This is a genomic window from Paraburkholderia ribeironis (assembly GCF_900019265.1).
In the GTDB taxonomy this organism is placed as follows: Bacteria; Pseudomonadota; Gammaproteobacteria; order Burkholderiales; family Burkholderiaceae; genus Paraburkholderia; species Paraburkholderia ribeironis.
The window spans coordinates 1-57,671 of sequence record NZ_CYGX02000023.1 but is presented as its reverse complement, the minus strand read 5'-3'; the positions used below and the strand labels follow the sequence as shown (position 1 = coordinate 57,671).

Here is a 57,671-nt window from a genome sequence, read left to right as displayed (position 1 = left end):
AAGCGGCTCTCGCTTCGGCCTCCAAGAAACTCTTCGAAGAGGATGCGGACATCCGCGTCCATATCGACCGTGAAAGCGGCGAGCACGAAACGTTTCGCCGCTGGAAGGTGGTGCCGGACGAAGCCGGCCTGCAGGAGCCGGATCAGGAAATCCTGCTGTTCGAAGCACGCGAGCAGCAACCCAGCATCCAGCTCGACGAGTACATCGAAGAGCCGGTGCCGTCGATCGAATTCGGCCGTATCGGTGCGCAGGCCGCCAAGCAGGTGATCCTGCAGAAGGTGCGCGACGCCGAGCGCGAGCAGATCCTGAACGACTTCCTCGAGCGCGGCGAGCACATCATGACCGGCTCGGTGAAGCGTCTGGACAAGGGCAACTTCATCGTCGAATCGGGCCGCGTCGAAGCGCTGTTGCGGCGCGATCAGCTGATTCCGAAGGAAAACCTGCGGGTGGGCGACCGCGTGCGCGCGTACATTGCGAAGGTCGATCGCACCGCGCGCGGTCCGCAGATCGAACTGTCGCGTACGGCGCCGGAATTCCTGATGAAGCTGTTCGAGATGGAAGTGCCGGAAATCGAACAGGGCCTGCTGGAAATCAAGGCGGCGGCGCGCGATCCGGGCGTGCGTGCGAAGATCGGCGTGATCGCGTACGACAAACGCATCGACCCGATCGGCACCTGCGTCGGCATTCGCGGTTCGCGCGTGCAGGCGGTGCGTAACGAGCTCGGTGGCGAAAACGTCGACATCGTGCTATGGTCGGAAGATCCCGCACAGTTCGTGATCGGCGCGCTCGCGCCGGCTGCCGTCCAGTCGATCGTCGTCGATGAAGAAAAGCACTCCATGGACGTCGTCGTCGACGAAAACGAGCTGGCGGTCGCGATCGGCCGCAGCGGCCAGAACGTGCGTCTCGCCAGCGAACTCACCGGCTGGCAGATCAACATCATGACGCCGGACGAATCTGCGCAGAAGCAGAATCAGGAACGCGGTGTATTGCGCGACCTGTTCATGGCGCGTCTCGATGTCGACGAGGAAGTCGCCGACATCCTGATCGACGAAGGCTTCACGAGCCTCGAAGAGATCGCTTATGTGCCGCTCAACGAAATGCTCGAAATCGAGGCATTCGACGAAGACACCGTTCACGAACTGCGTAATCGCTCGCGCGACGCGCTGTTGACGCTGGCGATCGCGAATGAAGAAAAGGTCGAAAATGTGGCGCTCGACCTGAAGAGCCTGGACGGCATGGACGCCGACCTGCTCGCGAAGCTGGCCGAACACCAGGTCCAGACGCGCGACGAACTTGCCGAGCTGGCTGTGGATGAGTTGGTCGAGATGACCGGAATGGAAGAGGATGCCGCTAAGGCGTTGATCATGAAAGCACGTGAACACTGGTTCCAGTGAGAAATGACCATGGCGCACTAAATTGAACGCGGCCGTCAGGCCGCATGACCCGATGCTAACCGCAAGGAATCGGTCCTTGCATTAAGAGGAATGAATGGCGAGTAACAACGTAGCCCAATTTGCCGCGGAACTGAAAATGCCTGCAGGCGTGCTGCTCGAGCAGCTGCAGGCGGCGGGCGTCCAGAAAGCGAGCGAAGACGACAACCTGTCCGAGGCGGACAAGGCGCGTCTGCTCGACCACTTGCGTAAGTCGCATGGCTCGAACGATGCCGACAAGCGCAAGATCACGCTGACGCGCCGGCATACGTCGGAGATCAAACAGTCCGACGCGACGGGCAAAGCTCGCACCATTCAGGTCGAGGTGCGCAAGAAGCGCACTTTCGTCCGCCGCGACGAAACCTCGGCTGAGGGCGGGGATGCATCGAATCATGCGGCCGAAGGCGTCGAGGTCGACGATCTCGAACTGCAGCGTCGTGAAGAGGAAGCGCGTCATGAAGCGGAGCTGCTCGAAAAGCAGGCTCAGGAGCTGAAGGCGCGTCAGGAACAACTCGAACGCGAAGAAGCCGAGCGTCAGGCGCGCGAGCAGGCCGCCGAAGCCGAGCGTCGTCGTGCGGAAGAAGAAGCGGCGAAAAAGCGTGCAGCGGCTGCAGCCGAAGCGGCCGCCCGCGAGAAGACCTTGCAGGCAGCGCAAGTCGCGCAGCCGGTGGCCGCGAAGGCCGAACCGGCGGCTGCCCGGATCGCCGAGCCGGCGGTTGTCAAGGAAAGCGAGCAGGACGAACGCGCAGCCGCGGAACGTGCTGCGCAGCGCGAAGCTGCGAAGAAGGCAGAAGATGCAGCGCGTCAGGCTGCCGAGAAGGCGCGCGCCGAGCAGGAAGAAATCGCCCGGCGCCGTGCAGCGGCAGAAGCCGAAGCGCGCGCAATTCGCGAAATGATGAGCACGCCGCGCAAGGCGCAGGTCAAGGCGCCCGAACCGGCACCGAAGCCCGCCGAGCCGGCCAAGGCCGCGGAAGCCAAGGGCACGCTGCACAAGCCGGCCCGTCCGGCAGGCGAAGCGCCGGCGCGTCCGGCTGCGAAGAAGCCGGCTGCGGCGGCTCCGGCTGCCACGACCACGCCGCCCGCCGGCGACAAGAAGAAGCCGGGCGGCGGCAAGGGCGGCTGGCAGGACGACGCAGCCAAGCGCCGCGGTATCAAGACGCGTGGCGACTCGAGCGGTGGTGTCGATCGCGGCTGGCGCGGTGGCCCGAAGGGTCGCGGCAAGCATCAGGAGCAGAGCACCACGTTCCAGGCACCGACCGAACCGATCGTGCGTGAAGTGCACGTGCCGGAAACCATCACGGTCGCTGATCTGGCGCACAAGATGGCGGTGAAGGCTTCGGAAGTCATCAAGGTGATGATGAAGCTCGGCCAGATGGTCACGATCAACCAGATGCTGGACCAGGAAACGGCGATGATCATCGTCGAGGAACTGGGCCACCACGCCGTTGCGGCCAAGCTGGACGATCCGGAAGCAATGCTGGTCGAAGGCGAGGTTTCCGATGCGGAAGCACTGCCGCGTCCGCCTGTCGTCACGGTGATGGGTCACGTCGACCACGGCAAGACCTCGCTGCTCGACTATGTACGCCGCGCGAAGGTGGCGGCGGGCGAAGCGGGCGGTATCACGCAGCATATCGGCGCATACCACGTCGAAACGCCGCGTGGCGTGATCACGTTCCTCGACACGCCGGGTCACGAAGCCTTTACGGCGATGCGTGCCCGTGGTGCGAAGGCAACTGACATCGTGATTCTGGTGGTCGCCGCCGACGACGGCGTGATGCCGCAGACGAAGGAAGCGATCGCCCACGCGAAGGCCGGCGGCGTGCCGCTCGTCGTCGCGATCAACAAGATCGACAAGCCGGATGCGAATCCGGAACGTGTGAAGCAGGAACTCGTCGCGGAAGGCGTCGTGCCGGAAGAATACGGCGGCGATTCGCCATTCGTGCCGGTGTCGGCAAAGACCGGTGCGGGCATCGACGATCTGCTCGAAAACGTTCTGCTGCAAGCCGAAGTGCTGGAGCTGAAGGCACCGGTCGAAGCGCCGGCCAAGGGTCTCGTCATCGAAGCGAAGCTCGACAAGGGTAAGGGTCCGGTTGCGACGATCCTGGTCCAGTCGGGTACGCTAAACCGCGGCGACGTGGTGTTGGCAGGCAGCGCTTACGGTCGTGTGCGAGCCATGCTCGACGAAACCAGCAAGCCGACCAGGTCCGCTGGCCCGTCGATCCCGGTCGAAATCCAGGGTCTGTCGGAAGTCCCGCAGGCAGGCGAAGAAGTTATCGTGATGCCGGACGAGCGCAAGGCGCGTGAAGTCGCGCTGTTCCGTCAAGGCAAGTTCCGCGACGTCAAGCTGGCCAAGCAGCAGGCAGCGAAGCTCGAGAACATGCTGGAGCAGATGGGCGAAGGCGAAGTGCAGTACATGCCGCTCATCGTCAAGGCCGACGTGCAGGGTTCGCAGGAAGCGCTGGTGCAGTCGCTGCAGAAGCTTTCCACCGACGAAGTGCGCGTGCAGATCGTGCATGGCGCCGTGGGCGGCATCAGCGAGTCGGACGTCAATCTGGCAACTGCATCGAAGGCGGTCATCATCGGCTTCAACACCCGCGCGGATGCGCAGGCTCGCAAGCTGGCGGAGTCCAACGGCGTCGATATCCGCTACTACAACATCATCTATGACGCAGTAGATGAAGTGAAGGCGGCGATGTCGGGCATGCTGGCGCCGGAGAAGCGCGAAACCGTGACGGGTACGGTCGAAGTGCGGCAGGTCTTCCGCGTGCCGAAGGTCGGCGCGGTGGCCGGCTGTATGGTCACGGACGGTTTCGTCAAGCGCACGTCGTCGGTGCGCGTGCTGCGCAACAACGTCGTTATCTTCACGGGCGAGCTGGATTCGCTCAAGCGCTTCAAGGACGACGTGAAGGAAGTCCGCCAGGGCTTCGAGTGCGGTATGTCGATCAAGAACTTCAACGATATCGTCGAAGGCGATCAGTTTGAGGTCTTCGAGGTCACCGAAGTCGCGCGTACGCTGTAATTCACGCGGCACGGCTCAGCGGGCGGAGCGGGCTTGACGCCCGCTCCGCCCGTTGTTTTTGGGCCCGCCGCTTTGAGCCCGCGGTTTGGCGCCCACCGTTCGTCGAGTGCGGTCAAGCCAGGCTAGAGTGCGCCGCCCGCACGTCGCCACGCCGCGCGAAAAATACACCAGGTTTCGCGCGAACAACTTTTTTGCATCCGTCACCACGGATCACACAACACCATGCCTAAAAAACGTACTTCTCCCAATCGCAACGTGCAGATCGCCGATCAGATCCAGCGCGATCTGTCCGAGCTGCTGCGCGAGGTCAAGGATCCGCGTATCGGCATCGTCACGATCCAGAGCGTCGAACTGACGCCTGACTACGCGCACGCGAAGGTCTATTTCACGACGCTGACCGGCGATCCGCAACAGACCCTCGAGGCGCTCACGCACGCGGCCGGCCATCTGCACAATCAGCTGTTCAAGCGGCTGCATATCCATACCGTGCCGACGCTGCATTTCCATTACGACAAGACGATCGAGCGGGCCGTCGAAATGTCGCGTCTGATCGACGAGGCGAACGCCAATCGTGCGAAAGAGGACTGAGTGCACCGTTAGCCGCGGCGCGCGCTGCAATGCGTGAGTCGCGCAACGCCCGGTACTGTTTTCCGTATTCATCGACGTTCTGGCTTTTCTGACATGACCGCATCTCAACGCCCCCGCGTGCCGCGTCGCACGCTCGACGGCGTACTGTTGCTCGACAAGCCGCTCGGCCTGTCGAGCAACGACGCGCTGATTCGCGCGAAGCGTCTCTACCTGGCAAAAAAGGCGGGCCACACCGGCACGCTCGATCCGCTGGCGACCGGCTTGCTGCCGCTGTGTTTCGGCGAAGCCACCAAGTTTTCGCAGGACCTGCTCGAAGCCGACAAGACCTACGAGGCCACCATGCGCCTCGGCATTCGCACGACCACCGGCGACGCCGAAGGCGAAGCGCTCGACACCCGCGACGTAACGTGCGATGAGGCCGCGGTGCAGGCGGCTTTGCGCCAGTTCGTCGGCGAGATCGTTCAGGTGCCACCGATGTATTCGGCGCTCAAGCGCGACGGCAAGCCGTTGTACGAATACGCGCGGGCCGGTCAGACGGTCGAGCGCGCAGGGCGCCAGGTGACGATTCACGCGCTCGACTTGCTCGCTTGCGCGTTGCCCGACGTGACGTTTCGCGTGACGTGCAGCAAGGGCACGTATGTGCGCACGCTAGCCGAAGACATCGGCGAAGCGCTGGGGTGCGGCGCGCATCTGGTCGCGCTGCGCCGCACTGGCGTCGGCGCGTTGACGCTCGAGCATGCGGTGACGCTCGACGCATTGTCCGATGCGACCGAGAGCGAACGCGACAGCTGGCTGCAACCGGTGGACGCGTTGCTGTCGACGTTCCCGCTCGTACGGTTGAACGAAGACGACACGCGCCGCTTTCTGCACGGTCAGCGCCTGAAGCTTTCTGGCTTGACCCTGTCCGCCGATGCGGCGAACGCGCCGCGCGTCAGGGTGTATGCCGCGGATGGTCGGCTGCTGGGCGTCGCGAAGCAAGGCGAGGGCGTGCTGGCACCGGAGCGGCTGGTGGTGACCACGCAAAGCTAGGTCGCTCGCGCGCCGCTGCGGGTGGAAGCACTTGTGCCCACATTGGCACAGCGTGCCCGGTGTTCAAAAAAAAAGCGGGACCGCTATTCGAGCGGTCCCGCTTTTTTCATATCGCCGATCTTGCAGGCCTGCCGCGCAGTCTCAATGCGCCGCGGCAGCTGCCGCACCCGCATCACCGCCGGCGCGCTCCGGCCGCGTGATCCAGATCAGCGCGATCAGTGCCACGAAGATGCCGGCGGAAACAAAGAACAGATCGTTTACGCCCAATTGTGCGGCCTGCTGCGTCGCCATCGTATTGAACAGACCGTACGCCTGCGATTGGTTGAAGCCCGCCGCGCCCATCTGACGAATCGACTGATCGAACACCGGGTTATATGCATTGGCCTGTTCGGTCAGCTGCGCGTGATGCATGATCGTGCGGTGATCCCATGCGGTCTGGAAAATCGAGGTGCCGATACCGCCGCACATGATGCGCACGAAATTCGACAAGCCCGATGCCGCCGGAATCCGGTTGCCCGGCAAGCCCGACAGCGTGATCGATACGAGCGGGATGAAGAACCCGGCCATGCCGATCCCCTGAATCAGCGTGGGCAGCAGCAGCGAGTATGTGTCGACACCGGTCGTATAACGCGAGCGCAGCCAGAAGCACAACGCGAACACGAGGAATGACAGCGTCGCGATATAGCGCGGATCGGTGCGCGGCAAGATCTTGCCGGTGATCGGCGACAGCAGCACCGCGAACAGGCCGACCGGCGCCATCACCAGCCCGGCTTCGGTCGCCGTATAGCCGATATCGGTTTGCAGCCACAATGGCAGCAGCACGAGGTTGCCGAAGTAGAGTCCGTAGCCGACCGACAGCGCGATCGTGCCGCCCGTAAAATTGCGCCGGCTAAAGAGCGAAAGATCCACCACCGGGTGATCGGCCGTCAATTCCCACACGATGAAGAACGCGAGCGCGATCACCGCGACCAGCGCGAGCACGACGATGGTGGTCGACGCGAACCAGTCGAGGTCCTTGCCCTTGTCGAGCATGATCTGCAGCGAGCCGACCCAGACGATCAGCAGGCCAAGCCCGACACCGTCGATCGGCGCTTTTCTGATTACCGAATCGCGATTGCGGAAGATCATCCATGTCGCCACCGCGGCGATCGCACCGACCGGAATGTTGACGTAGAAGATCCACGGCCACGAGATGTTGTCGGAAATCCAGCCGCCGAGAATCGGCCCGGCCACCGGCGCAATCAGCGTGGTCATTGCCCACATCGATAACGCCATCGGCGCCTTCGCGCGTGGATAGCTGGCGAGCAGCAGCGTTTGCGAGAGCGGGATCATCGGGCCGGCCACCGCGCCTTGCAACACGCGCGACGCCAGCAGAAAGGGCAGGGTCGGCGCGAGGCCGCACAGCCATGACGAGATCACGAACAGCACGATCGACGCCATGAACAGGCGCACCTGGCCGATGCGCTCGGTGAGCCAGCCGGTCAGCGGCACCGAGATCGCGTTGGCGACCGCGAACGAGGTGATCACCCAGGTGCCCTGGTCGGACGACACACCGAGGTCGCCCGAGATCGACGGAATCGACACGTTCGCGATCGACGTGTCGAGCACGTTCATGAACACGGCGAGCGACACCGCGATGGTGCCGATCACCAGTTGCGCGCCCTCGAGCGGCGGATGAGGGACTTGCGCCTGAGCCTGAGCCATTGAGAAAGCCTTCTATGAAGCGTCGCGTGGACGGCTCAGCTCTTCTTCGCGCCGGGCTTCGCGGCGCCGGTCTGCGCCGCCTTCTGCGCGCCGCTGTTCTGGCCGGCGTTCTCTGCGATGATGCGGGCGATTTCCGCGTCGGCTTCGTCGCCGTACTTGTCGAACACGTTGGTCTGGTAGACGGTGTTTGGCGCCTGGCCGAGCTGGCCGCCTTCGCCGTCCTTGATATTGACGTCGGCTTGCATCGACAGGCCGATGCGCAGCGGGTGCTTTTCGAGTTCCTGCGGGTCGAGTGCGACACGCACCGGCAGACGCTGCACCACCTTGATCCAGTTGCCGGTCGCATTTTGCGCCGGCAACAGTGAGAACGCCGAACCCGTGCCCGCCGAGAAGCCGACCACTTTGCCGTGGTACACCACCGACGAACCGTACACGTCAGCTGTCAGTTCGACCGGCTGGCCGATGCGCATGTGCTTGAGCTGCACTTCCTTGAAGTTCGCGTCGACCCACACGGCGCCGAGCGGCACGATCGCCATCAGTGGGGTGCCCGGCGAGACGCGCTGGCCCACTTGCACCGAACGTTTCGCGACATAGCCGGTGACGGGCGCCGGCAGGTTGTTACGCGCGTGGTTCAGGTAGGCGTCGCGGACCTTCGCAGCGGCTGCCTGCACGTTCGGATGGTTCGCGATCGTGGTGTTGGCGGTCAGCGCGCGGTTCGACGCCAGCTGTTGCTGGGCCGCATCGACGGCGGCCTGCGCGCTCTTCACGGCGTCGCGGGCGTGCGAGATTTCTTCCTGCGACACCGCGCCGGTTTGCGCCACCGTCAGACGGCGCTTCAGGTCGTCCTGGGCGCGCGACAGATCGGACTGGCGCAACTCGACTTGCGCCTGGTACTGGTTGTCGTCGGCGAACAGACCGCGCACCTGGCGCACCGTTTGCGCCAGATTCGCTTCGGCCTGTTCGAGCGCGACCCGGGCGTCGGCCGGATCGAGCACGACGAGCGGATCACCGGCCTTGACGGTTTGCGTGTCGTCCGCGTTCACGGCGACGACTGTGCCAGTAACTTGTGGCGTGATCTGCACGACGTTGCCATTCACGTACGCGTCGTCGGTGTCTTCATGGAAGCGCGCGACGAGGAAGTAATACAGACCGTAGGCAACCGCGGCGATCAGGATCACGATGACGAGCAGCGTCATCATGCGCTTGCGTTTGCCATTGTTCGCCGGCTGCGGCGGGGTGGCAGGCTGTTGGGGGGTGGTGCTCATTGATGTGCTCCGGGTTCTCTTGAACGTCGTCGTTTATTCGGGTGTTCGTCAGTTTGCGCAGGTCTGCGGGCAAGCTCCGTGCCGCGCGCTCAGTTCGCCGATACGGTCGCGGCGGTGGCCGACGCCGGCGCGTCGGTCGGCACCACGAGGCCGGTCTGCGTGGCGTCGAAACCGCCGCCGAGCGCCTTGATGAGGCCGATCTGCATGTCGCGGCGGCGCATCTTCAGGCCGGTCACCGTCTGTTCGGCGGCAAGCAGGTTCTGGTCCGCCGTCAGCACCTGCAGCTGAGGCGACAGGCCAGCCTCATAGCGCACCACGGCCAGTTGATACGCCTTGCGCGACGCGTCGAGCGCGCGCTGCGCGTCGCCCGATTGCCGGTCGATCGAGCGGATCGACGACACCTGGGTCGCGACGTCCTGAAGTGCCTTGATCAGCGTGTCGTTGTAGTTCGCCACGTCCAGCTCGAAGTCGGCATAGCGGCCCTTGAGCTGCGCGCGCAGGGCGCCGGCGTCGAAGATCGGCAGGTGAATCGCCGGGCCGAACTGGATCTGGCGGCTCGACGCGGTGAGGAAGCGGCCCCAACCGAACGCGTCGAAACCGAAGCCCGCGGCGAGGTTGACGTCCGGGAAGAACTCGGCTTTCGCTTCCTTCACATCGTGCATCGCGGCTTCCACCTGCCAGCGTGCGGCGACGATATCCGCGCGACGGGCGACGAGGTCGGCCGGAACGTTGTCCGGCAGCACCACCGCATCGCCGACGGTGAGCTTGGGCTCGGCGATCTGCAGACCGCGATCCGGACCCTTGCCGAGCAGCGCACCCAACTGGTAGCGCACCACGGTGATCTGACCGTCGAGGTCCGTCAGGTTCGACTGGCTGGTCGCGATGTTGCCAGCCGCGGTTTGCTTTTCGACGTTGGTGTCGAGGCCCGCCGCCACGCGGCCGTCGGTGATGCGGACGATGTCCTGACGGTTGGCGATTTCGCGCACGGCGATCTCGCGGAACGCATACAACTGCGCGAGCTGGTTGTAGGTGCTCGACACCGCCGCGGCGAGCGTCACGCGCGCCTGCTGCATGTCGGCTTCAGCGGCCTTTTCCTGCGACACGGCCACGCCCAGGCGCTGGCGGTTCTTGCCCCACAGGTCCAGCTCCCACGACGCGCTCGCGAGCACGTTGTTCTCGCTATACCAGGTGCCGCCAAACGGAGGTGGGAAAAGCGCGTTTTCGGAATACAGTTCGCGAGTCCATGAATACTTGGCGTCCACCTTGGGGAACAGCGCCGCGCGCGAGCTCTCGATATACGACGACGCCTTGGCCAGACGCGCCTGCGCCTGGGCAATCGACGGGCTGCCGTCGAGCGCTTCCGCGATCAGGCTGGGCAGTTGCGGGTCGCCGAACTGGTTGGCCCAGTCGAGCGACGGCCAGTGGCCGCCTTCGCGCGGCAGACTCTGCGCGGACTCGTACTGCGCCGGCGACGCGATCTGCTTGTCGCTTTTCACACCGAAGTAGTTCGCGCACCCCGTAAGGGCGAGCGCCGTCACCGCAGCGGCGACAGCGGCCCGGCTCGACAGCGCGGGCGCGGACAGGGAAAGGGATTTCATTGCTCGACTCTTTGAGTGGAATGTAATGGTGGACGCTGCAAGCAATTTCTTACATTTTGCCATCAATACTGCTTGCTGCATCACGGGTGAATCCCGTTTGTTCGCCGGAATTGATGAGCACCCGGCGCAGCATGCTCTTCAGGAAGCCCACTTCCTCGGGCGTGAAACCGCCCAGCAGACTATCCAGCACGCCGGTGAAAATCGCCGGCATTCTCGCTGCGATCGCTTGACCTTCCGGTGTCAACGCGAGACGGACGACGCGCCGGTCTTCGTTGCTGCGCACCCGTGTCAGCAGGCCGCGCTTTTCCAGCCGGTCGATCAGACGCGTGACGGCGCTGGCGTCGATGCCGTATTCACGGGCCAGTTCTGCCGCCAGCAGACATTTGCCGCTTGCCACCATGAACAGGATGCTGCCCTGCTGGCTGGTGATGCCCAACTCGGCCATGCTGCGCTGGGTGACCAGGTTCGACAACGTCGATTTCACTCGCGAGATCAGATAGCCGACGCTTTCGCCTAGCTGATACTCGCAGAGGTTTGGCGTGGGGGTGGGGGGCCGCTCTGTCATGATTCTCATGCGAATGCAATGGTTGACTAGGCAGGATTATAGTCACCGGTTGATTGACACGGCAAGCGTTATTACAGCTTAGGCAAGGATCTTTTCGCCTTCCGGGAAAAAATAGGGCTCGGTCTGTTGCTGGTTGCCCTCGCACCATCGGCGGTTACACGGGCCGCTGGCGCAGTCGCGGCCGGTCTATCAGGGAATACCAGAAAGCTTCATTTCGCCGTGCTATAATGTTGGGTTCCCAAAAGTGCGCTTTGGGCTTGTCGTGGTTTATATCTGTAACGTAACCGGCGTAATGCGACCAAGCTGCAGCAACCAGGCTGCAACAACCAGCAGAAGCAGCCGGCATAAGCAAGCGGTAAGCAAGCGGCGCACTCCAACTGTCTCCAGGTTTCCTATGACCCGCGCCCTACGCAACATCGCCATCATTGCCCACGTCGACCACGGCAAAACCACGCTCGTCGATCAGCTTCTGCGCCAGACCGCCACGTTCCGTGACAACCAGCAAATCGCCGAGCGCGTGATGGACTCGAACGACATCGAAAAGGAGCGTGGCATCACGATCCTGTCGAAAAACTGCGCGGTCGAGTACGAAGGCACCCACATCAACATCGTCGACACCCCCGGCCACGCCGACTTCGGCGGCGAAGTGGAGCGCGTGCTGTCGATGGTCGACTCGGTGCTGCTGCTGGTCGACGCGGTGGAAGGTCCGATGCCGCAAACGCGCTTCGTGACCAAGAAGGCGCTGGCGCTCGGGCTGAAGCCGATCGTCGTGATCAACAAGGTGGACCGCCCGGGCGCGCGGGTGGACTGGGTGATCAACCAGACGTTCGACCTGTTCGACAAGCTGGGGGCGACCGACGAGCAGCTCGACTTCCCGATCGTCTATGCGTCGGGTCTGAATGGTTATGCCGGCCTCGCCGCGGATGTGCGCGAAGGCGATATGCGTCCGCTGTTCGAGGCCATCCTGCAACACGTGCCGGTCCGTCCGGCCGATCCGGACGGTCCGCTGCAACTGCAGATCACGTCGCTCGATTATTCGTCGTATGTCGGCCGCATCGGCGTGGGCCGTATCACGCGCGGCCGCATCAAGCCGGGCATGGCGGTTGCCGTGCGCTCGGGTCCGGACGGCGCGATCCTCAATCGCAAGATCAACCAGGTGCTGTCGTTCAAGGGCCTTGATCGCGTGCTGGTCGACTCGGCTGAAGCCGGCGACATCGTGCTGATCAACGGTATCGAGGAAATCGGTATCGGCGTGACCATCTGCGCGCCGGAACAGCCGGAAGCGTTGCCGATGATCACCGTCGACGAACCCACGCTGACGATGAACTTCCTCGTCAATTCGTCGCCGCTGGCCGGCCGCGAAGGCAAGTTCGTCACGAGCCGCCAGATTCGCGATCGCCTGATGAAGGAGCTGAACCACAACGTGGCGCTGCGCGTGAAGGACACCGGCGACGAAACCACGTTCGAAGTGGCGGGCCGCGGCGAACTGCACCTGACCATCCTCGTGGAAAACATGCGTCGTGAAGGCTACGAGCTGGCCGTGTCGCGTCCGCGCGTGGTGATGCAGGAAGTCGACGGCGTGAAGCACGAGCCGTATGAAAACCTGACCGTCGACATGGAAGACACCCACCAGGGTGGCGTGATGGAAGAGCTGGGTCGCCGCAAGGGCGAAATGCTCGACATGGCGTCGGACGGCCGCGGCCGCACGCGTCTCGAGTACCGTATTTCGGCGCGTGGCCTGATCGGCTTCCAGTCGGAATTCCTCACGCTCACGCGCGGCACGGGCCTGATGAGCCACACGTTCGACTCGTACCAGCCGGTCAAGGAAGGCGCGGTGGGCGAGCGTCGCAACGGCGTGCTGATTTCGCAGGACGACGGCGCGGCGGTTGCCTATGCACTGTGGAAGCTGCAGGATCGCGGCCGCATGTTCGTGTCGCCGGGCGAGGCGCTGTATGAAGGCATGATCATCGGCATTCACAGCCGCGACAACGACCTCGTCGTGAATCCGATCAAGGGCAAGCAGCTCACCAACGTGCGCGCCTCGGGCACCGACGAAGCCGTGCGCCTCGTGCCGCCGGTCCAGCTGTCGCTGGAATACGCGGTTGAATTCATCGACGACGACGAGCTGGTCGAAGTCACGCCGCAATCGATCCGTCTGCGCAAGCGCTACCTGAAGGAACATGAGCGCCGCAGCGCAAGCCGCAAGGGCGCGGTGGACTAAGCAAAGCCCGGTCTGCGCTTCGTCCGGTTGGCGGCGATTCGCAGAGACTGGTAGCGAATCGGTGCGGTATGTTGCAGGCAAAAGCCACCCTCGGGTGGCTTTTGCATTTCCGGGCGTCGGATGTGTGTTTCGAGCGGTTGCCGGCGGTTGGCTGACTGTTGATCTCCGTTTCTCACAGAAGACTGTTGCGAGTCGTGAGATGGGCCGCGAAAGCCCGTCACAACGGGCTCGGGCGGCAATTGGCCAGCTATCTGGGCTATCCGTTCTGTGCTATGCTACCGCGTGCAAAGTTTTAGGTCCTTCCAAGCAAGACTTGATTCGCGCAATCCGCTAAACGGTCAGGCCGTGTCGCGGAAGGTTCGGTAACCCGCTATTTCTCGAGAAACTCGAAGAAAGGTGAGCGTAAAAATGATGAAGCAATTCCAGTCGAACTCTTATTTGTTCGGCGGCAATGCTCCGTACGTAGAAGAAATGTACGAAGCGTATCTCGATAATCCGGCGTCAGTGCCCGAGAACTGGCGCAGCTATTTCGACGCGTTGCAGAACGTTCCTGCATCGGATGGCAGCAATGCCAACGACGTGGCCCATGGCCCGATCGTCGAATCGTTTGCGCAACGGGCCAAGGCCAACGCCTTCATCCCGCGCACGGCAGCAGGCGGCGAAGATCTCGCAACCGCCCGCAAACAGGTTTATGTGCAGTCCCTCATCGGCGCATATCGCTTCCTCGGCTCGCAATGGGCCAATCTCGATCCTCTGAAGCGCCGCGAACGTCCCGCTATTCCCGAACTTGAACCTGCGTTCTACGACTTCACCGAAGCCGACATGGACCAGGAATACAGCGCAACGAATCTGTATTTCGGATTCGAGCGGGCAACGCTGCGCGAGATCGTCAAGGCATTGCGCGACACGTACTGCGGCCAGATCGGCGCCGAGTACATGTACATCAGCGATCCGGAACAGAAGCGCTGGTGGAAGGAGCGGCTCGAATCGATCCGTTCGACGCCGAACTTCTCCAACGAGAAGAAAAAGCACATCCTGAACCGCCTGACGGCCGCTGAAGGCCTCGAGCGCTTCCTGCATACCAAGTACGTCGGCCAGAAGCGCTTCTCGCTCGAAGGTGGCGAGAGCTTCATCGCGGCGATGGACGAAGTCGTGCGTCACGGCGGCGCCCGAGGCGTTCAGGAAATCGTCATCGCCATGGCTCACCGTGGTCGCCTGAACGTGCTGGTCAATACGCTCGGCAAGATGCCGGCTGACCTGTTCGCCGAGTTCGAAGGCAAGCACGTCGACGATCTGCCGGCCGGCGACGTGAAATACCACAAGGGTTTCTCGTCGGACGTCGCGACCGACGGCGGCCCGGTTCACCTGTCGCTCGCGTTCAACCCGTCGCACCTCGAAATCGTCAACCCCGTGGTCGAAGGTTCGGCGAAGGCCCGTATGGATCGTCGTGGCGACGACAGCGGCCTGCAGGTGCTGCCGGTGCAGATTCACGGCGACGCGGCCTTCGCAGGCCAGGGCGTGGTGATGGAAACGCTGAACCTCGCGCAAACGCGCGGTTACGGCACGCACGGCACGCTGCATATCGTCATCAACAACCAGATCGGTTTCACCACGTCGGACCCGCGCGACTCGCGCTCCACGTTGTACTGCTCGGACGTCGTCAAGATGATCGAAGCGCCGGTGCTGCACGTGAACGGTGACGATCCCGAAGCGGTCGTGCTGGCCACGCAGATGGCTATCGACTTCCGGATGCAGTTCCACAAGGACGTCGTCGTCGACATCGTCTGCTTCCGCAAGCTGGGTCACAACGAGCAGGACACGCCGGCTGTCACGCAGCCGCTGATGTACAAGACGATTGCGAAGCACCCGGGCACGCGCGCGCTGTACGCTGAAAGGCTGGCGCAACAAGGCGTGATCACCGCGGGAGAAGGCGACGAATTCGTCAAGGCCTACCGCAAGGCGATGGACGAAGGCCATCACACCATCGATCCGGTGCTCTCGAACTACAAGAGCAAGTACGCGGTCGACTGGGTGCCGTTCCTGAACCGCAAGTGGACCGACGCAGCCGACACGGCCGTGCCGCTCGCGGAATTGAAGCGCCTCGCCGAGCGCATCACTACGATCCCGGAAAACTTCAAGGTTCACCCGCTGGTCGAGCGCGTCATCAACGACCGTCGCGCGATGGGCCGCGGCGAAGCGAAGCTCGACTGGGGCATGGGCGAGCACCTCGCGTTCGCATCGCTGGTCGCATCGGGCTACGCAGTGCGCCTGACCGGTCAGGACTCGGGCCGTGGCACGTTCACGCACCGTCACGCGGTGCTGCACGACCAGAATCGCGAGCGCTGGAACGACGGCACCTATGTGCCGCTGCAGAATGTCGCCGAAGGTCAGGCGAAGTTCAACGTGATCGACTCGGTGCTGTCTGAAGAGGCAGTGCTGGGCTTCGAATACGGTTACTCGACCGCTGAACCGAATACGTTCGTCGCATGGGAAGCGCAGTTCGGCGACTTCGTGAACGGCGCGCAAGTCGTGATCGACCAGTTCATTTCGTCGGGCGAAGTAAAGTGGGGCCGCGTCTCGGGCCTGACGATGCTGCTGCCGCACGGCTACGAAGGTCAGGGTCCGGAGCACTCGTCGGCGCGTATCGAGCGGTTCCTGCAATTGTGCGCGGAGCACAACATGCAGGTCGTCCAGCCGACCACGCCGGCGCAGATTTTCCACCTGCTGCGCCGTCAGATGATCCGCCTGTTCCGCAAGCCGCTGATCGTCTTCACGCCGAAGTCGCTGCTGCGTCACAAGGAAGCCGTGTCGGATCTGTCGGAACTGGCGAAGGGTTCGTTCCAGCCGATCATCGGCGAAGTGGACGAAGCCATCGACGCGAAGAAGGTCAAGCGCGTCGTGGCCTGCTCGGGTCGCGTGTACTACGACCTGGTTGCACATCGCCGCGAATCGAAGTCGAACGACGTCGCGATCATCCGTATCGAACAGCTCTATCCGTTCGCGCACAAGCAGTTCGAAGCGGAAATGAAGAAGTACGACAACGCGACCGAAGTGGTCTGGGTGCAGGACGAGCCCCAGAATCAGGGCCCGTGGTTCTACATCGAGCACCACCTGAAGGAAGGCATGAAGGAAGGACAGAAGCTGGCATACAGCGGCCGTCCGGCTTCGGCCTCGCCGGCAGTCGGCTACTACGCGAAGCACTACGAGCAGCAGAAGGCGCTGGTCGAAGGCGCATTCGGCCGCCTCAAGAGCGCGTCGATCGCTAAATAAGCAAAACAGACGAACCGGGAAAGCGCAATGCGCTTTCCCGTGCCGCGCTCGGTGAGCCAATGAAGGTTCATCCGCGGTCATGGTTCGCAGGCGGTCGTCGTTCACCGCGCCGTCACCCGATACGTATTCAGGATATTCATAATGGCTATTGTTGAAGTCAAGGTTCCGCAGCTCTCCGAGTCGGTCTCGGAAGCCACCATGCTGCAGTGGAAGAAGAAGCCCGGCGAGGCTGTTGCTGTCGACGAAATTCTCATCGAAGTCGAGACCGACAAGGTCGTTCTCGAAGTGCCGGCACCCTCCGCCGGCGTGCTCGTTCAGGTCATCGCGAACGATGGCGACACTGTGGTTGCCGACCAGGTGATTGCCAAGATCGACACCGAAGGCACCGCAGGCGCGGCTGCTGTCGAAGCCGAAGTGAAGCCGGCGCCGGTGGCCGCCGCGGCCGCCGCCCCGGCACCGGCTGCTCAAGCCGCAGCCGCCACGGGCTCGAACACCGCTGCTTCGCCGGCTGCCGGCAAGCTGATGGCCGAGCAGGGCCTGTCGGCGGGCGACGTCGCCGGCACGGGCCGCGACGGCCGCATCACCAAGGGCGACGTGCTGAGCGCCGGCCAGGTTGCCCCGGTGGCTGCCACGGCTGCACCGGCACCGGCTGCCGCACCGAAGGCTGCGAAGCCGTCGCTGCCGGACGTCAAGGCGCCGGCCGCGGCCGAGCAGTGGCTGAAGGACCGTCCGGAACAGCGCGTGCCGATGTCGCGTCTGCGCGCGCGTATCGCCGAGCGTCTGCTCGAGTCGCAGCAAACCAATGCCATCCTGACCACGTTCAACGAAGTGAACATGGCGCCGGTGATGGATCTGCGCAACAAGTACAAGGACAAGTTCGAGAAGGAACATGGCGTGAAGCTGGGCTTCATGTCGTTCTTCGTGAAGGCGGCGGTGCATGCGCTGAAGAAGTTCCCGCTGGTGAACGCGTCGATCGACGGTAACGACATCGTCTATCACGGCTACTTCGACATCGGTATCGCTGTCGGTTCGCCGCGCGGTCTGGTGGTGCCGATCCTGCGCAATGCGGATCAGCTGAGCCTTGCCGACATCGAGAAGAAGATCGCCGAATTCGGCCAGAAGGCGAAGGACGGCAAGCTGTCGATCGAAGAAATGACCGGTGGTACGTTCTCGATCTCGAACGGTGGTGTGTTCGGCTCGATGCTGTCGACCCCGATCATCAACCCGCCGCAGTCCGCAATCCTCGGCGTGCACGCAACCAAGGATCGCGCTGTGGTCGAAAACGGCCAGATCGTGATCCGCCCGATGAACTATCTGGCGCTGTCGTACGACCACCGCATCATCGACGGCCGCGAAGCGGTGTTGTCGCTGGTCGCAATGAAGGACGCGCTGGAAGATCCGGCCCGTCTGCTGCTCGACCTGTAATCGCCGGTTCGGCTGGTGCCGGCTTGCCATCGCGCGGGCCGGCACCCTCCCTGCAGCAAGTCTTTCGCATTCCGTAGTACGGGAACCGCACGCGCCACGCAAGGTGGCCGCGTGCCGTTCCGCCATCAAAAGGATTGTCATGTCCAAAGAATTTGACGTCGTCGTGATCGGCGCAGGCCCTGGCGGTTATATCGCCGCCATTCGCGCAGCGCAGCTCGGCAAGACCGTCGCATGTATCGAGAAGTGGAAGAACCCGGCCGGCGCGTTGAAGCTCGGCGGCACCTGCCTGAACGTGGGTTGCATTCCGTCGAAGGCGCTGCTCGCGTCGTCGGAAGAGTTTGAAAACGCCTCGCATCACCTGGCCGATCACGGCATTTTCGTGTCGGACGTGAAGGTCGATATCTCGAAGATGATGGCCCGCAAGGAAGGCATCGTCGAAAAGATGACCAAGGGTATCGAATTCCTGTTCCGCAAGAACAAGATCACGTGGCTCAAGGGCCACGGCAAGTTCACCGGCAAGACGGCCGCCGGCGTGCAGATCGAAGTGAGCGGCGAGGGCGAAGCCGAAGTGATCACGGCGAAGAACGTGATCATCGCGACGGGTTCGAAAGCGCGCCATCTGCCGGGCATTCCGGTCGACAACAAGCTCATCGCCGACAACGAAGGCGCGCTGAGCTTCGAGACGGCACCGAAGAAGCTGGCCGTGATCGGCGCCGGCGTGATCGGCCTGGAACTGGGTTCGGTGTGGCGGCGTCTCGGCGCGGAAGTCACCGTGCTGGAAGCGCTGCCGGAATTCCTCGGCTCGGCAGACCCGGCGCTCGCGAAAGAAGCGGCCAAGCAGTTCAAGAAGCAGGGTCTCGAGATTCACGTCGGCGTGAAGGTCGGCGAAGTGAAGACGGCCGAAAACAGCGTCACGATCGCTTACACGGACAAGGACGGCAACGCGCAAACGCTCGAAGCCGACCGCCTGGTCGTGTCGGTTGGCCGGGTGCCGAACACCGACAACCTCGGTCTCGAATCGATCGGCCTGAAGGCGAATGAGCGCGGCTTCATCGACGTCGACGACCACTGCGCGACGGCTGTGCCGAACGTGTACGCGATCGGCGACGTGGTGCGCGGCCCGATGCTCGCGCACAAGGCTGAAGACGAAGGCGTGATGGTCGCCGAAATCATCGACGGTCAGAAGCCGCATATCGACTACAACTGCGTGCCGTGGGTGATCTACACCGAACCGGAAATCGCGTGGGTCGGCAAGACGGAACAGCAGCTGAAGGCGGAAGGCCGCGAGATCAAGACGGGTCAGTTCCCGTTCATGGCGAACGGCCGCGCGCTCGGCATCAACAAGGCGGAGGGTTTCGTCAAGATGATCGCCGACGCCAGGACCGACGAACTGCTGGGCGTGCACATCATCGCGGCGGACGCATCGGACCTGATTGCTGAAGCAGTGGTGGCGATGGAATTCAAGGCGGCCTCGGAAGACCTCGGCCGCATCTGCCATCCGCACCCGTCGCTGTCGGAAGTCATGCGCGAAGCGGCACTGGCCGTCGACAAGCGCGCGCTGAACATGTAATTGCGCGCACGCCTGACTTAAAGCAATTCTGGCATCACCATCAAGGCGGGCGGGTTCACTCCCTCCCGCCTTTCTTTTTTTGCAGCAACACAATGAACGTCACCGAATACTACGAAAAAGAACTGCAGACGCGCGGTTATCAGTCGGACCCGGCGCAACTCGCGGCGGTTGACCGCCTGCAGCGGTGCTACGAAGAGTGGGTCGCATACAAGTCGCGCCGCTCCAATGCGTTCAAGAAACTGATCATTCACCCCGACTTGCCGCGCGGCGTCTATATGTGGGGCGGCGTAGGGCGCGGCAAGAGCTTCCTGATGGACAGCTTCTACATGATCGTGCCGGTGCAGCGCAAAACGCGTCTGCATTTCCACGAGTTCATGCGCGAAGTGCACCGCGAGCTGGAAGATCTGAAAGGCCAGGCCGATCCGCTCGACGAACTCGCGCGCCGCATCGCGAAGCGCTACCGGCTGATCTGTTTCGACGAATTCCACGTGTCGGATATCGCCGATGCGATGATTCTGTACCGTCTGCTCGACAAGCTGTTCGAGAACGGCGTGCAGTTCGTGATGACGTCCAACTACGATCCGGACACGCTGTATCCGGACGGCCTGCATCGCGACCGCATGCTGCCGGCTATCGCGCTCCTCAAGGAGAAGCTCGACGTGCTCAACGTCGACGCCGGCATCGACTACCGTCAGCGCACGCTGGCGCAGGTGGAGGTGTATCACACGCCGCTCGGCGCGAGCGCCGACAAGGCGTTGCGCGACGCTTTCGCGCGCCTCGCCGCGGTGCCCGACGAGAGTCCGATCCTGCATATCGAAAAGCGCGAGTTGAAGGCGCTGCGCCGTGCCGATGGCGTCGTGTGGTTCGATTTTGCGACGCTGTGCGGCGGTCCGCGCTCGCAGAACGACTACCTGGAACTCGCGAGCCGCTTTCACGCGGTGATCCTGTCCGGCGTGCCGCAGATGACGGTGCGCATGGCCTCGGAAGCGCGCCGCTTCACGTGGCTGATCGACGTGTTTTACGACCACAAGGTCAAGCTGTTGATGTCCGCCGCGGTGCCGCCTGAGCAACTCTATATCGACGGCCCGATGGCCAATGAATTCACGCGCACAGTGTCGCGTATCGTTGAGATGCAATCGAAGGAATATCTCGACACGCCGCGCCGGATCGTCGACACGTCGTTGACCTGAGTCGCTTCGGGCACGCCCGGGTCGATCGATCAGTCAGAAGGCGCGGCACGGTTGCGCTAGATCATGCTCAGTTGCGGAACTGACTGCGTCGGACGGCGTATTTTCAAGATTCAGAATGGTCTTATAGTTTGGCCGCGGATGACTGGCTATCTTTTGTCGAGGTTCTGACAAAAAGGAGAAACCATGAATCCACACCGTGATATCACCGATGAAGAATGGCAGCGTGTCGCACTGTTGCTTCCTGAACTGCGTCCGCGCTCCGAATTGCGTGGCCGACCCCTTGCCAATACCCGGTCAGTACTCAACGGCGTGCTGTGGGTCATGTACAGCGGCGCGACCTGGTCTGCGATGCCGCGCAGATACCCGTCGTATCAAACGTGTCACCGCCGCTTCAAGGTGTGGTACGAATCCGGCGTGCTCAAACGCGTCATGGAGCAACTGTTCGGCACGCAGAGCGAAGAACTGTGCAGCCTGATGGAAGCGCGCATGCGTACGCACGTGAGCGCGGAACAGAAGAGTATCAAAGGGGCAAAGGTGCCGGCCACGGTGCCCGCCACGCCGGCAAGATACAGCCCGGCATTGAGCAAACCACTGCCGCCGTCGCCGTTTCCGTTCACGTCGCCGTTCAAGCATGCTGCATGACGGTTTCGATCTGCTGGCTTCATAAAAAACGGCCATGCAATGGCAATCGCCGGCCGTTTCTTCTGTACTGATTCTGGCCGCGGCAGATCTGCGGGTCATCTACCCCAGGCGTGACAGGCACCGCCGAATGGTGCATCAGTCCGCCCTTGCCGCCACATCGGTCTGCGGCCACAACACAGCATGCACTACTGCTGACGAACCCACGTCTGCGAGCGGCCGAGTAGCGCCACGCCGATATAGCCGCGCACCACCAGCTTGTTCCCATCATCTTCCAGGTGCATCTTGCACTTGTAGACCTTGCCGTTTTCCGGGTCGAGGATTTGCCCCTGATCCCAGCCGTCACCATCCTTCTTCATGCCGCTGATGATCGTCATGCCGAGAATCGGCCGATCCTTGCGTTCGTCGGTGCAAGCCGTGCAGCGATTTGGCTGGCCGTTCGCAGCGAGACCCTTGATCACCTTGCCGCTCAGCTGGCCGCTGCCATCCTCGGTGATCTGCACGAGCGCTTTGGGCTGGCCGGTGTGATCGTCAATGGTTTGCCATGTGCCGACCGGCGTGTTGGTCTGCGCGATGACCGCGACAGCGCTTGCGAGCAATACGCCGGCGAGCGCAACCTGCTTGACGGTACGAAGCGTGATCGAGCGGGCGCGTTGAGTGAATTGCGTCATTGTCTTCCTCCTTGATCAAAGACGGCGCGATCGTGGTCGCGCGGCGTGATGGGCATCTTGGATGGTGGTCTTCAGGAACCGGCCGCCGTGATGCCTGGTAGTGTCCAGCAGGTGCGACTTCGGCTTGCGATCTGCATACGTACGCGGCGCCGCGTGCATGGTCCGCGCAGAATACGTGAATGCGCGCGCGCCGTCCAATAGTGGCCTCTCTAATCCGACCGACCCGCACGTTCACGGATCATCAAGTTCTGCTGCGTTGGTCGGCAGCGACACGGCGCTGTACTGGCCCATGTGCGAGACCGCGGTGCCGGTCTTCATCGGCCGCTTGTTGGTCTGCGCAAGCTCGCGCCGCTCTTCATGAAATTGCTCGACGCCAGATGGGTGAAGGTCGAGCCAGGCAGGTTGCGCGCAGCCTGGCGCGCACCGGTCAACCAATGCTCGCGCAGAGCGCTGCCGGATTGCTGGCGGGTCGTAGCAAACGGGCAAACCGGAAAACGGGAAAACGCGACAGGGCGGAGCGCAAACCACGTGCTCGCTGCGCTCGATGCAAACCGTTGGCGCTGCCAGGATACGATGCTCTGCCTGAGTATCAGCCGCAGAGTTTTGCGGGAAAAAATGTGCAAGTAGCAAATTTTTGACGAAGAGCCCGAAACTCGCGAAAGTGAGTAATAATGAGCCGTTTGTATTAAAACAAAAACTGTTCAAGCAGGAATTACATGGACCGAAAGTCGAAGCTACGACAGATAGCCCTGGCCGCATTCATCGTATCGGGAGCCGGGCACGGGGTGAATGCTCAGGCTCTGCAGGACACTGGCGCCAGCGCGGCCGTCATTGCCCAGCCAGCCACGACCACGACGCTGCCGGCTACCGCGCAGACTGCGCAGACCGGACAGGCGGAGACCACGGCACTAACGCCTGATGAAAACAGGCAATCCGCCAGCGGCAATGTTGCGGAATTGCAGCAGATGATCCGTGGGTCGGATCTGAGCGAATTGCGCACCACATACAACGGCAGTTACGGGGCAAGCCTGCTGTTCTACGGCAAGGAAATGACCTACTACGTGGCGCTGTTCCAGCAGAAGAATTTCTGGCGCGTGATCAAGACGCAGGACGCCACGCGTGCCGATATGATCTACAAGGATTTCGTACGTCAGACGCTGCAACTGTCGGAGGTCGAAATTCGCCGCACCCAGCTCGAGGCGCAGAAGGCGTTCACGCAACGCATGATCGCGTTGTCGCAGGATCGTGCGAGCCGCCTGCAGGCCGACCTCGACGTCGCGCGTCAGCAGCAGAGCATCGTCGCGAGCCAGCAGCAGGAGAAGCGTGCTGAAGCAACCGCGCTTGCGCAGCAGAAGCTGGCCGCGCAAGACCAGTTGCGCGTCGCGCAGCGTCAGGTGCGCGAGCTTCAGCGTCAGCTGGAAAGTGGCCTGCCGTCGCATTGAGCGCGATGGTGTGAAAACTGGCGCGTGAGGGGTAGCGGTGCGATGGAAGCGCCGCTCTGTCCATCGTCACCCGGTTGTTCGTCCGCACGACGGCGTGCTAGCGGCGCCTGCGCCTGCGCCTTCGCGGCAGGGCGGGCGCTCAATGTCTGCTGCTGTCGTGGCAGGCAGTCTCCGCAATGTCTGCTGCTGTCGCGGGCGGCCGTTGGCTGTTCGCCAACCGGGGCAGTGGCTGCTGCCATTCTTCTCGGCAACCCTCTGCACGCGCTGCGTTTGGCCGCGGTCTGGCTTCGCGACTTCGCGAGCAGGCTATTTCTATCCTATCTGTTCCCGGTTCGGCGCTGCGCGAGGCAAGACAGTCGCAAATCGCGACGACCTTCGCATTGCCACCGCCAGATTGGTCGAACCTGGCATCAATGTCGCGTTTTGTGTTTGGAAACCGGCGTCCCTTTCTCCGACGCATGATGTGGATCCGTCATGTCGACGGCGATCGGATCGCTGGCGGGAAAGCTTTCCATCAATGCTTCGTCGAGACGGCTTTCGCTGGCCCCGACCGGCGGCCGCGCTTGCACGGGACGAGATGCGGGATGCTTCTTGCTGGCCATGACGTGCTCCATCAGGAGAGAGTCGATTATTCAGCATAGCCCATCATGGGCCACGGCGAGTATCGACCGACGAGCCCAGGCTCTGGCGCCGCCACCGTTTGTTCAAACGTGCAGGCTCGCGAGCCACATTAGGCGCGGTCCGCGAGCGGAACAACATGGACCGGAAAAGCCCTGCACGCGCAACGCCTGAACGCGTTGCACGTCGTGCAAGCCGAACTGGACCATCTGGAGTGAGTGACAGAGCAACCGGCGCTGCGCATGCTAGAGACGTCCGGGACTGGCGACGTCGCGTGCTGGCGCTCAAGCGTGGATTCGAGCTGACGGAGCAGCAGGTGATGCAGCGGGAGAAGATGTTGTGGCGGCCCGGCCATCCCGCGGACTAGCCGAGCGCCGTGGCGGCCGCCTATTCGTTGCCGTTGCCGTTGCCGCTCGTGCCGCCGGCGTTGCCATGGCCGCCGTGATTGCCACCATCGCCGCCGCCCGTGCCGAACAGACGCCGGCGGCGCGTCACGACTACTGGACCGTCGGACGTGCCGCTGTTGCGCTCCGGCGAAGGGCGGTCGGGCGCCCCCGCGCCATACGACTCACGCGGCTCGCGTGGCTCACGATGATCGCGCGGTTCACGCGAGCCGTGCGGGCCACGCGTGGTGTGCTCGCCATGCGACGGGCGTCCCGTGCGCGGCGCCGGTCGCGTGCCGGTGTCGAGCTGGATCGTGGAGATCGCGCGCTTGTAGATGCCTTGCAGGCCGACCGGCGTGCGCAGCATCACCAGGTACTGATCGAACGACTCGATGCACCCGGTCAGGCGAATGCCGTTGACAAGGTAGATCTCGACGCGCTTTCGTTCTTTGCGCGCAGCGTTCATGAAGTCGTTTTGCGGGTGCGATTCTGCGGAAGCCATGGACAATTCAGGTTAGAAATACGGTGGTTCGCCCCGATTCTACCCTGTGTTGGGGGGGCGAACGCGTCGGCGGGCAAACTGCGTCCACTATAACGGCTTGTCGGCACATAAGCATCTGATTACGCTTGACTGTAACGTTGAGTTACGAATCTGCTGGGCAATGGCGTGATCTGCCGCCCGGGCCAGGCTTTCCCCGGCGTGGGGTGGCGGAAAAGGATAGGGGCCCGACCCGCGTGGAATAAATCACGCTGTGCTCGCGTTAAGTCATGCATGGCGGCACCGCATTTCGCGCGTGGCCGATTGCATTGTCCGGCCCGCGTTTCGTGCCGGATGTCCATCAGGAGACTCTCACCATGAAAGCATCCCGTATTCTGTCCGCCGTCTTCGTGCTGCTGGCGCTGGCGTTCGGTTCGCTAGCGACCAGCGCCTGCACGTCCACGGCCGATAACAGCGCATCGGGCACGAGTGGCAGCAGCGGTGGCGGCGGTGGTTACTGAGCTTTCGCGCGTCGGGTGAAATTCGAAGCGGAAGTGATCGCGTGGCTCCCGCAGTTGCGCCGCTATGCGCGCGCACTGACGGGCGACCGCGCCTGGGCCGACGATCTGGTGCAGGATACGGCGGAGCGGGCGCTTGCGCACTGGTCGGCGTTCCGGCCGAACAGCAATCTGCGCGCGTGGCTGCTGACGATCCTGCGGCATCTGTATATCGATCAGTTGCGCGGCCGCCGCGAGGTTGCCGTCGATGACGAAAGCGCGCCGTGGCGCAATCTCGAAGCGCCGCAAGGCGACGTCGACGGCCTGGTGCTGCGCGATGTGCAGCGCGCGCTGTATTGCCTGCCGGTCGAGCAGCGCGAAGTGCTGCTGCTGGTGTGCGTGGAGGAGCTGTCCTATCAGGAGGCGTCGCGTGCGCTCGGCGTGCCGATCGGCACGGTGATGTCGAGGCTGTCGCGCGCGCGTGAGCATATGCGTGTGTTATTGACGGAAGGACCGGTTCAGGGGACGGCGCGCAAGGCCGCCCCGCCGTTGAAAGTGGTGAGAAATCAGCAATGAACAACGAGGACTTCGACTTCAGCTTGCCCGAGGGGCTCGATCTGCGAGTGCTGTCGGCGTTCGTGGACGGCGAGTTGCCGCACGTGCAGCGCGCCGCGATCGACGCGCAACTGAAGCAGCATCCGCAGGCCGCCGCGAGAGTGGCCGCGTGGCGCGCGCAGAAAGCCGCGCTGCGCGCGCTGTGCGGCGTGTCGCCGCGCGACGCAGCTCATCAGCCCGACCATGAGCCCGATCATGAGCCCGACCCGAGCGAGCGCGCCGACGAGCCCGCGGTGATCGTGATACGCCGGAGCCCGCCGTGGTGGCAGCGTGTCGGCATCGCGGCATGCTGGCTCGCGGCCGGCACGGGGCTTGCGCTGGCCCTCGGGCCGCTGGCGCCGCGTCTGACGGGCGGCGTGTGGGGCGGCCTCGGCGGCCAGCCGCCGGCCTTCGCGCAGCGTGCCGACGTCGCGTATGCGGTGTACACGCCGGAACGGCGTCACCCGGTTGAAGTCGCGGCGAGCGAAGAGGAACATCTGGTCAACTGGCTGTCCAAACGACTGAACCGGCCGCTCTCGGTGCCGTCGTTGCAGGAATACGGCTACTCGCTGGTGGGCGGGCGGCTGTTGCCCGGCGAGGCGGGACCGGCCGCGCAGTTCATGTATGAGAACCCCAGCGGGGCGCGCCTCACGCTCTACGTTGCCGGCGCTGCGCGCGACGAAACCGCGTTTCGCCTGTTGCGCGACGGCAACCGGCGCACCTTCTACTGGGTCAGCGACGGCATGGGCTACGCATTGTCCGGGCCGATCGCGGAAGGCAAGCTGCGCTCGATCGCGATCGAAGTGTGCAGCGCGCTGGGGGGGAAGCCCGAGGCGTGGCAGTAGTCACGCACGCACTGACTAACCGGCTGCCCGCGTCAAGGCGGCTGCCTGCGTCGAGGAAACGCCTTGCCCCCAACGCTCCCGCCCAAACTTTCCGCCGCCCAGTTCGACCGCGCGCTCGCTGGTTGGCGCGCGGTCGTCGGCGACTCGCATGTGGTGACTTCAGCGGCTGGCCTCGCGGCGTATCTCGATCCGTTCGCGCCTGGCGAACGCGCGGCGTTTTCGGCGAGCGCCGCGCTGTTGCCCGCATCGGTCGATGAGATCCGCGCGGTGCTGCGCATCGCCAACCAATATCGCATTCCGTTGTGGACCGTCTCGACCGGACGCAACTTCGCGTACGGCGGCGCAGCGCCGCGGCTCGCCGGATCGGTCGTGCTCGATCTGCAACGGATGAACCGCATCATCGAAGTGAACGAGACGCTCGCCTACGCGCTGGTCGAGCCGGGCGTCAGCTACTTCGACCTGTACGCGCATCTGCGCGACAACGGCTATAAGCTGTGGGTCGATCCGCCCGCGGCGGGTTGGGGCAGCGTGGTTGGCAATACGCTCGAACGCGGCTTCGGCTACACCGCCTACGGCGATCATGCGGCGACCCAGTGCGGCATGGAGGTGGTGCTGGCCAACGGCGACGTGCTGCGCACCGGGATGGGCGGCATCGAAATCGGCACCGCGTGGCAGTTGTATCAGCCCGGCTATGGCCCTTCGTTCGATGCGATGTTCATGCAGTCGAACTACGGCATCGTCACCAAGCTGGGCGTCTGGCTGATGCCCGCGCCGCCCGCGTATCTGCTCGGTGAAATCCAGTTTCGTCACGAGGCCGATCTCGAAACGATCGTCGACATTCTGCGGCCGCTGCGGCTCGATGAGACGATCCGCAACCACGCGGTGATCGAAGGCGGCTTGCGCCGGGCGGCGGGCTTGTCGGCGCGTCAGCAGTGGTATGAAGGCACGGGCGCGATGCCGGAGAGCGCGCTCGCCGCGATGCTCGCGAAGCTGGACGTCGGCCGCTGGAATCTGCATTTCGCGCTGTACGGCACGCCCGAGCTGATCGACGCGCGCTATGCGATCGTGCAGCGTGCTTTCGCACGCGTGCCACAGGCGAGACTATCGGCCGCGCGTTATGCGGGCGATGCGCAGCCCACGGGGGGCGGCGATCGCAACCTCGCCGGGATTCCCGCGATGAGCGCGTTCCGGATGCTCGACTGGCGCGGCGGTGCGGGCGCGCACGTGGACTTCTCGCCAGTGTGTCCGGCGACCGGACGCGACGCGTTGCGTCAATACACGATGGTGAAGGCGCGCGCCGCGGAATACGGCTTCGACTACTACGGCGGCTTCACGGCGGGCGTACGGCATCTGCATCACATTTTCGCGGTGATCTTCGACCGTGACGACGCTAACCAGGTCGAACTGGCCGGCGAATTGTTGCGCTCGCTGATGAGCGATGCACGGGCGGCGGGTTACGGCGAATATCGCGCGCATCTCGCGTACATGGATTTCGCCGCGGCCCAGTACAGCTTTAACGACGGCGCGCTGCTGCGGCTGTCGGAAACGATCAAGGACGCGCTCGACCCGAACGGTATTCTCGCGCCGGGCAAGCAGGGCATCTGGCCGGCCGCATGGCGCGACCGGCGCGGCTACACATGAGCGCGTTCGACTTGTCGCGTAGCGAGGGGAGCCGTTCATGGACCGACGCACTTTCATGATCACCGGCGCGTGGCTGGCGGGCGCGGCAGGCGGCGCGTGGCCATGGCTTGCGCGCGCCGCGACCCAGCGCAACACGCTGGCGATCGTCGACTCGACGCTGGCCTGCGGACCGTCGTTCGTGTGTTATGCCGCGAACCTGAAACTGCCTACCTTCGACACCGGCGACGACATCGGCGCGCTCTGGTACACGACACTCGCGCCGCTTCTCGGGGGGACAAGCGCGCCGAGGCCCGCTTCGCTGATCGGCGTGACGCGAGCGTCCGATTACTTCGTCCTCAGTGAACTCGCCATGCGCGCGGGGTATCGGGTCGCCCACTATCATGCGCAACCTGCCGGGCCAGCCGGGCGGCATGCTCACGTGGCGTTCGCATTTACGCCGGGCGCTGCTGCGCCGAATGCCTTTGTGCCGCACACCGCTGCGCCGGATTCCTGTACGCCGGACGCCTTTGCGTCGAATGCCTTTACGCCGGGCGCCACCGCGCCGGTCGTTGCAGTCCGGCGCTGGCGCTAGAAACTGTACGCCTTGTTCTTAGGATCGAAGGTCGAATCGTCGAACGTCTTCGGCGTGATGGTTTCGAAGACGATCCGCTCGAACAGCTTGCCGTCGTTGTCGTAAGACTCGACGGTGCGGAAGTACGGATGCCGCAGATCGAGCCCCAGCGTTTCCTTCTTCGCGTAGAACCGTGGCTGCCCAATTGGCGATTCGAACGTGAAGGCCACCACGCGCACGCCGTCGATCGTTTTGACGTCCAGCTGGATCGAACGCGGCAAGCCGGTCTCGCTGTATTTCTGGCCCTCGCTGAGGTACTGGCTGGCGATGTACTCGATGCCCAGGTCGCGCACCTGATGGTTCGATTGCGAGCGGGCGAGCGCACCGTCCAGTGAAGCCCACAACGGCATCACGTTCATGATGCCGCCGAGATGGCCGTACATCTCGTCGGTGCGTTTGGACTCATCGTAGATGACTTCCTGGCCCGCATGCGCGCCATCGGGCAGCCATTTCGCGTAGATGCGCAGCGGGTTGCGTGCGAGCCGCACCAGCATGTGATCGGGCTGGTTGGGCCACTGGCCGCGAATGCGTTCGGAGCGCGACATCGTGAATTCATATGACGCGTAGCCGTTCGGTCCTTCCTTGATGTAGCGCGGCACCGCCAGCGGATCGAGCGCCTGGAACAGCGCGACGAGTTGCGCGTCGTCGAGCTTTTCGAGCGCGCCGCTCTGTTGCGCGGCGCGCAGCCATTTGACCTGCTGATCCAGCGTCAGCCTGCCGACCCGCGACGGCGGCGTGGCCGGCGCTTTGACGGCGATGACGCTATCGAGCGGGGGCGGCGGGTCGTCGCTCTGCGCGGATGCCGTGGGCATTGCGACAAGCGCCGCGCCCGCGAGCAGTGCAACGGCTGGCAGCGCGCGTGAGGCCGTCCCGCGCGATGACGTGGCGCAGTGCACCCACACGTGCACTGCGCGCATGAAGGCCGATGGACCACACGAGCGGGCGAACATCCGGTGCTTCATGAGTCTCTCCGAAGGTGGCGCGAAGCGCATTGCCTGCATTGACTGTCAGGCAGGCCCTTGCTTCGCGAGCTCCTCGTCGCGCAGCGCGCGGCGCAGAATCTTGCCGACGTTGGTTTGCGGCAGCTCGTCGCGGAACTCGACGAGCTTGGGCACCTTGTAGCCCGTCAGATTTTTGCGGCAATGGGCGATCACCTGTTCCGCAGTCAGCGACGCACTGCGTTTGACGACGAACACCTTCACGCGTTCGCCTTGCACGGCGTCAGGCACGCCGATGGCGGCCACCTCGCGCACATCGGGATGCGCGGCGATCACGTCTTCGACTTCGTTCGGATAGACGTTGAAGCCCGACACCAGGATCATGTCCTTCTTCCGGTCGATCAAACGGATGAAGCCGCGCGAGTCCATCACGCCGATGTCGCCGGTGGCGAGCCAGCCGTCGTCGTCGATCACCCTGGCGGTCTCTTCCGGGCGGTTCCAGTAGCCTTTCATCACCTGCGGGCCCTTTACGCACAGTTCGCCCGCTTCGCCGATGTTCGCCCAGCTGCCGTCGTCCTTCCTGAAACGCACGTGGGTGGATGGCGCGGGCAGGCCGATCGATCCTTCGAAGTCGCGCAGATTGTTCACGTCGACCGGATTCATCGACACGATCGGCGAGCACTCGGTCAGCCCATAACCTTCGATGATCGGCTTGCCGGTGAGGGCCTTGAAGCGCTCGGCCACCGACTTCTGCGTGGCCATGCCGCCCGCCATCGCGAGCTTCAGGTTCGAGAAGTCGCGCTTGCGGAATTCTTCGTTTTCGAGGAACGCGTTGTAGAGCGTGTTGACCGCGGTCATCGCGGTGAACGTCTCGTGACGGATGATCATCATCACGCGCTTCATGTCGCGCGGATTGGCGATCAGGATGTTGCGTCCGCCCAGACCCATGAAGATCAGCGCGTTCACGGTCAGCGCATAGATGTGATAGAGCGGCAGCGGCGTGAGGACCGTTTCGCTGCCGCTGCCGAGCTGGCCCGCGGACCACACCTTCGCCTGCAGCAGATTGGCGATCATGTTCCTGTGCGTGAGCATCGCGCCTTTCGCGACCCCGGTGGTGCCGCCGGTGTACTGCAGAAAAGCGATGCCTTCGTGGGTGGCGCGCACCGGCGTGAGCGGCTGCGCATAGCCGATCGCGAGCGCGTCGAGGAGCGGCACCGCCTGCGGCAGCCGGTACGCCGGCACCATCTTCTTCACGTGCCGCAGCATGAAATTGAGCAGACGTCCCTTCAGATTCAGGCCGCCGGCGAGCAGATCGCCGAGACCCGTGACGATGACGTTGCGCACCCGGGTGCCCGGCAGCGCATCTTCGACGGTCTTTGCGAAGTTCTCGAACACGACGATGGTTTGCGCGCCGCTGTCCTTGAGCTGATACGCGAGCTCGCGCACCGTATAGAGCGGATTCACGTTGACCACCACGGCGCCGGCTTTCAGCACGCCGAACAGCGACACCGGATACTGGAACGTGTTCGGCAGCATGATCGCGACGCGCTCGCCCGGCTTCACCCCGATGCTCTGCAGATACGCGCCGAACGCGGTCGCCTTGCGGCCCAGTTCGCCGTACGTCAGGTTCGCGCCGACGCTCACATACGCGACCCGCTCGCGGAACTGCGCGACGCATTCGTCGAAGAACTGCACGATCGACTCGTACTGCGTGACGTCGATGTCATGCGGCACGTCTGCCGGATAGGACGCATACCAGATGCCGTCGGTGTTGGGCGCGGGCTTGGGCGCGGCGGTTGGCAGCGAGGCCGGCGCTGGCGTGGCCGCGTCGTGCGCCGTTGCCGTGGACCCGACAGCGTGCGGGAGCGGGGCTTGAGTAGGTTGAGTCATCGGTCATCTCCTGAAGCCGTGGCTTCATCTAATTGTGTGCCGGTGTTGCGGCCAGTGCTCGAAGCGAACCAGGCGTGCATGGTGGCCGCGCACGGCAGGGTGCCGCGCCGCTCACCGTTCCAGTATCGCGACCACCCCCTGGCCGCCCGCCGCGCAGATCGAAATCAGCCCGCGTGCGGTGCCGGCCGGCTTGTCGAGTTGCGCGAGCATCTTCGCGAGGCTGGCGACGATACGCCCGCCAGTCGCCGCGAACGGATGACCGGTGGCGAGCGAGCCGCCGTTCACGTTCATTCTGGTCCGATCGATCGCGCCGAGCGGGCCCGGCAAGCCGAGTTGCGTGCGGCAATACTCGTCATCCTGCCACGCCGCGAGCGTGCACAACACCTGGGCTGCGAACGCTTCGTGGATTTCGTAGCGATCGAAGTCCTGCAACGTGAGGCCGGCGCGCGCCAGCATGCGCGGCACGGCATACGCGGGCGCCATCAACAGGCCTTCCTTCTGGTCGAAAAAGTCGACGGCGGCAGTCTCCGACCAACTCAGAGACGCGAGCACCGGCAGCCCGTGCCGATCGGCCCACGCGTCGCTCGCGAGCAGCACGGCCGACGCGCCGTCGGTGAGCGGTGTCGAGTTGCCGGCGGTCAGCGTGCCGGCGTCGCGGTCGAACGCGGGCTTGAGGCTGGCGAGCTTTTCGAGCGTCAGATCGGCGCGCAGATTGTTGTCGCGTGCGAGTCCCCGGTACGGCGTCATCAGATCGTTGACGAAGCCGCGTGCGTACGCATCGGCAAGCTTGCGATGGCTGTCGTACGCGAGCACGTCCTGCGCCTCGCGCGAGATGTTCCAGCGTTTGGCCATCAGCTCGCAATGCTCGCCCATCGACAGCCCGGTGCGGGGTTCGCTGTTGCGCGGCAGCAGCGGCTTGAAGAGCATGCCGGGCCGCAGCTTGGCCAGCGCGCCGACGCGCTGTCCTGTGCTGCGGCTGCGGTTCGCTTCGAGCAGGATCCGGCGCATCTGCTCGTTGACGCCGATTGGCGCATCGGATGTGGAGTCGACGCCGCCCGCGATGCCCGCCTCGATCTGCCCGAGCGCGATCTTGTTGGCGACGAGGATGGCCGCTTCGAGTCCGGTGCCGCACGCCTGTTGCACGTCGTACGCGGGCGTTTGCTTTGCGAGCGTGGTGGACAGCACGGCTTCGCGCGTCAGATTGAAATCGCGCGAATGCTTGATCACGGCGCCGGCGGCGACTTCGCCCAGACGTTCGCCATGCAGGTCGTAGCGGTCGATCAGGCCTTGCAGCGTGAAGCTCAGCATGTCCTGATTCGACGCGGTCGCGTAGGCGGTATTCGAGCGGGCAAACGGAATCCGGTTACCCCCGACGATGGCGACGCGGCGCACGGCGGGTAGCGGGTTGGACATGCTCGGCTCCTTCGGGTCGTTCCCTGGTTTCCCTGGTTATTGAGTGGTGCGAATGGCATGAACGGTGCGGCCGATGCGGTTCGGGCGATGGCCAATCACCCGCCCCAATGCAACAACGATTTGCGCACCGCTTCAATTCCATTCCGCGATGCGACCGGCGGGCGCGCGTCATTGCAGCCGCCACTGCATGCGGGCGCGCAGATGCGGCTTTTCGCCGGCGATATCGCGCACCTCGATGTCGCGTTCGATCAGCGACGGCGCCGCGCTCCACAACGACGCTTCACCCGGCAACAGCAGCGGCAGCTTGAATTCCGCGCTGAGCGTGGCTTCGGCCAGCGGCTTCGGCGGTTGCAGCGCGGAGGTGGCGCGCGCCAGCGTCCACATGCCGTGCGCGATCGCACGCGGAAAGCCGAACGCCTTGGCAGACAACGCGCTGAGGTGGATCGGGTTGTAGTCGCCGGACACGCTCGCATAGTCGCGGCCCAGTTGCGGCGCGAGTTGCCAGCGCGCGACGCGCTGCAGGGCGGCCGGCGCGGGCTCGAGTGGAGCGAGCGGACTGCCGCTCGCCGGCACGGCGCGTTTCAGATAGACGCTGTCGCCGTCCCACACCGCCTCGCCGCGCCGGTACATGCGGGTATGCAGCACGAACGCCTGGCCTTTGTCGTGATGCAGCAGCGCGCCGAATTCCACTTCGACGCGCAGCATGTCCTTGTACGTAAGCGGCCGGCGCAGACGCACATGGTTGGCCAGATGCAGGAGGCCGAGCGCCGGCCACGGAAACGCCGGGTCGGTCAGCATCAGCAGATGCAGCGGAAACGCCAGCAGGTGCGGATACGTGAGCGGCACGCCGTGCTCGGGAATGAAGCCACACACGCGTGCGTAACGCCAGATCGGACCCGGATCGAGCGCGACCGCGGGGCGCACGAGGCGCAGCGGCGGCAGATGCGGCAGATGCGGCAGATGCGTATCACGCCCGCGCTTGACGATGCCCGACAGCGCGCGTGCGTAGAGTTTCGCCGGCGCGGGCAAGCGATCGACGACGACGGTCTTCGGCCGCGTCGCGCCAAACCGGCTCGCGTCGGGCCGCGCCGGGCCTGATGCGCGACCGTCCCCGAACGGATCACCCGGTTCACCCATGCTCATGCTCCGATCAGGCTTTGTCCGCACACGCGTACCACCTGGCCGCTGATGCCGCCCGACCCCGGATGCGCGAGCCACGCGATGGTCTGCGCGACGTCGACCGGTTGGCCGCCCTGGCTCATCGAGTTCATGCGGCGGCCCGCTTCGCGCAGGGTCAGCGGGATCTTCGCGGTCATCTGCGTTTCGATGAAGCCGGGCGCGACCGCGTTGATCGTGATGCCGCGCGCTTGCAGATGCGGCGCCATGCTCTGCACGCGGCCGATCACGCCGGCCTTCGATGTCGCGTAATTGGTCTGGCCACGGTTGCCCGCAATGCCGCTGATCGACGACACCGCGATGATGCGGCCACCGTCGCGCAGGATGCCGGCGCCGAGCAACGCGTCGTCGATCCGTTCCTGCGCGCCCAGATTGATGTCAATGACGCTTTGCCACATGGCGTCGGTCATCTTCGCGATGGTCTTGTCTTTCGTGATGCCGGCGTTGTGCACGATGATGTCCACGCCCTGTTCGTCGAGCGCGGCGGCGATCTGCGCGGGGGCTTCTGGCGCGGCGATGTCGAACGCGAGCGCGGTGCCGTTCAGCTGACGCAATGTGGCGTCGAGCGCGTCGCGCGCCGACGGGATATCGATGCCGATCACGTGCGCGCCTTCGGCGGCCAGCACGCTCGCAATCGACGCGCCGATCCCGCGCGCCGCGCCGGTCACGACCGCGCGCCGGCCCGCGAGCGGCTGCGCCCAGTCGAACGCGGGTGTCGTCAGGGGGCGGGCGTTGCCGGTGTTGCGGGTGTTGCTGGTGTCGCTGGTGTCTCTAGCGGCGCTGGTGTCGATTGTCACCACCTGCCCGGACACATACGCCGAACGCGGCGACAGAAAGAAGCGCAACGTCGCTTCGATATCGTGCTCCGCACCTTGCGCGATATACACGAGATTCGCGGTGATGCCGCGCCGCGCTTCCTTGCCGAGCGAACGCGTCAGTCCTTCGAGCGCGCGCTGCGCGGTCCACTGGCGCGGGCTTGCGCACGCTTGCGGCGGCCGTCCTAGCACGACGATGCGTCCGCATTTGCCGAGCGAGCGCAGCGTATCGTGAAAGAAGCCGTGCAGCGGTTGCAGCTGGCTGCTGTCCTCGATACCGCTCGCGTCGAATAACAGTGCAGCGAGCTTGCCCGGCGAGCCGGCTTCCGCCGGTTCGAAGCGCCCGGTCATCAGACCGTGACGTTGGGCGAGCGGCACCCACAGTCCCGCGCTCTCATGCGCGACGCTGGTGACGCCGATGCTCACCACCAGGCTCGCGAGCGCATCGAGCAGATGCGGGGCGCGGCCTGCACCGATCGCCACGAGGCCCTCGAACTCGGGCTGATCCGCGCGATAACGGCGCAGCACCTCCGGCGACGGCAACCCGAGCGCGCGTACGAAGCGCGCGCCGAACGGCGAATTGACGAAGTTCAGATAGGAGTCGTTCATTTTCTTGGTTGCTCCGCTGGAGGCGCCTCGCCGGAAGTGCCCTTGGGGCACGCCCCGCAGGAAGTCCTCTTGGGGGACGTCGGCCGTGTGTCAGTGTGCACTGAGTCGGGCGCGGCGGGTACGCTTTCCCGATCCGCCCAGGGTTTTCTCAGGAACCGAGCCCGTGATTCGGGCCTTGATTCACACCGCAAATCACACCGCAAGTCACGTCGAGAGTTCCAGCGCCTTGTCGAGCGTCTCCTTGCGCTTTTGCAGACCGGCCAACATGTCGAAGTCGGCCGGGAAGTCGTCGACCCGGACGACTTGCGCGCCGTAACGCGCGTAATCGTCGAGCACGCGGCGCTCGTCGGTGTCGATCAGCCCTTGCTGCTGCGCCGCGTCGCTCCATGCGGCGAGTTGCGCGAAGCTTTGCGGCATCGGCGCGAGCAGGCCTTGCCCGACTGCATCGCGCAGCTTCTGCTCGATCTGCGCGAAGCGCGCATTCAGCTCGAACGCCAGCTCGCCGTAGCCGAGTGCATCGACATCCGGATGCGGCACGTACGAGTCGGACAACAACCGCTCGCGCGCCGCGCCGGGCGTTTGCATCAGCTCCGCGATTTCGCTGCCGAGCCGGTCCGACGGCTCACGGTACGGCAGTCCGAACGGCAAGGCGATTAACCGCACGAGGCCGGCGGCCAGCCGGTTCGGGTAATTCGCGAGCACGCCGTCGAGCGCGTGCTGGGCCTTGTACAACGCATCCTCGACGCCCCAGCGCACGAGCGGCAGATCGTCCTGCTGGCGGCCTTCGTCTTCGAAGCGCTTGAGCGTGGCCGAGATCAGGTACAGCTGGGACAGCACGTCGCCCAGGCGCCCGGAGAGGCGTTCACGACGTTTCAGATCGCCACCGAGCACGAGCATCGAGACGTCGGCGAGCAGCGCGAACGCAGTCGACAGGCGCGTGGCCGCGCGATAGTACGCATGGAGCGGCGCGTAAGCGGTGCGCGGCCGCGCGATCAACGCGCCGGCCGTGATGCCGTACACGGCACTGCGCACGACGTTGGAGAGCGTGAAGCTCACGTGACCGAAGAATGCCGCGTCGAAATCACGCAGCGCCCTGGCGTGATCCGGTTCGCGCGTCGCCGTCATTTCCTTGAGCACGTACGGATGACAGCGCAGCGCACCCTGGCCGAAGATGATCAGGCAACGCGTGAGAATGTTCGCGCCTTCCACGGTGATCGAGATCGGCATCTGCTGATAGGCGCGCGCCAGAAAGTTCGACGGCCCCATGCAGATGCCCTTGCCGGCGGCGACGTCCATGCCGTCGTTGATGACCATGCGGGCGCGCTCCGTGATGTGGTACTTCGCGATTGCCGAAATGACCGATGGCTTTTCGCCGAGGTCCACCGCCTGCGCGGAGAGGCGGCGCGCGGCGTCCATCACGTACAGATTGCCGCCCATGCGGCCGAGCGCCTCCTGCACGCCCTCGAACTTGCCGACAGCGGTGCGGAACTGGCGGCGAATCGCGGCATAAGCGCTGGTGCCGCGCACGGCGATCTTCGCTATCCCGACGTTCGACGACGGCAGCGAAATCGCCCGGCCCGCCGCGAGACATTCCATTAGCATGCGCCAGCCGTTGCCCACTTGCGCGCGTCCGCCGATCACCCAGTCGAGCGGAATGAACACGTCTTCGCCCGAGTTTGGGCCGTTCTGGAACACCGCATTCAGCGGCCAATGACGACGACCGATGTTCACGCCCGGGTGGTCGGCCGGAATCAGCGCGCAGGTAATGCCTGGCTCGTCATTCGGGCCGAGCAGGTGGTCGGGGTCGAGTGCGCGGAACGCGAGGCCGAGCACGGTCGCGATCGGTCCGAGCGTGATGTAGCGCTTGTCCCACGTGAGGCGAAAGCCGAGCGTTTCGCGGCCTTCGAACACGCCCTTGCAGACGATGCCGACGTCCGGAATCGCCGCGGCGTCGGAGCCCGCGTAAGGGCTCGTCAGCGCAAAGCAGGGAATGTCCTCGCCACGCGCGAGACGCGGCAGGTAGTGGTTCTTCTGGGCTTCGGTGCCGTATTGCATCAGCAATTCGGCGGGGCCGAGCGAGTTCGGCACCATCACCGACACGGCGGCAGCCGAGCAGCGCGAAGCCAGCTTCATGATGACCTGCGAATGCGCGTACGCCGAGAACTGCTTGCCGCCGTACTGCTTCGGAATGATCATGCCGAGAAAGCCGCGCTCCTTGATGAATTGCCACGTGGCCGGCGACAGATCCTGCCAGACCATGGTGGTTTCCCAGTCGTTCGCGAGATCGCACAACTGCTCGCATTCGACGTCGAGGAAAGCCTGTTCTTCGGCAGTCAGCGTGGCCGGTCCATAGCCGAGCAGCGTATGCCAGCGCGGGCGTCCGGAGAACAGTTCGGCGTCCCACCAGACGGTGCCGGCTTCGAGCGCATCGCGCTCGGTGGGCGACATCTCCGGCAGGACCCGGCGGAACGCGTCGAGCACGGGCCTCGTCAGCCATGCGCGGCGCAGCGGCTTGAGCGTGAGCACGAGAGCGGGGAGGACCAGCACGATCGCGAACAGCGTCGTGACGACAGAGCCCGCTGCACCGCTGACATGCGCGAGCGCCACCCAGACGATCATGGCAGCCAGCCACCATGACGCTCGCGCCTGGATATAGACGAGCGCCAGAGCGGCAATGACGAGTACCAGGATGAACCACGGCATGATGCCTCCTCCTGTGCCGATGATGCGCGACCGTATTCGCGGGGTGCGGACGGCTCGAGTTCGGTTGATCTTCTGTCGGGTGGTCCGGCTGTTGCGCTGCGCGTCGTTGTTGCCTTACGAGCGAACGGCGGGGCGAACCGCGGGGCGAACCTCGCGCATCGCGTCCACTGTGCTTTGCGCCGCTGGAGCGACCACCGTCGCGCTGGCGCCTTGCGGCGTGCATGCGGTTTCGCTTGCCGCGCTGCCCTCAGCGCCGCCTTCGCTCGCGTCGCCCAGCACTGTGGCGAACGCGGCCAGTTGCGAGTCGTCCGGCAGCGGCGCCTTGAGCGCGGCCACCATCAGCGATGCGAGGCGCGCGGTCAACTGCAGGTCGTTCATCGACTTGCCCTGTGAGAACTCGGCGATCAGGCGGTCGGTATCGGTGCCGGCCAGCACGCCCGAGAGCGCACCGATCGCAAAATGCAAACGCCAGCCGAGTTCCTCGCGCGGCAGGTGCGGCAACGCGCGCTGGAATGCATCGAAAAAGCGCTGCGCCACCGACGCGTAGTGCCCGTTCAGAAAGTCGCGAATGAACGACGACGGATCGGTATAAGCGCGGCCCAGCAAACGCAGAAACGCCTTGCCGCCGACCTGCGGATCGCGCGACAGACGCAGCGCCGGAATGAACATCGCGCCGAGCACGTGCTCGCAGGTCAGACGCTCGCCGAGCATCGCATCGAAGCGGTCGAGCAGTTTCAGCCGTGCTTCGTTGAGCTGGTCGAGGCGGCGCGACAACATCGAGTGGATCAGCGATTCCTTGCTGCCGAAGTGATAGTTGACCGCCGCGAGATTGACTTCGGCGCGGGCGGTGATCTGGCGCAGCGACATCGCCTCGTAGCCGTATTCGATGAACAGTGATTCGGCGGCGTCGAGGATGCGGGACTTCGTATCGCCGGCAAGCCGGCCCGTCGTGCGAACAGCCATGTTGCGTCTCCTGGTTGCCGGTCGCCCGGCTCGCAAACAAGCGATTCAAAAACCTGCTTCAAAAAACTGCTTCAAAAGCCTGCTTCAAAAGCCTATTTGAAACGTGCGTTTTTTGCAGAATAGTGAAGGGTGGTCTGTGCGAGCAAGGCTCGCAGTCGACTAGCTCCTCTAGAAGATCTGATGAGCGCCAGCCGTTTCGACGCACGCAACGCGCCACGTCGAGCGGAAATAAAAAGGCCGTTCCGATCTGGATCGGAGCGGCCTCGTATGGCGGTTTTATCCGCCTTTGCGGCTATCGTGCCTGAGAAGGCGCCCGCAAAATAGCCGCCTGGCAGCTGCGTGACTCAAACGCTTAAAGCTGCTGCGCAGCGGGATTCGCCCCGGCGTGCTCGGCAACCTCTTCCGCCGACTGCGTCATGTCGATGCCGCGGCGCTCGCGGCTGAACGGAATCAGCGCGGCAATCACCACGACGACGATACCGATCACCACCGCCATCACCAGCGCGTAGTCGTTGCCATGCGCTTCGGCGGCGCTGGCCTGCAACGGGCCGTTGACCGACGCGATCAGGTTGCCGAGCTGATACACGAGACCGGGGAAGGTCGCGCGAATTTCGTCGGGCGAGATTTCGTTCAGGTGCACCGGAATCACACCCCATGCACCCTGCACGGAGATCTGCATCAGGAATGCGCCGAGCGCGAGCAGCACCGGCGTGGTCGAGAAGGCCCACAGCGGCAGCACCGGCAACGCGATCAGCACGGCGATGAAGATCGCGCGCCTGCGGCCGATCTGTTCCGAAAACCAGCCGAAGAATAGCCCGCCGCAGATCGCGCCGATGTTCAGCGTGATCGTGATCCACGACACCGTGTGCGCATCGAACTGACGCTGCACGCGCAGGAAGGTGGGATACAGATCCTGCGAGCCATGCGAGAAGAAGTTGAACGCGGTCATCAAGATGATCGCGTAGATCGACAGGCCGACGTTTTGCTTGAGCGTGGCGACGAGACCAGGGTGCGCTTTCTTTTCGAGCGTCTTGAACGCCGGCGACTCCGGTACATGCGCGCGGATGTAGAGCACGAGCAGCGCGGGCAGCACGCCGACGAAGAACATGCCGCGCCAGCCGATGTATTGAAAGAACACCCCGAACACGATCGAGGCCAGCAGATAGCCGCTCGGATAACCGGCCTGCAGCAGTCCGGAAACGATGCCGCGCGATTTCGGCGGCACGGTTTCCATCGTCAGTGCGCCGCCGACGCCCCATTCGCCGCCCATCGCAATGCCGAACAGCGCGCGCAGCACCAGCAGCGTCATCAGATTCGGCGAGAGCCCGGACAGCAACTCCAGCAGCGAGAAGCACGCGATGTTGACCATCAGCGTGGGACGGCGGCCGTATTTGTCGGCAAGCCAGCCGAAAATCAAGGCGCCGACCGGACGCATCATCAAGGTCAGCATAATGGCGACGGCCACCGACGGAATGGTCGTATTGAATTCCGCCGCGATATCTTTCAAGACAAACACCATCAGAAAGAAATCGAATGCGTCGAGCGTCCAGCCGAGATACGCGGCGATCGTGACGTTTCTCTGTTCCCGTGTCCAGCTCATTGATTGTTCTCCTGAGTCTCCAGTAACCCGCGTCTGACGAGCGGGCAGTTGCGCAGCCAGTGCGCGCTATGGCAAAGGCTGCGGACGAGTGTACGCCGACTGTTAAGCGCCTGCATGATTGAACGCACGCTTTTCCGTGTTAATACCTGGAAACGTCTCATGCCAATTTTGTGATGAATTCACGAATGCGTGCTTGATGTCGGATAAATGTAATTATTGTATTGAAAGCGTTGTATTGTCGTTTGTTATATGTAATTTGTATTTGAATTGCAAAATAGAGGAGTCGACTCGAATCATCGATTCAGCCTCGTATTTTTATCCGGGCGCGCAAACGGCGCGCCTGCACGTGTCGACGCATGATTGCCGGTTCGGCATTTGTCCGCATCAACGCAGTTCGAGACGCATCGGTTGATGATCGGACGCGCGGCTCGCCGGGTCGACATCGCACGCCACGATCCGCGGCTTCAGGTCCTCGGTGACGAAAATGAAGTCACAGGCGAAGGGTCCATCGGGCCATTGCTCATGATCGTAGAGACCGACCGTTGCAGCACGCGGTTCGCCAGGATGCGCACAAGCCCAGGCATCGGCAAAAGCGGGCGCGTGCGCAACAGGTTCGAGCATCCGGCGATAGGCGGCATCGTCGAATGCGCTGTTGAAATCGCCGCAGAGTATCGCGCTCGTCGGCCGCGCGGTGTCGGCGAACGGGCTGTCCGGTTTTTCGGCCCTGGCTGGAAAGCGCGCGTGATCGCATGCTTCGCAATGCAAGTCCTGCAATCTGCCCACTTGCGCGAGCCGCTGCTTTTCCGAATAGAACTCCAGGTGCGTGCTGATCACGCGCAGCGCGCCGATATCAGTGTCGATCACGGCTTCGAGCGCGACGCGCGGCATCGACGGTTTAGCCGGATCGGCGGGCCACGGAAGCGAATGCCGCAGCACCTGTTTGACCGGCAAGCGGGTCACGATGGCATTGCCGAACTGCCGGCGGTGACGGCCTCCCTGAAGAGACGGCAGATCGGCGCCGATCGCGCCGAGCACCGTCATCTCCGGCAGCAAAGCGGCTAGCTCGGCGAACTGATCGGCTGATGGACCGCCTTTTAGCCCGCCGGCTGCGGGCTCCTCATGGAAGCCGCGCGTCATTTCCTGGATGCACAGGATGTCGAAGTCGCACAGCGCGCGTGCCTCTCTCACAATGCGCGCCAGATCCACCCGGCCGTCTACGCCGCAGCCCCACTGAATGTTCCAGTCGACGAGCCTCATGATGTTCTCCTTCGCAACGCAGATCACCAGTGTATCGCCGCTTGCCGGACTCGCAGGGGCGTCTGGCGACTCGGGAAAACGCGCGAGTCCTGCATACATGGCATGCAACAAGCGTGCGCTGTGCGGCGGGATGCGGTCGGTCATGGACGAGGCACGGCTTATGCTGCGACGCTACATGCAACGTACCGGCAGCCGCACTCTCAAGTGGTTGCTTCTTTTGGACCCGTCGACCGATAGGAGATGATCATGCCACTGAAGAAAGGAACCTCGAAGGAAACGGTGTCGCACAACATCAAAACGGAACAGAAACATGGCAAGCCGCACAAACAGGCCGTTGCGATCGCATTGAATCAGGCGCGCAAGTCCGGCGCGAAGATTCCCAGGAAGACCGACAAGTAACAGCCGAGCAGTAGTACTGAATAAGATGATTGAAACAGGGCGCGTCGTGACTTCAGGCGATGCCGTTGAACAAACTGGCGGATGCCAGTTTTACAACGCAGCCAACGGAACCGGACAAAGGAGTCGACTTGACTGACACGAAGCAATCGAACACACAACCAGGCAATCCGAAGGATGCAGGAAAGCAGCAGGGCCAGCAACGGCAGAACCCGCAAAGGATGCCGCAGCATCGAGGTGGTCAGCGACAGCTGGTTGGCGAGCAGTCGGGGGACTCGGAAGATCTTCAGGGCAGGCCTTTCGTTGGACCGGCCGGAGCATCGCTCGACAAGGCGCTCGCTGAAGTGGGCCTGAAGCACTGATGGACCCAGTTAATCCGCAGCGGCACCTGTGTAAGCCCGATGCTGCTGTCGCGGAGCTTCAGGCTGCTGCGTGTTCGCGGCAGCTCTGAAGCAATCTCGTAAGCAAACACCTAATAAGCCCTCGACGATGCTGTTCGCGACCTCGAACTGGGGAAAACTATAATACAAAAGTGTAGACAATTAGCTAGTCTGGAGGCGTTTCGAGGCCGGATGCCCGGTCGTTTTTGCGGGGCTTACCTCGTCCAGCGACGTCGGAGCCAGACTGGGTCTCGAATGCAGGGGTGTCGTGGGAAGCCGAAGTCTGGCCCCAGCGGCGTCTGCGGACCGCATCCGGGGGTGTCGGCGTATTGACGCTCGGCTTTATCTATGGTGCGTACTTCACTGAGACATTCCGCGGGGCGTTCCTGTCGGTACCGCGAGGCCAGTTCGAGGCTGGCTTCGCGTACGGGATGAGTGGGTGGCGCGTGTTCCACCGCATCATGTTCCCGCAAATGATGCGCTTCGCGCTGCCTGGCGTTGGCAACAACTGGCAGGTGCTGCTGAAGGCAACTGCACTCGTGTCGATCATCGGCCTCGCCGACGTCGTCAGGGCATCGCAAGACGCGGGCAAGAGCACACAGGCATTCTTCTTTTTCACGGTTGTCGCCGGAGCAATCTATCTGGCGATTACTACTGTTTCCAACCTGGTACTTATGTCGAATTGGAAGCTCTATACGCGCATCATCCTGCCCTCGGCGTTGCGTCGCTCGTTGCCGGCGTGTAGCAACGAAGTGATCTTGATGCTGCATGCCACGAGCCTCGCTTTCACCGCAACGGTGCCGGATATCCTGAAGGTCACGCGCGACGCCAATTCCGCCACGTACATGACCTTTGAGGCATACGGCATTGCAGCCGTTCTGTACGCGTCTATTGCCTTCGTCCTCATATGGACCTTCAGGCGGATGGAAGCACATTTGATGGCGTACCTTAAACCGCAAGCGCATTGAACTTTAGCGCTAGCCAGTGTGATGGAGTGCATTGAGAATGTACAAATTGATTGTCGACGATCTGCACAAAAAGTTCGGCGAGAATGAGGTATTGAAAGGGGTATCGCTTCGCGCAAAAGCCGGTGATGTGATCAGTCTGATTGGGTCCAGTGGTTCAGGGAAAAGTTCGCTCCTGCGTTGCATCAATTTCCTTGAGTCGCCGTGTTCGGGGAGTATTACTCTCGACGGAGAGGAAATCCGGACGACCACCGACCGAAGCGGCGTCTTGCGCGCGAGTGATCCGAGGCAACTCCAGAAGATGCGGACGCGCCTCTCGATGGTGTTTCAGCATTTCAACCTGTGGGCGCACATGACCGTTCTCGAAAACGTCATGGAAGCGCCGGTTAGCGTGTTGGGATTGAATCGGAGTGAAGCGGAAGCACGCGCGCAAATACTTGACAAAAGTGGGTCTTTCGGTCGGTTTCGAGCACAAGTATCCGTCGCATTTGTCCGGCGGTCAGCAGCAGCGGGTAGCAATTGCCCGAGCGCTGGCGATGGAGCCGGAAGTGATGCTTTTCGACGAGCCGACCTCCGCTCTCGACCCCGAGCTTGTCGGTGAAGTGTTGCGAGTGATGCAGGCGCTCGCGGAGGAGGGCCGTACCATGATTGTCGTCACACACGAAATGGGATTTGCTCGCAATGTGTCGAACCACACGGTGTTCTTGCACAAAGGGAAGATCGAGGAGCAGGGTGACCCGAAGGAGATACTGAGTAGCCCCCGGAGCGAACGGTTGCAGCAATTTCTCGCTGGACGGTTGAAGTAGTGCTGCGAAATGGCGGCGAGGCGGCCACCGTTGCTGACTTTCGGGGATTGCGCGACACAATCAGGTCGGTTGACGATCGAGGCTCTCGCCAAATTAATCACAACGACAGTCACAGGAATGTTTCTCACGCAAGAGCGGTGTCGTGCTTGCTGGTGAACGTCCTTGCTTCGACGATACGGGGTCTTCAACCAGAGCGATACGAGTGCAGAAATATTGCCGGTTCGCCGGGAGTCACGGCTTCGCTACGGGAGATCAAAATGACCGGAAAGACCTCGCAATTCAGGGATTCGTGAGCCGTTTCAAATCGTTTTGAAGGATGGAGGCAAAAAAATGCAAAGTGCCAATTTACACCTTAGCGACATCGAAAACTACATTCATCCATATACCAACCTGAGTTCGCATCGTACGCTGGGTCCGATGGTCATCGAGCGCGGCGAAGGCATTTATGTATTCGACGACATGGGGCATCGCTATCTGGAAGCTCTCAGTGGACTTTGGTGTGCGGCGCTTGGGTTCAGCGAAGCGCGCCTGGCTAATGCTGCCGATCGCCAAATGCGTAAACTGCCCTTCTATCATTCGTTCGGTCACAAGTCGACAGAACCGTCTATCAAGCTTGCTGAGAAACTGATATCGATGGCGCCGGTGCCGATGTCAAAGGTGTTTTTTGCGAATTCGGGATCAGAGGCGAATGATACTGCGATCAAGCTAGTCTGGTATTACAACAATGCACTGGGCAGACCGAAGAAGAAGAAGATTATCGCCCGTTCCCGGAGCTATCACGGCGTGACAGTTGCGACAGGGAGCCTCACCGGATCACCTGCCAATCATCAAGATTTCGATCTTCCGATTGACAGAGTTTTGCACACGGATTGCCCGGACTTCTATCGGTACGGGCTGCCGGGCGAGACTGAAGAGGATTTTGCGACCCGATGTGTAGAGTCCCTTGAACAATTGATCCTCACAGAGAGCCCGGATACGATCGCAGCCTTCTTCGCAGAGCCCATCATGGCTTCTGCCGGGATGATTCTTCCGCCTGCCACGTACATCGAAAAGCTCCAGGCGGTGCTGAAAAAGTATGACATCCTGCTGATCGCCGATGAGGTCATTTGCGCATTCGGACGCACGGGCATGATGTTTGGCACGGAATCGTTCGGAATGACGCCTGACGTGATAACGCTTGCTAAACAGCTTTCAGCCGGATATGCGCCGATTTCGGCGGTAATGGTTTCCGACCGAATCCATCGTGCGATGATCAGCGAAAGCGAGAAGATCGGCATCTTTGCGCATGGGTTCACCTGCAGCGGTCATCCAGTTTGCGCGGCTGTGGCACTCGAGGCCTTGCGCATCTATGAGGAGGATGACATGGTGGGACGAGTGCAAAAAATCGCGCCACATTTTCAAGAGCGTGTGGCGGCGCTTGGTGAGCATCCCCTCGTCGGTACGACACGCGGACACGGATTGATCGCCGCCCTCGAGCTCGTCGCCGACAAAGACATGAGGGAGTCGTTCCCGCAATCTGCGGGGGTTGCCTCCTATGTCGGCGACCGCGCGCGCGTACATGGAATGATCACGCGGGCGTCGGGCGACGTCGTGAATTTTTGCCCACCGCTGATCATCACCCACGACCAGATTGATAAAATGTTCGATGCGGCAACCAAGGCACTCGATGATGCGGCGCAGTGGCTCGCCACCACACGTTCAAACCCTGTGTGATCCGACGGTGACGGCGCTTTGCTTCCTGGGCCTGAAAATGAAAAAGGCCGGCATCTGCCGACCTTTCAAAAACGTGGTGCAGGAGAGGACTCGAATAAAAGTGGCAACGTGGGCCGGCCCGATTCAGCACCGTCACTGGTTGACCGGGTATCTTGGCGAGAGCCGTTGCAAGAGCACGTTTGCACCGCCAATGACCCTCCGTCCGAGAACGGAACGTTCAAGGTGATGTGCTGCTCGGCCAGGCGTCATGTGCTTGAACTCCCGAAGGCAGAATCAATGCAGACAGGCCCGAGAGCAAAGAGCGCTCGTTGTGTCAGATGGACCACGAAAGGTGTTTACCGTGTCTCGGGGTTGTATTCGAGAGAGGTCTCCCATGAACGGACTATAGAGCCTGAACGCATGCGCGATAATTCCTGCACTCACCCGTGGCGATTCCATGGCGGAATCGTCGATCCTCCGTCACAGATCAGTTCCGCCTGCCATGCGACTTGACGATCTGCACATCCTGATTGCACTGAGCAAACATGTGAGCTTGCACGGAGCGGCCAACTCGCTGGTTACGCAGTCAGCGCTGTCCAAGGCGTTGGCCCGTCTGGAGGCCGAGGCAGGAGGGAGCCTGTTCGAGCGCAGCAGCAGAGGCATCGTCATCATCGCGACCGGGCAGACCATGCTCAGGCACGGGCGCCAGATTACCCACGCGATGCATGAGCTGCAGACGGAAATATGTAACGAGCGCTCGGCGGAGGCGGGTTGGATCCGCCTTGGCTCTGACTTGGCTCCGCCTTGGCTCTCTACCCAGTTTGGCGTCATCCCTGATCACGCCTCTGCTGGGAGGGTTTCGCTTGCGTCGTCCGATGGCCGGCTTCACGATCAATGCTCTTTTAAGCAGCCCGCAGTTGCCTATCAGCTTGGAGGATGGGGACGTGGATCTGGTGATCGCCGCGAAGCCGGAGAACGTCTATCCAGGGTTGAGCCACGAGAGCATCGGCCAGGTTGAACTGTGCGTCGTGGCACGCCAGACACACCCGCGTCTAGACAAAGCAATGTCCGCCTGTCATTCCATAACACCTTCTTCCATGCGCGTGGTCTGAGCGGCAATGACCTCGCGAATTTTCGCCGCCGCCTCTGCAATGTCCGCACGTATGGCGGCAGACGCTTTCTTCGGATCTTCTTCCTTGATGGCCGCTATCAACTCGAGATGACGATTCTTGCCAGTGTCGGAAAGCACTCCGTTGTGCACCACATTCATTAGCGGTCCATAACGCATCCACAGTAGCTCGATCAGATCCACGAGATCGTGGTTTCCACAATTCTCGTAGACGGTGAAGTGGAAGCGCTGATTAAGACGAAGAAAGGACTTCACGTCTTTTAGAGCCGCCTTGCCATACATCTCGTCATTGATCTTCTTCAATTGAACTGCCAGCCCCTTCGAACCCGGCCGGGTAGCAAGACGTGTCGCCTCGCCTTCGAGTTGCAGACGTAATGGCAGAAGGGCATCTAATCGCTCGGTGGTCACCTGTGGAACGCGCAACGATCGACGCGGTAGTGCCTCCAACGCGCGAGCGACGACCAGTCGGTTCGTCGCCTCGCGTATGGGCATCTGGCTCGTTCCGAAAGCACTAGCGAGGACGGGAAGTGTCACGCGCTGGCCCGGAACGAACTCACCGATCATGAATGACTGCTTCAGTGCGTCATAGATGTATTCGAGGTCTGAGCTGCGACGGCGTGCCTCGAACTCGGGCAGGTCGCTCGTTTGGGTTGTCAATTGCGTTGCTCCACATGTAGTCGCGTCAACGACGCGGTGTCCTTCGGATCGTCGCTTTCACGGCGCGACCACCATCATTCAGTTTAGCAGCTTGATCTGCAAACACAATACTTGATCAGATATCACGAAAGCAGTACGATCTGATCAGATATCAGATCGTCAAAAGGGGCGGATCATGTCGGAGAGAAACGAATGCGCTGAGGGCGTTGCAACTGTCGCCGTGATTGGGGCAGGCCTGATTGGATGCAGTTGGGCCGCTTTGTTTGCAGCGTCGGGCAGAACAGTCTATGTGTATGACAGCCGTCCGGACGCAGGATCGGCGATCGACGCGTTCTGGGCTTCGGTGAAGCCGACCTTGATCGACCTTGGACTAGCCAACCCGGAAACACGCCCGGACTTGCGCGTCACCGATTCGCTGAAAGAGGCTGTAGCGACGGCGAACCTTATCCAGGAGTGCATCCCGGAAAGGCTGGAGGCGAAACTGCAGCTCTATCGAAGCATGGAGCTGCACACCAAGCGCGACGCGATCGTGGCGACCAGTTCGTCCGGCTTCAAGCTGTCAGATCTTCAGGCAGGATGGAGCGCTCCGGACAGAATCATCATCGCGCATCCGTTCAATCCTCCACATCTGATTCCGCTCGTCGAACTCTACGCCAACGAACAAACGGCGAAAGACGTGTTGCCACGTGCGACGGCTTTCTACGAGAGTTGCGGAAAGGTCACCATCACACTCGAGCGTGAAGTGCTCGCGCATGTCGCCAACCGACTGCAAGCGGCACTGTGGCGTGAAGCCATATGGCTCGTGGCAGAGGGCGTTGCAAGCCTGAAGGATATCGATACCGCTGTCAGTGCCGGGCCGGGATTGCGATGGGCCGTAATGGGACCGCATCTGCTATTGAATCTCGGAGGCGGCGAAGGTGGATTGCGCGCGTACTGCGAGCAGTTCAGAGATAGCTATCACCACTGGTGGGACGATCTCGGCACGCCAAAGCTGACCGACGCGACGATCGACAAGCTCGTCTCAGGTCTGCGGGACGAGATCAACGGCCGCGACTACGCGGAACTGCGGCGCGAGCGCGATGCAAAGCTCGTCGCGGTGTTGCGCGCGCTGAAAAGTCAAAGCTCGCAAAGCAAGGCATCACTGCAACCCCAATCCTGACCTCGGGTCCATTTTCTGGAGAGTACGAATGAAGCGCAAAGTTGTGTTGACGTGTGCCGTGACCGGTGATGGCCCGATCCATCCGAAATATCCCGATTACCCCGTCACGCCGCAGCAGATCGCTAACGCGTGCTTCGAAGCTGCATCGGCCGGGGCGTCGGTCGTTCATATCCACGGGCGCGATCCCAGCACCGGCGCGGGCAACCGATCCCCTGAAGTATTTCGCGAGATCGTCGAGCGTGTGCGCGAGGTCAACCAGTCGGTGGTTATCAATCTGACTACCGGCATGGGTGGAACGTTCGTCCCCGAGCCTCACAACGAGGCGCTTGCTCACCCGACGACCGACGTGGGCAACGCTGAAGAGCGAGTGCTTCATGTGCTCGAGAATCGCCCGGAGATCTGCACGCTCGACGCGACAACGATGAATCTCGAAGGGGGAATCGCCGGCGCGCCGGACTGCGTTTTCATGAATACGCCAGGGAAGTTGCGCAGCATGGCTGAGCGGATCCGCGGCACCGGCACCAAGCTGGAGATCGAGGTTTTCAATCCCGGCGATATCCTGTTGGCGCGCCAAATGGTGGAAGACGGGTATATCGATGCGCCGCCGCTCTTCCAGATCTGCCTCGGGGTCAAATGGTCCGCGCCTGCAGACGTGAAGACGCTTGTGTACATGAAGGACCTCCTGCCCAAGGACGCACTATGGAGCGCTTTCGGCATCTCGCGCTTCCAGATGGAAATTGTTGCGCTGTCCACGATGATGGGCGGGCATTGCCGCGTTGGGCTCGAAGACAACATCTATCTCGAGCGCGGGGTCTTTGCGACCAATGGTCAACTGGTCGCACGCGCCTGTCGCATCATCCACGATCTCGGCTGCGAAGTCGCGACGCCGGACGAGGCCCGACAGATCTTCGGCCTGTCGAGTGCGTCCGCACTCGCAAGCGTCAACTGAGGAGGACGCCATCATGGCCGAGCCGCTTCTGCTCAGTTCGATTGTGGCGCATCAATGGCAATGCGATCACTTTGGTCATTTGAATGGGCGCCACTACGCTGCCGCATTCGACGATGCGCTGTTCATCTTCTGGAAGCGGCTCGGCTTGACCGTTCCCGCTTCGGGTAGCGCCGGCACGATTCCGGTCACTGTAGAAATCAAGATGTCGTTTGCGTCGGAGACAGTGGCAGGCACCATTGCCAACGTGCATGGAAAGGTGCTTCGCGTCGGAAGCAAGTCAGTGACCTTTCGACTCGAGCTGACAGAGGAGGGAGGCGGCCGGCTTCTCGCATCGTGTGAGGCAGTCGAGGTCTTCTTCGACATGCAGGCAAGAGTAAGCAGTCATATTCCCGAAGAACTGCGCAGCCGCGTTGTCGAGTTGGCCGAACCTGCGTAGACGGCCGGGTCGTTCGAGCCTTGCCGCGGCGGCTGCATGTTGCAACCAATGCCATCGTCAGCGCCTCGCTCGTCAATTCGACGCATCGACATCACGAAACGATGCGCGTGCCCGCTGCCAGACGCAACGTGATCAACGCCGCCATAGGGAAAATTTCTGATCAGATATCATATTTGTTGACATGGCATTTTGAGTGGCTTAACTTTGTTCCATAGTCTGGTGATGGTTCGGCGGTCGAAGCAAACAGTTCGGACGCGCTCTGAACCAACACCGGCAGCGAGACCGTTACCTTGGAGATGTTCAATGAAGTCGGATAGAGACATCCTGGTGAGTTTTCGAGGCGTTCGAAAGACTTACGACGGGGACACGCTGGTGGTCAAGCAATTGGATCTGGACGTTAAGCGAGGCGAATTCCTCACGCTCCTCGGTCCGTCGGGTTCCGGCAAGACCACGTGCCTCATGCTGCTGGCAGGCTTCGAGTTTCCGACGAGCGGCGAGATCTGGCTGGACGGCACGCTGCTCAACAAGGTGCCACCGCATAAGCGGAACATCGGCATGGTGTTCCAGAACTACGCGTTGTTTCCTCACATGACGGTCGAGCAAAACGTCGCGTACCCGTTGACGGTGCGAAAGTCCTCGGCCGAAGAGCGTGCGCAGCGGGTCGCCCATGCCTTGAAAATGGTGCGCATGGAAAGCTTCGCGAAGCGTTACCCCTCGCAACTATCGGGCGGCCAGCAGCAACGGATCGCGCTTGCGCGTGCGCTTGTCTTCGAACCGAAGCTGGTGTTGATGGACGAGCCGCTCGGCGCACTCGACAAGCAGCTTCGCGAGCATATGCAGTACGAGCTCAAATCGCTGCACGAAAAGCTTGGTGTGACGTTTGTCTACGTGACGCATGACCAGAGCGAAGCATTGACGATGTCTGATCGCGTCGCTGTGTTCGACAAGGGCATCGTGCAACAGCTCGATACCGTCGACAGCCTTTACGAGTCGCCATGCAACGAGTTCGTCGCAAACTTCATCGGCGATAGCAATAAGCTGCGCGGGACTATCGTCGCCTCTGACGGCGCGCTGTGCGAATTTCAACTTGCCGACGGCACGCTTCTTACGGGTCGCAATGTGGCGGCCGCAAAGCCGGGCACGCCGGCCGTCGCCTGTATTCGTCCGGAGCGCATGCGCGTAACAACGCGAACCGGCGACAGCGAGAACGTCGTGCGCGGCGCGGGCGCGGACCTTATTTACTTCGGCGATCACGTGCGCATGCGTTGCTCGATTGCCGACCAGAGCGAGTGCTTCGTGAAAGTGCCGCTCGGCAACGACGTGTTGGCGGATTTTGCATCCGGCAAGCCGGTTTCGCTCGCGTTCGCGCCCGAACATCTGCGCGTATTCGCTTGAAAGATTTCGCATCGACGCGGGCAGGTCAAAAGCGTCATGCGTCTCATGAAGGTTCATTCCGAAAGAGGAAATCAAATGAACAGGACTGCAGTTGCTACGCTTGCATTGGCCACCAGTGCACTCATGCTTTCGTCTTCGGCCGAAGCGCGAAGCCTTACTGTCGCGAATCAAGGTGGCGCGAACGGTAACGCCCAGAAAGCTGCCTTCTACCGTCCGTTCGAGACCCAGACCGGCAACACGATCACCGTCGTGGAGTACAACGGTGAACAGGCGAAAGTGAAGGCGATGGTCGATGCAAAACATGTGGACTGGGATGTCGCGGAAGTCGAAACCGGCGATCTCGGACGCGGCTGCGATGAAGGCATGTACGAAAAGCTGGACTGGTCGAAGATCGCAAAGAAGGCCGATCTGATTCCCGAGGCGGTACAACCCTGTGGTGCGGGAATGTTCGTCTGGTCGACAGCGCTCGCCTATAACGCCGACACGCTGAAGACAGCGCCGACGAGTTGGGCAGACTTCTGGGACGAAACCAAATTTCCGGGCAAGCGCGGCATGCGCAAGGGCGCGCGTTACAACCTGGAATTCGCGCTGATGGCCGATGGCGTCGCGCCGAAGGACGTCTATAAGGTCCTGGCTACCAAAGCCGGTCAGGACCGCGCATTCAGGAAGCTCGACCAGCTCAAGCCGAACATCCAGTGGTGGGAGGCGGGTGCGCAGCCGCCGCAGTTCCTCGTGGCCGGCGATGTGGTGATGTCCACCGTCTATAACGGGCGGATCGATGCTGCGCAGAAGGAGGGCAAGAACCTTCAGGTCGTATGGAACGGCAGCATTTACGACGTCGAATGGTACGTGATTCCAAAGGGCGCACCGAACAGGGATCTGGCCGAAAAGTTCATTGCTTTCGCGCTGACCGAGAAGCCGCAGCAAGCCTATGCGAAGAACATTGCGTATGGGCCCGCGAATCTCGCAGCAATCAAGTCGTTGGACCCAAAGACGCTTGCGAACCTCCCGAACTCTCCGGCCAATAGCAAGAACGCGGTGCTTCAGAACATGGCGTTCTGGACGGATCACGGCGACGAACTGGAGCAGCGCTTCGCGTCCTGGGCTTCCAGGTAGACGATGCCCGCTTGAAAGGATGGTGATGCTTCATCCCTGAAGCTTGTCGCGATGGATGATGGGTCGCGCGCCTCACCGCGCGACCCGGTGTGGAAGCAGGAGACAGGTATGACGACAATGACGATCGCCGTGGATTCGTCGCCCGAATCGACCGATAGGCTCAAGCGCGAATTGAAAAGCGCCGAGGCGAAGAAGGTCACGGTGGCGCTGCTCCTGATCGCTCCGCTCGCGATCTTTCTGTTGTTGATCTTCGTTGTGCCCATCAGTGCGCTGCTGACGCGCGCCATTCACAACACCGACGTGACGGCGGCGTTGCCGCATACGCTCGGCGCACTGGCTCATTGGGACCGCACGAGCTTGCCGGCGGATTCGGCCTACGCCGCGCTCGCCGCGGATCTCACAGCGACCACGGACGACGAGGCGCGGGGCGCTCTGGGCCGGCGTCTGAACGACGAGATTCCTGGCTATCGTTCGCTGATTGCGAAGACCGCGAGAGCGATGCCGTTCGCCGACGACGCGGGCCACCCGCTCAAGCTCGCGGCCGCGCAAATTCACGCGAAGCTCACCGAGCTGGATGCGCGCTGGGACGATGTCACCTACTGGCAAGCCATAGCGAAGAACGACAGCGCCTATACGCCGTTCTACCTGCTGGCGTCGCTGGACCACAAGCAGGACGCGTTCGGCGACATCGTGCCGACGGATCCCGATCAGCGCATCTACCTTGCTGTCTTCGGGCGCACGCTCGTGATCGGCGCCGTGGTTACGCTTTGCGCGTTGTTGCTCGGCTATCCGCTCGCATACTGGATCTCGACGCTGCCGGAACGTCGCGCCAACCTCGTCATGATTCTGGTGCTGATTCCGTTCTGGACATCCATTCTCGTGCGCGTCGCTGCGTGGATCGTGATTCTTCAAAGCGAGGGGCTCGTCAACAAGGCGCTGATTGGCAGCGGACTCGTCAATGCACCGGTGGCGCTGCTGTTCAATCGCGTCGGCGTGTACATCTCGATGACGCACATCCTGCTGCCGTTCATGATCTTGCCGCTCTATAGCGTAATGAAATCGATCCCGCATTCTTATCAGCGTGCAGCGGTATCGCTTGGCAGTCATCCGTTCGCGGCATTCTGGCGTGTCTATGTGCCGCAGACCTATCCGGGCATCGGCGCGGGCGTGCTGCTGACCTTCATTCTGGCGATCGGCTACTACATCACGCCTGCACTTCTCGGTGGACCGAATGACCAGATGATCAGCTATTACGTTGCCTATTTCACTAACAGTTCGATCAACTGGGGCATGGCCTGTGCGCTCGGCGGCCTGCTGCTGGTTGCGACGATTATTCTGTACGTGATCTATGGGCGCTTCACGCGGTCCAGTCCGAGCCTCGGCTGACGCTTGCGGAGTCATGTGATGAGCCATCCAGGAACGCTATTTGCACCACACGTGTCGCTCACTGAGCGCGTCTGGTTTTTCACGCTTCGCGGCCTCGCTGCGCTGACGCTGCTTTACCTCATCTTGCCGGTGCTGGCGATTGTGCCGCTGTCGTTCTCGTCGAGCACATTTCTCGTGTATCCCATTCCCGGCTGGTCATTGCGCTGGTACGAGAACCTGATTTCGTCGCAGGAGTGGCGTGTGGCGGCAAAAAACAGCTTCATCGTTGCGCCGTCTGCGACCGTCCTCGCGACGATTCTGGGCACCCTGGCAGCCATCGGCCTGAGCAAGGCGAACTTCCGCGGAAAAGGCTTGCTGATGGCGATCCTGATTTCACCGATGGTCGTACCGGTGGTGGTGGTTGGCGTCGGGATGTATCTGTTCTTTGCTCCGCTCGGGCTCGCGAACACCTATACGGGGCTGATTCTTGCGCACGCCTCGCTGGGTGTGCCGTTCGTCGTCACCACGGTAGCGGCAACGTTACAGGGCTTCAACTACAACCTCGTGCGCGCGAGCCTGTCGCTCGGGGCGAACCCCGTCAAGACGTTCTTCAGAATCACGCTGCCGGTCATTGCGCCGGGTGTCATGTCCGGCGCGCTCTTCGCATTCGCAACTTCTTTCGACGAGGTTGTCGTGACATTATTCGTGGCTGGCGCCGACCAGACGACGCTGCCGCGTCAGATGTTCACGGGCATCCGCGAGAACATCAGTCCGACAATCGCCGCGCTAGCAACGATTCTCATCGTCTTTTCCACGTGCCTTCTTCTTGCGCTCGAATGGTTGCGCGGCAGGAATGCAGCGCGCGCCGTGGCAACCGCCGTGGCGACTTGAGGCGCACATTCGACGCTCATGCTCTGGGCAAAGAACAGGTGATTTCATCTCACACATGGGTGAGAATCTGGTAGTCGCCCAATCAGGCCGGCTGTCGCGCTCACTCCAGAGTTGCGGCGGCTTGTCCATCTAATGCGAACCGTTGGAACGCGAAAGGAACCAGCATGGACGGTGCAACCCAGTCTACCTGCAATCTCAGCTATTGGTTGAAGGATGCGCTCTGTAGCGAGCACGAACCGCTTATCAAGCTCGACTGTGACCTTCAGGCCGATGTCTGCATCGTAGGCGGTGGGTTTACTGGCCTGTGGAGTGCGATTGAAATAAAACAGACGCGGCCTGAACTCGAGGTGGTACTTGTCGAGCGTGACTTATGCGGCAGCGGAGCCAGTGGCCGGAACGGTGGTTTCGTTCTAAGCCTATGGGCCAAATTTGTCTCGCTCGCAAAAATGTGCGGCGAAGTCGAGGCCGAGCGGCTCTGCATCGAGTCGTCGCGAGTCATCTGTGACCTGAAAGAATTCTGCGAGAAGAATTCAATCGATGCGGAACTGCGCCTCGATGGCTGGCTATGGACCGCGACATCCGCAGCACAAATCGGCACCTGGGGCGCGACCATCGCGGCGACGAGGCGCCGGGGGCACGCCCCGTTCGAGGTCCTGTCCCATGAAACCGTGCCCCTCGGTGGTTCGAGGGCGCATCTGGCCGGGGTATTCGAACGAATCTCAGCGTCAGTCCAACCTGCCAAACTTGCGCGCGGTCTCAGGCGGCATGCAGTACGACTCGGAGTTAAAGTCTTCGAAAAGTCGCCGATGGTCGGGCTCGATCGGGGCGTGCCGGCTCAGGTCCGCTGTCAGCATGGAACCGTGAAAGCGCAAAAGGTGATTCTTGCGATGAACGCCTGGGGCTCTGTGTTTTCAGAGATCCGCAAGGCGATCGCAGTCGTCTCGAGCGACATTGTCATTACCCGGCGTCTGCCCCGGCTTCTCGAAGCGATTCACTGGACTGACGGGATGACCATCTCCGACTGCAGGATGCTGGTCCACTACTACCGAACGACCCCAGATGGACGCATCGTGTTTGGCAAAGGAGGAGGGAGCGGCAAAATGGCCTTCGGATCGAAAGTCGAAGGAAGATTCGACGGGCGTTCTCCAATTGAATCGACTGTTGCGGACTGGTTGTCGCGTATCTATCCGGAAGTCATGAAGCAGGACGTTGCACAGAGCTGGACTGGACCTATCGACCGCTCGAGCAACGGCTTGCCTTCGTTCGGCGCATTGCCCGGCAGCCAGCACATTTTCTACGGCGTCGGCTACTCCGGAAACGGTGTCGGTCCATCGATGCTTGGCGGCAAAATCCTTCGTTCACTCGCGCTTGGCGTGGAAGATGACTGGTCCCGATGTGGCCTCGTTCAGCCGTTGCAGCGCGCGTTTCCCCCGGAGCCATTCCGTTATGTCGGAGCTCAGATCGTACGCCGCGCAGTGGCACAGTCGGATCACGCTGCAGACGAAGGACGTGCGCCCGGAATGATCGTGCGCGGACTGACCCGGCTCGCCCCGGCCGGCCTTTCACCGATCCGGACGAACGCAGATGGGTCTGACAACCCGCCCGCCGCTGCTTAGAAGACTGGCAGAAGAAAAGCTAGCGCACGCGAGCGTTGGGGATACCGACGGTGATTTCATAAT

Annotated in this window: 46 protein-coding genes and 3 pseudogenes (1 of these 49 running past the window's edge); 31 read left to right on the top strand and 18 right to left on the bottom strand. The window is 62.5% G+C overall.

Going from position 1 to position 57,671, the window contains the following annotated elements; all coding sequences use genetic code 11:
* The 4 genes from nusA to truB all read left to right on the top strand — a co-directional run.
* Positions 1-1,394: the 3' portion of a transcription termination factor NusA gene (gene nusA, locus BN2475_RS11370; protein ID WP_094779628.1), read on the top strand. 82 nt of this gene lie to the left of the window's left edge; only the last 1,394 of its 1,476 coding nucleotides appear in the window; its start codon lies beyond the left edge, outside the window; the stop codon is at positions 1,392-1,394.
* Between the two features lie 94 nt (positions 1,395-1,488).
* Entirely contained in the window at positions 1,489-4,449 is a 2,961-nt protein-coding gene (infB, locus tag BN2475_RS11365) for a translation initiation factor IF-2 (protein WP_094779627.1), read from the top strand.
* A 222-nt stretch (positions 4,450-4,671) separates the two neighbouring features.
* Positions 4,672-5,037 carry a 30S ribosome-binding factor RbfA gene (rbfA, locus tag BN2475_RS11360; protein ID WP_094779626.1) on the top strand — a complete coding sequence of 122 codons (366 nt, stop codon included), beginning with the start codon at positions 4,672-4,674 and terminating at the stop codon, positions 5,035-5,037.
* Between the two features lie 93 nt (positions 5,038-5,130).
* Entirely contained in the window at positions 5,131-6,066 is a 936-nt protein-coding gene (gene truB, locus BN2475_RS11355) for a tRNA pseudouridine(55) synthase TruB (protein WP_094779625.1), read from the top strand.
* Positions 6,067-6,207: 141 nt separating this feature from the next.
* Here truB and BN2475_RS11350 read toward each other — a convergent pair whose 3' ends face one another.
* The 4 genes from BN2475_RS11350 to BN2475_RS11335 all read right to left on the bottom strand — a co-directional run bounded on the left by BN2475_RS11350 (position 6,208) and on the right by BN2475_RS11335 (position 11,198).
* Complete coding sequence (locus tag BN2475_RS11350) at positions 6,208-7,770, bottom strand: DHA2 family efflux MFS transporter permease subunit (protein WP_094779624.1); 1,563 nt, start codon at positions 7,768-7,770, stop codon at positions 6,208-6,210.
* A 35-nt stretch (positions 7,771-7,805) separates the two neighbouring features.
* A complete protein-coding gene (locus tag BN2475_RS11345) occupies positions 7,806-9,035 on the bottom strand; it encodes an EmrA/EmrK family multidrug efflux transporter periplasmic adaptor subunit (RefSeq protein ID WP_094779623.1) in 1,230 nt (409 codons plus the stop codon).
* Positions 9,036-9,124: 89 nt separating this feature from the next.
* The gene (locus BN2475_RS11340; protein ID WP_094779622.1) at positions 9,125-10,633 is read right to left on the bottom strand and encodes an efflux transporter outer membrane subunit; all 1,509 of its coding nucleotides are present in this window, start codon (positions 10,631-10,633) and stop codon (positions 9,125-9,127) included.
* A 49-nt stretch (positions 10,634-10,682) separates the two neighbouring features.
* Complete coding sequence (locus BN2475_RS11335) at positions 10,683-11,198, bottom strand: MarR family winged helix-turn-helix transcriptional regulator (RefSeq protein WP_094779621.1); 516 nt, start codon at positions 11,196-11,198, stop codon at positions 10,683-10,685.
* Positions 11,199-11,592: 394 nt separating this feature from the next.
* Here BN2475_RS11335 and typA point away from each other — a divergent pair, with 394 nt between their 5' ends.
* The 6 genes from typA to BN2475_RS11305 all read left to right on the top strand — a co-directional run bounded on the left by typA (position 11,593) and on the right by BN2475_RS11305 (position 21,516).
* Positions 11,593-13,419, top strand: coding sequence for a translational GTPase TypA (gene typA, locus BN2475_RS11330; protein ID WP_094779620.1), 1,827 nt, complete (start codon positions 11,593-11,595; stop codon positions 13,417-13,419).
* A 408-nt stretch (positions 13,420-13,827) separates the two neighbouring features.
* A complete protein-coding gene (locus tag BN2475_RS11325; RefSeq protein WP_094779619.1) occupies positions 13,828-16,689 on the top strand; it encodes a 2-oxoglutarate dehydrogenase E1 component in 2,862 nt (953 codons plus the stop codon).
* Between the two features lie 141 nt (positions 16,690-16,830).
* Positions 16,831-18,114 carry a 2-oxoglutarate dehydrogenase complex dihydrolipoyllysine-residue succinyltransferase gene (odhB, locus tag BN2475_RS11320; protein WP_094779618.1) on the top strand — a complete coding sequence of 428 codons (1,284 nt, stop codon included), beginning with the start codon at positions 16,831-16,833 and terminating at the stop codon, positions 18,112-18,114.
* 139 nt (positions 18,115-18,253) lie between these two features.
* A complete protein-coding gene (gene lpdA, locus BN2475_RS11315) occupies positions 18,254-19,684 on the top strand; it encodes a dihydrolipoyl dehydrogenase (RefSeq protein ID WP_094779617.1) in 1,431 nt (476 codons plus the stop codon).
* 92 nt (positions 19,685-19,776) lie between these two features.
* Positions 19,777-20,874, top strand: a complete 1,098-nt coding sequence (gene zapE / locus BN2475_RS11310; protein ID WP_094779616.1) for a cell division protein ZapE — start codon at positions 19,777-19,779, stop codon at positions 20,872-20,874.
* 183 nt (positions 20,875-21,057) lie between these two features.
* Positions 21,058-21,516: a transposase gene (locus BN2475_RS11305; RefSeq protein WP_094779615.1), complete on the top strand. Its 459-nt coding sequence runs from the start codon at positions 21,058-21,060 to the stop codon at positions 21,514-21,516.
* Positions 21,517-21,701: 185 nt separating this feature from the next.
* On the opposite strand, the gene BN2475_RS11300 is transcribed toward BN2475_RS11305, so the two are convergent.
* Positions 21,702-22,184, bottom strand: a complete 483-nt coding sequence (locus tag BN2475_RS11300) for a DUF2147 domain-containing protein (protein ID WP_094779614.1) — start codon at positions 22,182-22,184, stop codon at positions 21,702-21,704.
* 231 nt (positions 22,185-22,415) lie between these two features.
* Positions 22,416-22,889, bottom strand: coding sequence for a hypothetical protein (locus BN2475_RS36520; protein ID WP_159444548.1), 474 nt, complete (start codon positions 22,887-22,889; stop codon positions 22,416-22,418).
* 11 nt (positions 22,890-22,900) lie between these two features.
* Here BN2475_RS36520 and BN2475_RS11290 point away from each other — a divergent pair, with 11 nt between their 5' ends.
* Positions 22,901-23,626, top strand: a complete 726-nt coding sequence (locus tag BN2475_RS11290; RefSeq protein WP_094779612.1) for a DUF2968 domain-containing protein — start codon at positions 22,901-22,903, stop codon at positions 23,624-23,626.
* Positions 23,627-24,036: 410 nt separating this feature from the next.
* Here BN2475_RS11290 and BN2475_RS11285 read toward each other — a convergent pair whose 3' ends face one another.
* Both BN2475_RS11285 and hfq read right to left on the bottom strand, forming a co-directional pair.
* Positions 24,037-24,228: a hypothetical protein gene (locus BN2475_RS11285; RefSeq protein ID WP_094779647.1), complete on the bottom strand. Its 192-nt coding sequence runs from the start codon at positions 24,226-24,228 to the stop codon at positions 24,037-24,039.
* Between the two features lie 403 nt (positions 24,229-24,631).
* Positions 24,632-25,129, bottom strand: a complete 498-nt coding sequence (gene hfq / locus BN2475_RS11275) for an RNA chaperone Hfq (RefSeq protein WP_094779611.1) — start codon at positions 25,127-25,129, stop codon at positions 24,632-24,634.
* 353 nt (positions 25,130-25,482) lie between these two features.
* On the opposite strand from hfq, the gene BN2475_RS34610 reads away from it, so the two are divergent.
* From BN2475_RS34610 to BN2475_RS11250, 5 genes are all read left to right on the top strand, one after another.
* Positions 25,483-25,626 (top strand): hypothetical protein, encoded by a 144-nt coding sequence (locus tag BN2475_RS34610; RefSeq protein ID WP_162844469.1) that lies wholly within the window; start codon positions 25,483-25,485, stop codon positions 25,624-25,626.
* 15 nt (positions 25,627-25,641) lie between these two features.
* On the top strand, positions 25,642-26,178 hold the full coding sequence (locus BN2475_RS11265) for an RNA polymerase sigma factor (RefSeq protein WP_094779609.1): 537 nt from the start codon (positions 25,642-25,644) through the stop codon (positions 26,176-26,178).
* Entirely contained in the window at positions 26,175-27,041 is an 867-nt protein-coding gene (locus BN2475_RS11260) for an anti-sigma factor family protein (RefSeq protein ID WP_094779608.1), read from the top strand. The genes BN2475_RS11265 and BN2475_RS11260 overlap by 4 nt, the downstream gene beginning before the upstream one ends.
* 63 nt (positions 27,042-27,104) lie before the next feature.
* Positions 27,105-28,682: an FAD-binding oxidoreductase gene (locus BN2475_RS11255; RefSeq protein WP_094779607.1), complete on the top strand. Its 1,578-nt coding sequence runs from the start codon at positions 27,105-27,107 to the stop codon at positions 28,680-28,682.
* 37 nt (positions 28,683-28,719) lie between these two features.
* Positions 28,720-29,253, top strand: coding sequence for a hypothetical protein (locus tag BN2475_RS11250; RefSeq protein ID WP_342744603.1), 534 nt, complete (start codon positions 28,720-28,722; stop codon positions 29,251-29,253).
* Here BN2475_RS11250 and BN2475_RS11245 read toward each other — a convergent pair.
* From BN2475_RS11245 to BN2475_RS11205, 9 genes are all read right to left on the bottom strand, one after another.
* Positions 29,250-30,209: a DUF1571 domain-containing protein gene (locus BN2475_RS11245; RefSeq protein ID WP_425435527.1), complete on the bottom strand. Its 960-nt coding sequence runs from the start codon at positions 30,207-30,209 to the stop codon at positions 29,250-29,252. The genes BN2475_RS11250 and BN2475_RS11245 overlap by 4 nt on opposite strands.
* Before the next feature lie 90 nt (positions 30,210-30,299).
* Positions 30,300-32,120, bottom strand: coding sequence for an AMP-binding protein (locus BN2475_RS11240; RefSeq protein ID WP_094779605.1), 1,821 nt, complete (start codon positions 32,118-32,120; stop codon positions 30,300-30,302).
* A gap of 111 nt (positions 32,121-32,231) precedes the next feature.
* Complete coding sequence (locus tag BN2475_RS11235) at positions 32,232-33,533, bottom strand: acetyl-CoA C-acetyltransferase (protein ID WP_094779604.1); 1,302 nt, start codon at positions 33,531-33,533, stop codon at positions 32,232-32,234.
* A 168-nt stretch (positions 33,534-33,701) separates the two neighbouring features.
* Positions 33,702-34,670 carry a MaoC/PaaZ C-terminal domain-containing protein gene (locus BN2475_RS11230; RefSeq protein WP_094779603.1) on the bottom strand — a complete coding sequence of 323 codons (969 nt, stop codon included), beginning with the start codon at positions 34,668-34,670 and terminating at the stop codon, positions 33,702-33,704.
* 2 nt (positions 34,671-34,672) lie between these two features.
* Positions 34,673-36,133: a 3-oxoacyl-ACP reductase gene (locus BN2475_RS11225; protein WP_094779602.1), complete on the bottom strand. Its 1,461-nt coding sequence runs from the start codon at positions 36,131-36,133 to the stop codon at positions 34,673-34,675.
* A gap of 204 nt (positions 36,134-36,337) precedes the next feature.
* Positions 36,338-38,836 (bottom strand): acyl-CoA dehydrogenase, encoded by a 2,499-nt coding sequence (locus tag BN2475_RS11220; protein ID WP_094779601.1) that lies wholly within the window; start codon positions 38,834-38,836, stop codon positions 36,338-36,340.
* A 114-nt stretch (positions 38,837-38,950) separates the two neighbouring features.
* The gene (locus tag BN2475_RS11215) at positions 38,951-39,799 is read right to left on the bottom strand and encodes a TetR/AcrR family transcriptional regulator (RefSeq protein ID WP_245841263.1); all 849 of its coding nucleotides are present in this window, start codon (positions 39,797-39,799) and stop codon (positions 38,951-38,953) included.
* Positions 39,800-40,151: 352 nt separating this feature from the next.
* Positions 40,152-41,399 (bottom strand): MFS transporter, encoded by a 1,248-nt coding sequence (locus tag BN2475_RS11210; RefSeq protein WP_094779600.1) that lies wholly within the window; start codon positions 41,397-41,399, stop codon positions 40,152-40,154.
* Positions 41,400-41,783: 384 nt separating this feature from the next.
* Positions 41,784-42,656 carry an endonuclease/exonuclease/phosphatase family protein gene (locus BN2475_RS11205; RefSeq protein ID WP_094779646.1) on the bottom strand — a complete coding sequence of 291 codons (873 nt, stop codon included), beginning with the start codon at positions 42,654-42,656 and terminating at the stop codon, positions 41,784-41,786.
* Between the two features lie 246 nt (positions 42,657-42,902).
* On the opposite strand from BN2475_RS11205, the gene BN2475_RS34605 reads away from it, so the two are divergent.
* From BN2475_RS34605 to BN2475_RS35460, 7 genes and pseudogenes are all read left to right on the top strand, one after another.
* Positions 42,903-43,055 carry a DUF6496 domain-containing protein gene (locus BN2475_RS34605; protein ID WP_162844468.1) on the top strand — a complete coding sequence of 51 codons (153 nt, stop codon included), beginning with the start codon at positions 42,903-42,905 and terminating at the stop codon, positions 43,053-43,055.
* Between the two features lie 248 nt (positions 43,056-43,303).
* Positions 43,304-43,408: pseudogene (locus BN2475_RS11200) on the top strand (uracil-DNA glycosylase family protein); the annotation flags it as partial.
* Between the two features lie 287 nt (positions 43,409-43,695).
* Positions 43,696-44,400, top strand: coding sequence for an ABC transporter permease subunit (locus BN2475_RS36325; protein ID WP_342744602.1), 705 nt, complete (start codon positions 43,696-43,698; stop codon positions 44,398-44,400).
* Positions 44,401-44,437: 37 nt separating this feature from the next.
* Positions 44,438-45,203: pseudogene (locus BN2475_RS11190) on the top strand (ABC transporter ATP-binding protein).
* A gap of 330 nt (positions 45,204-45,533) precedes the next feature.
* Entirely contained in the window at positions 45,534-46,916 is a 1,383-nt protein-coding gene (locus tag BN2475_RS11185; protein WP_094779599.1) for an aspartate aminotransferase family protein, read from the top strand.
* 436 nt (positions 46,917-47,352) lie between these two features.
* Positions 47,353-47,550, top strand: a pseudogene (locus BN2475_RS36515) (helix-turn-helix domain-containing protein); the annotation flags it as partial.
* A 70-nt stretch (positions 47,551-47,620) separates the two neighbouring features.
* Positions 47,621-48,007, top strand: a complete 387-nt coding sequence (locus tag BN2475_RS35460; RefSeq protein ID WP_245841262.1) for a LysR family transcriptional regulator substrate-binding protein — start codon at positions 47,621-47,623, stop codon at positions 48,005-48,007.
* On the opposite strand, the gene BN2475_RS11175 is transcribed toward BN2475_RS35460, so the two are convergent.
* Positions 47,971-48,681 carry a GntR family transcriptional regulator gene (locus BN2475_RS11175; RefSeq protein ID WP_094779597.1) on the bottom strand — a complete coding sequence of 237 codons (711 nt, stop codon included), beginning with the start codon at positions 48,679-48,681 and terminating at the stop codon, positions 47,971-47,973. The two genes, BN2475_RS35460 and BN2475_RS11175, sit on opposite strands and share 37 nt — an antisense overlap.
* 175 nt (positions 48,682-48,856) lie before the next feature.
* Here BN2475_RS11175 and BN2475_RS11170 point away from each other — a divergent pair, with 175 nt between their 5' ends.
* From BN2475_RS11170 to BN2475_RS11135, 8 genes are all read left to right on the top strand, one after another.
* The gene (locus BN2475_RS11170; protein ID WP_094779596.1) at positions 48,857-49,840 is read left to right on the top strand and encodes a 3-hydroxyacyl-CoA dehydrogenase NAD-binding domain-containing protein; all 984 of its coding nucleotides are present in this window, start codon (positions 48,857-48,859) and stop codon (positions 49,838-49,840) included.
* 28 nt (positions 49,841-49,868) lie between these two features.
* Positions 49,869-50,789, top strand: coding sequence for a beta-keto acid cleavage family enzyme (locus BN2475_RS11165; protein ID WP_094779595.1), 921 nt, complete (start codon positions 49,869-49,871; stop codon positions 50,787-50,789).
* Between the two features lie 13 nt (positions 50,790-50,802).
* Positions 50,803-51,225 (top strand): acyl-CoA thioesterase, encoded by a 423-nt coding sequence (locus BN2475_RS11160; protein ID WP_159444546.1) that lies wholly within the window; start codon positions 50,803-50,805, stop codon positions 51,223-51,225.
* 303 nt (positions 51,226-51,528) lie between these two features.
* Positions 51,529-52,620 (top strand): ABC transporter ATP-binding protein, encoded by a 1,092-nt coding sequence (locus BN2475_RS11155; RefSeq protein ID WP_094779593.1) that lies wholly within the window; start codon positions 51,529-51,531, stop codon positions 52,618-52,620.
* A gap of 123 nt (positions 52,621-52,743) precedes the next feature.
* Positions 52,744-53,736: an ABC transporter substrate-binding protein gene (locus tag BN2475_RS11150; RefSeq protein ID WP_425435526.1), complete on the top strand. Its 993-nt coding sequence runs from the start codon at positions 52,744-52,746 to the stop codon at positions 53,734-53,736.
* A 117-nt stretch (positions 53,737-53,853) separates the two neighbouring features.
* On the top strand, positions 53,854-55,122 hold the full coding sequence (locus BN2475_RS11145; protein ID WP_174641934.1) for an ABC transporter permease: 1,269 nt from the start codon (positions 53,854-53,856) through the stop codon (positions 55,120-55,122).
* A gap of 18 nt (positions 55,123-55,140) precedes the next feature.
* Entirely contained in the window at positions 55,141-55,992 is an 852-nt protein-coding gene (locus BN2475_RS11140) for an ABC transporter permease (protein WP_094779591.1), read from the top strand.
* A gap of 164 nt (positions 55,993-56,156) precedes the next feature.
* Complete coding sequence (locus BN2475_RS11135; protein ID WP_094779590.1) at positions 56,157-57,608, top strand: NAD(P)/FAD-dependent oxidoreductase; 1,452 nt, start codon at positions 56,157-56,159, stop codon at positions 57,606-57,608.
* Positions 57,609-57,671 lie beyond the last annotated feature (63 nt).

Excerpts from the sequence above, each read along its gene's own strand:
- BN2475_RS11165 (WP_094779595.1), top strand. The coding sequence starts at position 49,869 with ATGAAGCGCAAAGTTGTGTTGACGTGTGCCGTGACCGGTGATGGCCCG.
- BN2475_RS34610 (WP_162844469.1), top strand. The coding sequence starts at position 25,483 with ATGAAAGCATCCCGTATTCTGTCCGCCGTCTTCGTGCTGCTGGCGCTG.
- lpdA (WP_094779617.1), top strand. The coding sequence starts at position 18,254 with ATGTCCAAAGAATTTGACGTCGTCGTGATCGGCGCAGGCCCTGGCGGT.
- BN2475_RS11260 (WP_094779608.1), top strand. The coding sequence starts at position 26,175 with ATGAACAACGAGGACTTCGACTTCAGCTTGCCCGAGGGGCTCGATCTG.
- BN2475_RS11300 (WP_094779614.1), bottom strand. The coding sequence starts at position 22,184 with ATGACGCAATTCACTCAACGCGCCCGCTCGATCACGCTTCGTACCGTC.
- BN2475_RS35460 (WP_245841262.1), top strand. The coding sequence starts at position 47,621 with ATGAGCTGCAGACGGAAATATGTAACGAGCGCTCGGCGGAGGCGGGTT.
- BN2475_RS11210 (WP_094779600.1), bottom strand. The coding sequence starts at position 41,399 with ATGAGCTGGACACGGGAACAGAGAAACGTCACGATCGCCGCGTATCTC.
- truB (WP_094779625.1), top strand. The coding sequence starts at position 5,131 with ATGACCGCATCTCAACGCCCCCGCGTGCCGCGTCGCACGCTCGACGGC.
- BN2475_RS11220 (WP_094779601.1), bottom strand. The coding sequence starts at position 38,836 with ATGCCGTGGTTCATCCTGGTACTCGTCATTGCCGCTCTGGCGCTCGTC.
- BN2475_RS11140 (WP_094779591.1), top strand. The coding sequence starts at position 55,141 with ATGAGCCATCCAGGAACGCTATTTGCACCACACGTGTCGCTCACTGAG.
- BN2475_RS11205 (WP_094779646.1), bottom strand. The coding sequence starts at position 42,656 with ATGAGGCTCGTCGACTGGAACATTCAGTGGGGCTGCGGCGTAGACGGC.
- BN2475_RS11290 (WP_094779612.1), top strand. The coding sequence starts at position 22,901 with ATGGACCGAAAGTCGAAGCTACGACAGATAGCCCTGGCCGCATTCATC.
- BN2475_RS11340 (WP_094779622.1), bottom strand. The coding sequence starts at position 10,633 with ATGAAATCCCTTTCCCTGTCCGCGCCCGCGCTGTCGAGCCGGGCCGCT.
- BN2475_RS11170 (WP_094779596.1), top strand. The coding sequence starts at position 48,857 with ATGTCGGAGAGAAACGAATGCGCTGAGGGCGTTGCAACTGTCGCCGTG.
- BN2475_RS11305 (WP_094779615.1), top strand. The coding sequence starts at position 21,058 with ATGAATCCACACCGTGATATCACCGATGAAGAATGGCAGCGTGTCGCA.
- BN2475_RS11325 (WP_094779619.1), top strand. The coding sequence starts at position 13,828 with ATGATGAAGCAATTCCAGTCGAACTCTTATTTGTTCGGCGGCAATGCT.
- BN2475_RS11350 (WP_094779624.1), bottom strand. The coding sequence starts at position 7,770 with ATGGCTCAGGCTCAGGCGCAAGTCCCTCATCCGCCGCTCGAGGGCGCG.
- BN2475_RS11155 (WP_094779593.1), top strand. The coding sequence starts at position 51,529 with ATGAAGTCGGATAGAGACATCCTGGTGAGTTTTCGAGGCGTTCGAAAG.
- BN2475_RS11145 (WP_174641934.1), top strand. The coding sequence starts at position 53,854 with ATGACGATCGCCGTGGATTCGTCGCCCGAATCGACCGATAGGCTCAAG.
- BN2475_RS11225 (WP_094779602.1), bottom strand. The coding sequence starts at position 36,133 with ATGAACGACTCCTATCTGAACTTCGTCAATTCGCCGTTCGGCGCGCGC.
- BN2475_RS11250 (WP_342744603.1), top strand. The coding sequence starts at position 28,720 with ATGGACCGACGCACTTTCATGATCACCGGCGCGTGGCTGGCGGGCGCG.
- BN2475_RS11245 (WP_425435527.1), bottom strand. The coding sequence starts at position 30,209 with ATGCGCGCAGTGCACGTGTGGGTGCACTGCGCCACGTCATCGCGCGGG.
- BN2475_RS11215 (WP_245841263.1), bottom strand. The coding sequence starts at position 39,799 with ATGGCTGTTCGCACGACGGGCCGGCTTGCCGGCGATACGAAGTCCCGC.
- BN2475_RS11235 (WP_094779604.1), bottom strand. The coding sequence starts at position 33,533 with ATGTCCAACCCGCTACCCGCCGTGCGCCGCGTCGCCATCGTCGGGGGT.
- BN2475_RS11160 (WP_159444546.1), top strand. The coding sequence starts at position 50,803 with ATGGCCGAGCCGCTTCTGCTCAGTTCGATTGTGGCGCATCAATGGCAA.
- BN2475_RS11345 (WP_094779623.1), bottom strand. The coding sequence starts at position 9,035 with ATGAGCACCACCCCCCAACAGCCTGCCACCCCGCCGCAGCCGGCGAAC.
- zapE (WP_094779616.1), top strand. The coding sequence starts at position 19,777 with ATGAACGTCACCGAATACTACGAAAAAGAACTGCAGACGCGCGGTTAT.
- infB (WP_094779627.1), top strand. The coding sequence starts at position 1,489 with ATGGCGAGTAACAACGTAGCCCAATTTGCCGCGGAACTGAAAATGCCT.
- BN2475_RS11335 (WP_094779621.1), bottom strand. The coding sequence starts at position 11,198 with ATGACAGAGCGGCCCCCCACCCCCACGCCAAACCTCTGCGAGTATCAG.
- BN2475_RS11240 (WP_094779605.1), bottom strand. The coding sequence starts at position 32,120 with ATGACTCAACCTACTCAAGCCCCGCTCCCGCACGCTGTCGGGTCCACG.
- BN2475_RS11230 (WP_094779603.1), bottom strand. The coding sequence starts at position 34,670 with ATGGGTGAACCGGGTGATCCGTTCGGGGACGGTCGCGCATCAGGCCCG.
- rbfA (WP_094779626.1), top strand. The coding sequence starts at position 4,672 with ATGCCTAAAAAACGTACTTCTCCCAATCGCAACGTGCAGATCGCCGAT.
- typA (WP_094779620.1), top strand. The coding sequence starts at position 11,593 with ATGACCCGCGCCCTACGCAACATCGCCATCATTGCCCACGTCGACCAC.
- BN2475_RS11150 (WP_425435526.1), top strand. The coding sequence starts at position 52,744 with ATGCTTTCGTCTTCGGCCGAAGCGCGAAGCCTTACTGTCGCGAATCAA.
- BN2475_RS11135 (WP_094779590.1), top strand. The coding sequence starts at position 56,157 with ATGGACGGTGCAACCCAGTCTACCTGCAATCTCAGCTATTGGTTGAAG.
- BN2475_RS11285 (WP_094779647.1), bottom strand. The coding sequence starts at position 24,228 with ATGGCCAGCAAGAAGCATCCCGCATCTCGTCCCGTGCAAGCGCGGCCG.
- hfq (WP_094779611.1), bottom strand. The coding sequence starts at position 25,129 with ATGGCTTCCGCAGAATCGCACCCGCAAAACGACTTCATGAACGCTGCG.
- BN2475_RS11185 (WP_094779599.1), top strand. The coding sequence starts at position 45,534 with ATGCAAAGTGCCAATTTACACCTTAGCGACATCGAAAACTACATTCAT.
- BN2475_RS34605 (WP_162844468.1), top strand. The coding sequence starts at position 42,903 with ATGCCACTGAAGAAAGGAACCTCGAAGGAAACGGTGTCGCACAACATC.
- odhB (WP_094779618.1), top strand. The coding sequence starts at position 16,831 with ATGGCTATTGTTGAAGTCAAGGTTCCGCAGCTCTCCGAGTCGGTCTCG.